The sequence below is a fragment of the Streptosporangium jomthongense genome (assembly GCF_042650425.1).
Lineage (GTDB): Bacteria > Actinomycetota > Actinomycetes > Streptosporangiales > Streptosporangiaceae > Streptosporangium.
Genome location: NZ_JBHSBC010000022.1, coordinates 1 through 56,056 on the forward strand (window position 1 = coordinate 1; position 56,056 = coordinate 56,056).

The 56,056-nt window shown below is 70.0% G+C and carries 54 protein-coding genes and 1 riboswitch (1 of these 55 cut by a window edge); of the genes, 30 read left to right on the forward strand and 24 right to left on the reverse strand.

Annotated elements, in window-relative coordinates:
• The first annotated feature begins 287 nt into the window (after nt 1-287).
• Both ACFOYY_RS22390 and mgrA read left to right on the forward strand, forming a co-directional pair.
• The gene (locus ACFOYY_RS22390; RefSeq protein ID WP_352015211.1) at nt 288-2,366 is read left to right on the forward strand and encodes a S9 family peptidase; all 2,079 of its coding nucleotides are present in this window, start codon (nt 288-290) and stop codon (nt 2,364-2,366) included.
• Complete coding sequence (gene mgrA / locus ACFOYY_RS22395) at nt 2,363-3,391, forward strand: L-glyceraldehyde 3-phosphate reductase (protein WP_352015212.1); 1,029 nt, start codon at nt 2,363-2,365, stop codon at nt 3,389-3,391. The genes ACFOYY_RS22390 and mgrA overlap by 4 nt, the downstream gene beginning before the upstream one ends.
• Nucleotides 3,392-3,395: 4 nt before the next feature.
• Here the strand turns inward: mgrA and ACFOYY_RS22400 are convergent, their stop codons facing one another.
• Entirely contained in the window at nt 3,396-5,822 is a 2,427-nt protein-coding gene (locus ACFOYY_RS22400) for a lysylphosphatidylglycerol synthase transmembrane domain-containing protein (RefSeq protein WP_362778107.1), read from the reverse strand.
• Between the two features lie 73 nt (nt 5,823-5,895).
• On the opposite strand from ACFOYY_RS22400, the gene ACFOYY_RS22405 reads away from it, so the two are divergent.
• The 4 genes from ACFOYY_RS22405 (at nt 5,896) to ACFOYY_RS22420 (ending at nt 11,111) form a co-directional block, all read left to right on the forward strand.
• Entirely contained in the window at nt 5,896-6,333 is a 438-nt protein-coding gene (locus ACFOYY_RS22405) for an RpiB/LacA/LacB family sugar-phosphate isomerase (protein WP_362778109.1), read from the forward strand.
• A 353-nt stretch (nt 6,334-6,686) separates the two neighbouring features.
• Nucleotides 6,687-8,246, forward strand: a complete 1,560-nt coding sequence (locus ACFOYY_RS22410) for a M28 family peptidase (RefSeq protein ID WP_386191649.1) — start codon at nt 6,687-6,689, stop codon at nt 8,244-8,246.
• 60 nt (nt 8,247-8,306) lie between these two features.
• Complete coding sequence (locus tag ACFOYY_RS22415; RefSeq protein ID WP_386191652.1) at nt 8,307-10,337, forward strand: molybdopterin-containing oxidoreductase family protein; 2,031 nt, start codon at nt 8,307-8,309, stop codon at nt 10,335-10,337.
• Between the two features lie 48 nt (nt 10,338-10,385).
• The gene (locus ACFOYY_RS22420) at nt 10,386-11,111 is read left to right on the forward strand and encodes a PadR family transcriptional regulator (protein ID WP_352015217.1); all 726 of its coding nucleotides are present in this window, start codon (nt 10,386-10,388) and stop codon (nt 11,109-11,111) included.
• 20 nt (nt 11,112-11,131) lie between these two features.
• Here ACFOYY_RS22420 and ACFOYY_RS22425 read toward each other — a convergent pair whose 3' ends face one another.
• Complete coding sequence (locus ACFOYY_RS22425) at nt 11,132-11,593, reverse strand: GNAT family N-acetyltransferase (RefSeq protein WP_386191656.1); 462 nt, start codon at nt 11,591-11,593, stop codon at nt 11,132-11,134.
• 129 nt (nt 11,594-11,722) lie between these two features.
• Entirely contained in the window at nt 11,723-12,016 is a 294-nt protein-coding gene (locus ACFOYY_RS22430; protein WP_352015219.1) for a hypothetical protein, read from the reverse strand.
• Nucleotides 12,017-12,209: 193 nt separating this feature from the next.
• Between ACFOYY_RS22430 and ACFOYY_RS22435 the strand changes: the two genes are divergently transcribed.
• Nucleotides 12,210-12,680: a hypothetical protein gene (locus ACFOYY_RS22435; RefSeq protein ID WP_352015220.1), complete on the forward strand. Its 471-nt coding sequence runs from the start codon at nt 12,210-12,212 to the stop codon at nt 12,678-12,680.
• A 69-nt stretch (nt 12,681-12,749) separates the two neighbouring features.
• On the opposite strand, the gene ACFOYY_RS22440 is transcribed toward ACFOYY_RS22435, so the two are convergent.
• The 3 genes from ACFOYY_RS22440 to ACFOYY_RS22450 form a co-directional block, all read right to left on the reverse strand.
• Nucleotides 12,750-13,103 carry a VOC family protein gene (locus ACFOYY_RS22440; protein WP_352015221.1) on the reverse strand — a complete coding sequence of 118 codons (354 nt, stop codon included), beginning with the start codon at nt 13,101-13,103 and terminating at the stop codon, nt 12,750-12,752.
• 74 nt (nt 13,104-13,177) lie between these two features.
• Nucleotides 13,178-13,501 carry a DMT family transporter gene (locus tag ACFOYY_RS22445; protein WP_352015222.1) on the reverse strand — a complete coding sequence of 108 codons (324 nt, stop codon included), beginning with the start codon at nt 13,499-13,501 and terminating at the stop codon, nt 13,178-13,180.
• Between the two features lie 11 nt (nt 13,502-13,512).
• A riboswitch (guanidine-III (ykkC-III) riboswitch) is annotated at nt 13,513-13,579 on the reverse strand.
• Nucleotides 13,576-14,391: a class I SAM-dependent methyltransferase gene (locus ACFOYY_RS22450; RefSeq protein ID WP_352015223.1), complete on the reverse strand. Its 816-nt coding sequence runs from the start codon at nt 14,389-14,391 to the stop codon at nt 13,576-13,578. Its footprint overlaps the riboswitch before it by 4 nt.
• Before the next feature lie 226 nt (nt 14,392-14,617).
• Between ACFOYY_RS22450 and ACFOYY_RS22455 the strand changes: the two genes are divergently transcribed.
• The 3 genes from ACFOYY_RS22455 to ACFOYY_RS22465 all read left to right on the forward strand — a co-directional run bounded on the left by ACFOYY_RS22455 (nt 14,618) and on the right by ACFOYY_RS22465 (nt 18,257).
• Nucleotides 14,618-16,441, forward strand: a complete 1,824-nt coding sequence (locus tag ACFOYY_RS22455) for an acyl-CoA dehydrogenase (RefSeq protein ID WP_352015224.1) — start codon at nt 14,618-14,620, stop codon at nt 16,439-16,441.
• Nucleotides 16,442-16,557: 116 nt separating this feature from the next.
• Complete coding sequence (locus tag ACFOYY_RS22460; RefSeq protein ID WP_352015225.1) at nt 16,558-17,298, forward strand: NUDIX hydrolase; 741 nt, start codon at nt 16,558-16,560, stop codon at nt 17,296-17,298.
• Nucleotides 17,295-18,257 carry a lipopolysaccharide kinase InaA family protein gene (locus tag ACFOYY_RS22465; RefSeq protein ID WP_386191663.1) on the forward strand — a complete coding sequence of 321 codons (963 nt, stop codon included), beginning with the start codon at nt 17,295-17,297 and terminating at the stop codon, nt 18,255-18,257. The genes ACFOYY_RS22460 and ACFOYY_RS22465 overlap by 4 nt, the downstream gene beginning before the upstream one ends.
• 6 nt (nt 18,258-18,263) lie before the next feature.
• On the opposite strand, the gene ACFOYY_RS22470 is transcribed toward ACFOYY_RS22465, so the two are convergent.
• Nucleotides 18,264-18,440 (reverse strand): hypothetical protein, encoded by a 177-nt coding sequence (locus ACFOYY_RS22470; RefSeq protein WP_386191666.1) that lies wholly within the window; start codon nt 18,438-18,440, stop codon nt 18,264-18,266.
• A gap of 55 nt (nt 18,441-18,495) precedes the next feature.
• A complete protein-coding gene (locus tag ACFOYY_RS22475) occupies nt 18,496-19,692 on the reverse strand; it encodes an RNA-guided endonuclease InsQ/TnpB family protein (RefSeq protein WP_386191978.1) in 1,197 nt (398 codons plus the stop codon).
• 301 nt (nt 19,693-19,993) lie between these two features.
• On the opposite strand from ACFOYY_RS22475, the gene ACFOYY_RS22480 reads away from it, so the two are divergent.
• The gene (locus ACFOYY_RS22480; protein WP_352015229.1) at nt 19,994-20,941 is read left to right on the forward strand and encodes a hypothetical protein; all 948 of its coding nucleotides are present in this window, start codon (nt 19,994-19,996) and stop codon (nt 20,939-20,941) included.
• A gap of 11 nt (nt 20,942-20,952) precedes the next feature.
• Nucleotides 20,953-22,179: an adenylosuccinate synthetase gene (locus tag ACFOYY_RS22485; protein ID WP_362778123.1), complete on the forward strand. Its 1,227-nt coding sequence runs from the start codon at nt 20,953-20,955 to the stop codon at nt 22,177-22,179.
• Here ACFOYY_RS22485 and ACFOYY_RS22490 read toward each other — a convergent pair.
• Complete coding sequence (locus ACFOYY_RS22490; RefSeq protein ID WP_352015231.1) at nt 22,169-22,462, reverse strand: Dabb family protein; 294 nt, start codon at nt 22,460-22,462, stop codon at nt 22,169-22,171. The two genes, ACFOYY_RS22485 and ACFOYY_RS22490, sit on opposite strands and share 11 nt — an antisense overlap.
• 267 nt (nt 22,463-22,729) lie before the next feature.
• Between ACFOYY_RS22490 and ACFOYY_RS22495 the strand changes: the two genes are divergently transcribed.
• A complete protein-coding gene (locus ACFOYY_RS22495; protein ID WP_352015232.1) occupies nt 22,730-23,017 on the forward strand; it encodes a hypothetical protein in 288 nt (95 codons plus the stop codon).
• 110 nt (nt 23,018-23,127) lie between these two features.
• On the opposite strand, the gene ACFOYY_RS22500 is transcribed toward ACFOYY_RS22495, so the two are convergent.
• From ACFOYY_RS22500 to pdhA, 4 genes are all read right to left on the reverse strand, one after another.
• On the reverse strand, nt 23,128-25,035 hold the full coding sequence (locus ACFOYY_RS22500) for an ABC transporter ATP-binding protein (RefSeq protein WP_386191672.1): 1,908 nt from the start codon (nt 25,033-25,035) through the stop codon (nt 23,128-23,130).
• Between the two features lie 464 nt (nt 25,036-25,499).
• Nucleotides 25,500-26,876, reverse strand: a complete 1,377-nt coding sequence (locus ACFOYY_RS22505; RefSeq protein ID WP_386191675.1) for a dihydrolipoamide acetyltransferase family protein — start codon at nt 26,874-26,876, stop codon at nt 25,500-25,502.
• Between the two features lie 12 nt (nt 26,877-26,888).
• Entirely contained in the window at nt 26,889-27,872 is a 984-nt protein-coding gene (locus ACFOYY_RS22510; protein WP_352015235.1) for an alpha-ketoacid dehydrogenase subunit beta, read from the reverse strand.
• Nucleotides 27,869-28,960 carry a pyruvate dehydrogenase (acetyl-transferring) E1 component subunit alpha gene (pdhA, locus tag ACFOYY_RS22515; RefSeq protein WP_352015236.1) on the reverse strand — a complete coding sequence of 364 codons (1,092 nt, stop codon included), beginning with the start codon at nt 28,958-28,960 and terminating at the stop codon, nt 27,869-27,871. Before pdhA ends, ACFOYY_RS22510 begins: the two co-directional genes overlap by 4 nt.
• A gap of 345 nt (nt 28,961-29,305) precedes the next feature.
• On the opposite strand from pdhA, the gene purS reads away from it, so the two are divergent.
• The 4 genes from purS to purL all read left to right on the forward strand — a co-directional run bounded on the left by purS (nt 29,306) and on the right by purL (nt 33,814).
• The gene (gene purS / locus ACFOYY_RS22520) at nt 29,306-29,551 is read left to right on the forward strand and encodes a phosphoribosylformylglycinamidine synthase subunit PurS (protein WP_352015237.1); all 246 of its coding nucleotides are present in this window, start codon (nt 29,306-29,308) and stop codon (nt 29,549-29,551) included.
• A 605-nt stretch (nt 29,552-30,156) separates the two neighbouring features.
• On the forward strand, nt 30,157-30,675 hold the full coding sequence (locus ACFOYY_RS22525) for an ATP-binding protein (RefSeq protein WP_352015238.1): 519 nt from the start codon (nt 30,157-30,159) through the stop codon (nt 30,673-30,675).
• Nucleotides 30,676-30,848: 173 nt separating this feature from the next.
• The gene (gene purQ, locus ACFOYY_RS22530) at nt 30,849-31,532 is read left to right on the forward strand and encodes a phosphoribosylformylglycinamidine synthase subunit PurQ (protein ID WP_352015239.1); all 684 of its coding nucleotides are present in this window, start codon (nt 30,849-30,851) and stop codon (nt 31,530-31,532) included.
• 95 nt (nt 31,533-31,627) lie between these two features.
• On the forward strand, nt 31,628-33,814 hold the full coding sequence (gene purL / locus ACFOYY_RS22535) for a phosphoribosylformylglycinamidine synthase subunit PurL (protein WP_386191981.1): 2,187 nt from the start codon (nt 31,628-31,630) through the stop codon (nt 33,812-33,814).
• Between the two features lie 97 nt (nt 33,815-33,911).
• Here purL and ACFOYY_RS22540 read toward each other — a convergent pair whose 3' ends face one another.
• The gene (locus tag ACFOYY_RS22540; RefSeq protein WP_352015240.1) at nt 33,912-34,037 is read right to left on the reverse strand and encodes a hypothetical protein; all 126 of its coding nucleotides are present in this window, start codon (nt 34,035-34,037) and stop codon (nt 33,912-33,914) included.
• 105 nt (nt 34,038-34,142) lie between these two features.
• A complete protein-coding gene (locus tag ACFOYY_RS22545; protein ID WP_362778139.1) occupies nt 34,143-34,760 on the reverse strand; it encodes a TetR family transcriptional regulator C-terminal domain-containing protein in 618 nt (205 codons plus the stop codon).
• Nucleotides 34,761-34,826: 66 nt separating this feature from the next.
• Here ACFOYY_RS22545 and ACFOYY_RS22550 point away from each other — a divergent pair, with 66 nt between their 5' ends.
• Together ACFOYY_RS22550 and ACFOYY_RS22555 are read left to right on the forward strand one after the other, a co-directional pair.
• Nucleotides 34,827-35,195, forward strand: a complete 369-nt coding sequence (locus tag ACFOYY_RS22550) for a hypothetical protein (RefSeq protein WP_386191684.1) — start codon at nt 34,827-34,829, stop codon at nt 35,193-35,195.
• A complete protein-coding gene (locus ACFOYY_RS22555; RefSeq protein WP_352015243.1) occupies nt 35,192-35,350 on the forward strand; it encodes a hypothetical protein in 159 nt (52 codons plus the stop codon). The genes ACFOYY_RS22550 and ACFOYY_RS22555 overlap by 4 nt, the downstream gene beginning before the upstream one ends.
• 436 nt (nt 35,351-35,786) lie before the next feature.
• Here the strand turns inward: ACFOYY_RS22555 and ACFOYY_RS22560 are convergent, their stop codons facing one another.
• Together ACFOYY_RS22560 and ACFOYY_RS22565 are read right to left on the reverse strand one after the other, a co-directional pair.
• Complete coding sequence (locus ACFOYY_RS22560) at nt 35,787-36,671, reverse strand: hypothetical protein (RefSeq protein ID WP_362778146.1); 885 nt, start codon at nt 36,669-36,671, stop codon at nt 35,787-35,789.
• Between the two features lie 155 nt (nt 36,672-36,826).
• Nucleotides 36,827-37,495 (reverse strand): TetR family transcriptional regulator, encoded by a 669-nt coding sequence (locus tag ACFOYY_RS22565; protein ID WP_362778480.1) that lies wholly within the window; start codon nt 37,493-37,495, stop codon nt 36,827-36,829.
• Between the two features lie 82 nt (nt 37,496-37,577).
• Between ACFOYY_RS22565 and ACFOYY_RS22570 the strand changes: the two genes are divergently transcribed.
• Nucleotides 37,578-39,017: a DHA2 family efflux MFS transporter permease subunit gene (locus tag ACFOYY_RS22570; protein ID WP_386191687.1), complete on the forward strand. Its 1,440-nt coding sequence runs from the start codon at nt 37,578-37,580 to the stop codon at nt 39,015-39,017.
• A gap of 62 nt (nt 39,018-39,079) precedes the next feature.
• Here the strand turns inward: ACFOYY_RS22570 and ACFOYY_RS22575 are convergent, their stop codons facing one another.
• The gene (locus ACFOYY_RS22575) at nt 39,080-41,185 is read right to left on the reverse strand and encodes a PhoX family protein (protein ID WP_352015246.1); all 2,106 of its coding nucleotides are present in this window, start codon (nt 41,183-41,185) and stop codon (nt 39,080-39,082) included.
• Nucleotides 41,186-41,321: 136 nt separating this feature from the next.
• Here ACFOYY_RS22575 and ACFOYY_RS22580 point away from each other — a divergent pair, with 136 nt between their 5' ends.
• A complete protein-coding gene (locus ACFOYY_RS22580; RefSeq protein WP_386191690.1) occupies nt 41,322-41,768 on the forward strand; it encodes a sterol carrier family protein in 447 nt (148 codons plus the stop codon).
• A gap of 259 nt (nt 41,769-42,027) precedes the next feature.
• Here the strand turns inward: ACFOYY_RS22580 and ACFOYY_RS22585 are convergent, their stop codons facing one another.
• Nucleotides 42,028-42,315, reverse strand: coding sequence for a hypothetical protein (locus tag ACFOYY_RS22585; protein WP_386191693.1), 288 nt, complete (start codon nt 42,313-42,315; stop codon nt 42,028-42,030).
• 186 nt (nt 42,316-42,501) lie between these two features.
• Here ACFOYY_RS22585 and ACFOYY_RS22590 point away from each other — a divergent pair, with 186 nt between their 5' ends.
• The 3 genes from ACFOYY_RS22590 (at nt 42,502) to purM (ending at nt 46,218) form a co-directional block, all read left to right on the forward strand.
• On the forward strand, nt 42,502-43,074 hold the full coding sequence (locus tag ACFOYY_RS22590) for a hypothetical protein (protein ID WP_386191696.1): 573 nt from the start codon (nt 42,502-42,504) through the stop codon (nt 43,072-43,074).
• A gap of 644 nt (nt 43,075-43,718) precedes the next feature.
• Entirely contained in the window at nt 43,719-45,155 is a 1,437-nt protein-coding gene (gene purF, locus ACFOYY_RS22595) for an amidophosphoribosyltransferase (protein ID WP_352015249.1), read from the forward strand.
• A 37-nt stretch (nt 45,156-45,192) separates the two neighbouring features.
• Complete coding sequence (purM, locus tag ACFOYY_RS22600; RefSeq protein WP_352015250.1) at nt 45,193-46,218, forward strand: phosphoribosylformylglycinamidine cyclo-ligase; 1,026 nt, start codon at nt 45,193-45,195, stop codon at nt 46,216-46,218.
• Nucleotides 46,219-46,394: 176 nt separating this feature from the next.
• On the opposite strand, the gene ACFOYY_RS22605 is transcribed toward purM, so the two are convergent.
• Nucleotides 46,395-46,628 carry a DUF3073 domain-containing protein gene (locus ACFOYY_RS22605; protein ID WP_352015251.1) on the reverse strand — a complete coding sequence of 78 codons (234 nt, stop codon included), beginning with the start codon at nt 46,626-46,628 and terminating at the stop codon, nt 46,395-46,397.
• A gap of 150 nt (nt 46,629-46,778) precedes the next feature.
• Complete coding sequence (locus tag ACFOYY_RS22610; RefSeq protein WP_362778160.1) at nt 46,779-47,882, reverse strand: Leu/Phe/Val dehydrogenase; 1,104 nt, start codon at nt 47,880-47,882, stop codon at nt 46,779-46,781.
• A 186-nt stretch (nt 47,883-48,068) separates the two neighbouring features.
• On the opposite strand from ACFOYY_RS22610, the gene ACFOYY_RS22615 reads away from it, so the two are divergent.
• Both ACFOYY_RS22615 and bldC read left to right on the forward strand, forming a co-directional pair.
• The gene (locus ACFOYY_RS22615) at nt 48,069-48,926 is read left to right on the forward strand and encodes a hypothetical protein (RefSeq protein ID WP_352015253.1); all 858 of its coding nucleotides are present in this window, start codon (nt 48,069-48,071) and stop codon (nt 48,924-48,926) included.
• Between the two features lie 322 nt (nt 48,927-49,248).
• Nucleotides 49,249-49,452, forward strand: a complete 204-nt coding sequence (bldC, locus tag ACFOYY_RS22620; RefSeq protein WP_013133571.1) for a developmental transcriptional regulator BldC — start codon at nt 49,249-49,251, stop codon at nt 49,450-49,452.
• Between the two features lie 230 nt (nt 49,453-49,682).
• Here bldC and ACFOYY_RS22625 read toward each other — a convergent pair whose 3' ends face one another.
• Entirely contained in the window at nt 49,683-50,378 is a 696-nt protein-coding gene (locus ACFOYY_RS22625; RefSeq protein ID WP_386191702.1) for a TetR/AcrR family transcriptional regulator, read from the reverse strand.
• Between the two features lie 200 nt (nt 50,379-50,578).
• Between ACFOYY_RS22625 and ACFOYY_RS22630 the strand changes: the two genes are divergently transcribed.
• The 4 genes from ACFOYY_RS22630 to ACFOYY_RS22645 all read left to right on the forward strand — a co-directional run bounded on the left by ACFOYY_RS22630 (nt 50,579) and on the right by ACFOYY_RS22645 (nt 54,666).
• Nucleotides 50,579-51,664, forward strand: a complete 1,086-nt coding sequence (locus ACFOYY_RS22630) for a LacI family DNA-binding transcriptional regulator (protein WP_352015255.1) — start codon at nt 50,579-50,581, stop codon at nt 51,662-51,664.
• 118 nt (nt 51,665-51,782) lie between these two features.
• On the forward strand, nt 51,783-52,031 hold the full coding sequence (locus ACFOYY_RS22635; RefSeq protein ID WP_352015256.1) for a hypothetical protein: 249 nt from the start codon (nt 51,783-51,785) through the stop codon (nt 52,029-52,031).
• Nucleotides 52,032-52,108: 77 nt separating this feature from the next.
• Complete coding sequence (locus tag ACFOYY_RS22640; protein ID WP_362778166.1) at nt 52,109-52,972, forward strand: N-acetylmuramoyl-L-alanine amidase; 864 nt, start codon at nt 52,109-52,111, stop codon at nt 52,970-52,972.
• Between the two features lie 35 nt (nt 52,973-53,007).
• Nucleotides 53,008-54,666: a beta-N-acetylhexosaminidase gene (locus ACFOYY_RS22645; protein ID WP_386191706.1), complete on the forward strand. Its 1,659-nt coding sequence runs from the start codon at nt 53,008-53,010 to the stop codon at nt 54,664-54,666.
• Between the two features lie 228 nt (nt 54,667-54,894).
• Here ACFOYY_RS22645 and ACFOYY_RS22650 read toward each other — a convergent pair whose 3' ends face one another.
• Together ACFOYY_RS22650 and ACFOYY_RS22655 are read right to left on the reverse strand one after the other, a co-directional pair.
• Nucleotides 54,895-55,098, reverse strand: coding sequence for a heavy-metal-associated domain-containing protein (locus ACFOYY_RS22650; RefSeq protein WP_352015259.1), 204 nt, complete (start codon nt 55,096-55,098; stop codon nt 54,895-54,897).
• Between the two features lie 42 nt (nt 55,099-55,140).
• Nucleotides 55,141-56,056: the 3' portion of a quinone-dependent dihydroorotate dehydrogenase gene (locus ACFOYY_RS22655; protein ID WP_386191709.1), read on the reverse strand. Its footprint extends 152 nt past the window's final position; the window shows 916 of its 1,068 coding nt (coding positions 153-1,068); the start codon falls outside the window, past its right edge; the stop codon is at nt 55,141-55,143.

The window sequence follows — 56,056 nt, forward strand, 5'->3', positions numbered from 1 at the left end:
GTCCGAGGAATTTCAGACCGCCCCGTCTCCGGAGCAACCCTTCAAACTTACCAGCACCTGAGTGGCTCTGCGAATCGACGCGAACCGATCATTGGAACCGTTGGTTTGAGGGGGTTGTCAGCGGACACAGAACAAGCCACACCGGATCACCGGAGTGAGTGGAGTGGTTTGCGCCGAACCTTGCCGACGCCAGAACATTAGCAGTCCCCGCAGACCGCTCGGGACGCAACGACGAACCCCGTGGCTTGATCCGGGACGTCTGGCACGGAAAACATAGACTCGACGGGGTGAGCAGCCAGACACCGCCTACGGCGAAGAAGGTTCCCAGCGAGCGCGTGCACCACGGGGACACCGTGGTCGACGACTACGCGTGGCTGACGGTCAAGGACGACCCCGAGACGATCGCCTACCTCGAAGCGGAGAACGCCTACACCCGGCAGGCGACCGCCCATCTCGAAGGGCTCCAGGAAACGATCTTCCAGGAGATCAAGGGCCGGACGCTGGAGACGGACCTGTCCGTCCCCACCAGGAAGAAGGGCTGGTGGTACTACTCCAGGACGGAGGAGGGCAAGCAGTACGGCATCCAGTGCCGGGTCGCCGCGGACGGCGACGCTCCTCCCGAGCTGAAGGCGGGCGAGGCGCTGCCCGGTGAGCAGGTCCTGCTCGACGGCAACGAGCTGGCCGGCGACAGCGACTTCTTCTCCCTCGGCGCCAGTTCGGTCAGTCCCGACGGGACCCTGCTGGCCTATTCGGTCAACTTCACCGGCGACGAGCGGTTCACCCTGCGGGTGAAGGACCTCACCACGGGCGAACTCCTCGACGACGAGGTCAGCGGCATCTTCTACGGCGGTGCCTGGTCCGCGGACGGCAGGGCCTTCTTCTACACGACCGTCGACGACGCCTGGCGGCCCAACCAGATCCACCGGCACATGATCGGCACCTCGACCGAGGAGGACGTGCTCGTCCACCAGGAGGACGACGAGCGGTTCTGGATCGGCGTCGGCCTGACCCGCAGCGAGCGCTACCTCGTGCTCTCGGCGGGCAGCAAGATCACCAGTGAGGTCCACATCCTGGAGGCCGACAACCCGACCGGTGAGTTCCGGCTCGTCAGAGCCAGGGAGACCGGTGTCGAGTACGGCCTCGACCACGCGGGGGACCACTTCCTGATCCTGCACAACCAGAACGCGGAGAACTTCGAGCTGGCCACCGCGCCGATCGACTCCCCCGCTGACTGGACCCCGTTGATCGAGCACCGCGCCGACACCCGGCTGCTGAACGTCGAGGCCTTCCAGGGATACACGGTCGTGCACCTGCGCCGTGACGGGCTGACCGGCATCCGCGTCCTGCCCGAGGGGGCGGAGCCGTACGAGATCTCCTTCCCTGAGCCGATCTACGACGTGGCGCCCTCGGGGAATCCGGAGTTCGTCACCGAGCGGTTGCGGCTCGGCTACACCAGCATGATCACTCCGCCCTCGGTCTACGACTACGACCTGCGGGCGCGTGAACTGATCCTGCTGAAGCGCAAGACCGTGCTCGGTGGGTACGACCCGGCCGACTACGAGCAGTTCCGTGAGTGGGCGACCGCCGAGGACGGCACCCGCGTCCCCATCTCGATCGTGGCCAGGAAGGGCGTCGAACGGCCCGCTCCGACCGTGCTGTACGGCTACGGCAGCTACGAGATCTCGATCGACCCGTCGTTCTCCGTTGCCAGGCTCAGCCTGCTGGACAGGGGGTTCGTCTTCGCCGTCGCGCACATCAGGGGCGGCGGCGAGATGGGCCGTCACTGGTACGAGGACGGCAAGTTCCAGCGGAAGAAGAACACCTTCACCGACTTCGTCGCCGCCGCCAAGCACCTCGCCGCGGAGAACTGGTCGAGCGCGATCATCGCCAGGGGCGGTTCCGCCGGCGGGCTGCTCATGGGTGCGATCGCCAACCTGTCGCCGGAGACGTTCGCGGGTGTGGTGGCCGAGGTGCCGTTCGTGGACGCGTTGAACACGATCCTCGACCCGTCGTTGCCGCTGACCATCATCGAGTGGGACGAGTGGGGAGACCCGCTGCACAACGCCGAGGTGTACGAGTACATGAAGTCGTACACCCCGTACGAGAACGTGAGCGGCCAGATCTATCCTCCGATCCTCGCGATCACCAGCCTCAACGACACCCGCGTCTACTACCACGAGCCCGCCAAGTGGGTCGCGCGGCTCCGCGAGGTGGGCAGGGGCGGTCCCTTCCTGCTGAAGACGGAGATGGAGGCCGGGCACGGCGGTCGCAGCGGCAGGTACGACTCCTGGCGGGAGGAGGCCTTCGTCCTGGCCTGGATCCTCGACACCGCCAAGGTCGAGGGCACCGCCAGGGTCGAGCGATGACCTACGTGGCCGACGCGGATCGGTACGACGGACGGCAGCCGTACAACAGGGTGGGCAGGAGCGGGTTGAGGCTGCCCGCGGTGTCGCTGGGGCTCTGGCACAACTTCGGCGACGACAAGTCGTTCGGGACCCAGCGGGCCATCCTGCGGCGGGCGTTCGACCTGGGGGTGACCCACTTCGACCTGGCCAACAACTACGGCCCACCGTACGGCGCCGCGGAGACCAACTTCGGCAGGCATCTCAGGGAGGACTTCTCTGGGTACCGGGACGAGATGGTCATCTCCACCAAGGCCGGGTACGACATGTGGCCCGGCCCCTACGGCGAGTGGGGGTCGCGGAAGTATCTGCTGTCCAGCCTGGACAGGTCGCTGGAGCGGATGGGACTCGACTACGTCGACATCTTCTACAGCCACAGGTTCGACCCGGAGACTCCTCTTGAGGAGACGATGGGCGCGCTCGACCAGGCGGTCAGGTCCGGCAGGGCGTTGTACGCCGGCATCTCGTCCTACTCCCCCGAGCAGACCGAGCGGGCGGCGCGGATCCTGCGGGAGATGGGCACCCCGCTGCTGATCCACCAGCCGTCGTACTCGATGCTCAACCGGTGGATCGAGGACGGGCTGCTCGACGTCCTTGAGCAGGAGGGGGTCGGCTGCATCGCGTTCTCCCCGCTGGCTCAGGGCATGTTGACCGACCGCTATCTCGGCGGTGTCCCCGAGGGGTCGCGTGCCTCGCAGCGGCGTTTCCTCACCCCGGAGATGCTGACCGAGGAGACCATGCGACGTGTCCGCACGTTGCACGAGATCGCGGCCTCGCGCGGTCAGTCCCTGGCGCAGATGGCCCTGGCGTGGGCGCTGCGCGACCGGCGTGTCACCTCGGTGCTGGTCGGCGCGAGCAGCGTCAGGCAGCTTGAGGACAACGTGCGGGCGGTGGAGAACCTGTCGTTCACCGAGCAGGAGCTCGCGGCGATCGACGGGCACGCGGTCGAGTCGGGGGTCAACCGCTGGGCCCGTTCCAGCGAGACCTGAGAGGTCACAGGGCCTCGTGTCGCTGCAGGTAGGTGAACGAGGCCCACCCGGGAAGCACGGGCAGCCAGAACGTCAGCAGCCTGAACAGCAGCACGGCCGAGGTCGCGACCTCGCCGGGCAGGCCGGAGAGGGTCAGGCCGACGGACAGGGAGGCCTCGACGGCGCCGAGCCCTCCGGGGGTCGGCGCCGCCGAGCCGATGGCGTTGCCCGCGAGGAAGACGATGGCCACGGCCGCGAAGTCGAGTGACCCGCCGAAGGCCCGCACCGAGGCGTCGAGACAGGCCACGAAGAAGATCGTCAGTAGCAGGGTGCCCGAGCAGCCTTCGATGATCTTCCGGGGGGACTGGAGCACGTCCAGCAGGCGGGGGATGACCCCGGAGAACAGGGCGCGCAGCCGTACGGTGATCAGCCTGCGCAGGCGGGGGACGCTCACGATGAACAGGACCGCGACCGCGATGGCGAGCAGGACGAACACCAGCGTGCGCGACGGGGTGAACGACGTGGCGGCGCTCGACCCGGTGATGTAGGCGAACAGCAGCAGCAGTGTGATGTGCGAGGCCAGGCCGATGAGCTGGGAGGCTCCGACGCTGGCGACGGCCTGGCCCGGGGGGATGCCGCGCTTTTGCAGGTAGCGGGTGTTGATGGCGACGCCGCTCACCGCCGCCGGGGCGACCAGCTTCACGAAGGAGCCCGCGAACTGCACCAGCACCGTACGGCCGAGCGGCAGCCGTTCCGGCACGAAGCCCCGCAGCATCAGCGCGGCGGCGACGTAGCTCATCATCGCCGCGACGAAGGCGACCCCGGTCCAGCCCCACTTGGCGGAGGTGATCATGTTGAGGTTGATCTGCGTCAGGTAGTAGACCAGGAAGTAGGCGGCGAAGGCGCTGGCGATGATCGTGATGAGGGTTCTGGGGCGGAAGCGCTCCAGGCGGACCTCGTCCGCCTCGACCTGGGGTTCGAGGGCGACGATCCGTTCGCGGATCGCGGTCAGCAGCTCCTTGTTCTTGGTGAGCGCGGCCCTGGTCTCGCGGGTGAGCGCGATCCGTTGCAGCAGCGGCAGGGCGCCGGCCAGCACGTCGGGGCCCGCGACGGCCGCGCCCGCGGCGACGGCGCGGTCGGCTCCGACGCGGAGGCTGAGGTAGGTGAGCAGCTGGGCGATGTCGAGGCGGAGCAGGAGGTCTCCGGCGGCGATCTCGCCGCTGCGGGCGTCCATGAGGACGACTCTGCCCTCGTTGTCGACGTGGATGCTGTCGCCGGTCAGCCGCCGGTGGGCCAGCCTCTGGACCTGCAGGAGCAGGACCTGCTCCCAGATCTGGGCGAGCAGGTTGTCGTCGATCTCCTCGTCGGGGACGTCGTCGAGCGGCCGGGTCTCGATGTGCTCGTAGGCGAGCAGCGCGGCCTCGGTGCCGATCTCGCTGGTGCCGACGAGCCTGGGGATGCTGGCGCCCGCGGCCTGGGCGGCGTAGGCCATCAGGGCCTCGCGTTCCAGCTCGGCGCGCAGGGAGCGGATGGCCCTGCGGCGGGTCTCGGTGTTGAGCCGGATGCGGCGCCAGATGCGGTAGAGCACCCCGGCGACCTGGCGGTCACGGTCGAGGACGGTGACGTCGAGGCGGGTGCCGTCCTTGAGGCCGACGGCGTAGCGCCTGCTGCTCTGGTGGTCGTCGTCGAGGCGGTGCGCCCTGACGGGGGCGAAGCCGAGTTTGGCGAGGGTGGCCACGATCGTGCTGCCGGGCGGCCTGGTGTTGGGGCTGCCGATGCCGTACAGGGTGGCGTAGCCGACGGCGAGGCCGACCAGGATGGAGACGACGATGCCGAGGATGGTGGCCGCGGTCGCGGCGAACAGCGCGACGGCGTTGAGCGCGACGGCGCTCCACAGGGCCGCCCGCCAGGTGGGTCTTCGGGAGATGCGCACCGCGGTGACGTAGGCGATGACCGAGGTGAGCAGCGTGTTGAGCGGCTCGACTCCCTGCCTGCCCCCGGTCAGCAGGAGCCACAGGTCTTCCGGGCCCGCGCCGACGATCCACTCGCCGAGGGCGAAGGACAGGACCATGCCCGCGATGGCGGCGAAGAGCCCCTCGGCGACGCGCAGGCCGTCGCGGTGCAGGACGCGTTCGATGGCGTAGGCGGTCGGCACGCCCAGCATGGTGGCGCCGCTGAGCACGCCGACGAGGCCGCTGAGGAGGAAGGGTGCCCGGTTCGTCCCGTCGATGACGTCGCCTTCGAGGCCGTTGAGGGTCTTCTTCGCGACGAGGGCGAGCAGGACCACGGCCACGAGCCCCAGCAGGGTCGCCAGGAAGCGCAGCAGATCGGATGGTCTGCGGATGCGCTGCGGCAGGAGCGGTTCGACGACGAGCACGCCGGAATCGCGCTCCGTCTCGGGCTCTGTGCCTTCGACGGGCGCCGCTTCTTCGTGCTCTCTGATTTCCGTCACCGCCAGCGATTCTGCACGTTCCGCATTACAGGTGCGTCACCGATCTTCTCTTCCAGTGTCCACAATCGAAGGCATGCGTATCTCATTGGCCTCGGACAGTCTTGACGGGGTGGCTCCCATCCTGGTGTCGGAGATAGAGGCGAGAGGACACACGGTGATCGCGCACGGCGCCGTCGCCGAAGGCCCCTCGGACTGGGCGTGGTGTTGCTCACAGGCCGCGCGGGACGTCGTCTCCGGGGTGGCCGACCAGGCGATCGTGTGCTGCTGGACCGGCACGGGGGCGTCGATCGCGGCCAACAAGGTGCGCGGGGTGCGAGCCGCCCTGTGCGTGGACGCGGCGACGGCCGAGGGGGCCAGACGCTGGAACGACGCCAACGTGCTGGCGTTGAGTCTCAGGCTGACCTCGGCGCCGTTGCTGGGGGAGATCCTGGATGCCTGGTTCGCCGGGAGCGTCAGCCCGGAGGAGACCGATGTGGCGAACATCGCGTACCTATCCGAGATTGAGAATTGACCTGCTGGAATGCGGCGATGACGGCCGGGCCGGCACCGGCCTGAAAAGCTGATCATCATGCGTCGCAGCCCCGTTTTTCCTTCGCACCCGACCCTAGCCACTTCTGGCGACCGCGTGGCGCCATGGAAGGGCGCGAAGCGGATGGTCGTGGTGCGACGTGTCACGGCGCACGGCCGGGTGCCGTTACCCGGGTGACGTCGTGACCGCCGGGTGACGCCGGGGACCACCCCGCCCGTCGATCTGACGAAGATTGTCAAATTTGGTTAATCCGGTTACCGGAGATCTTTTTTGTTCGCCGCGATCACGGGGATTCCCCGCTCCACTTCCGTCAACTCTCGTCAGAGGAGTTTCGCATGCGCGTACGCGCGTACCAGGGCCTGCTGGCCGCGATCACCACAGCCTCGGCCGTGACCCTGCCCGGCACCCAGGCGACCGCCGTGACCTCACCGGCTCCCGAGGTCACCGTCGCGTCCGTCGCGTCCGTCGGTTCGCCGCCCGTGGACGTGCTCTCCGTGAAGCGGCACCTGGAGGCGTTCCAGCGGATCGCCGCGGCCAACGGCGGCACCCGGGCCGCGGGAACCCGCGGATACGACGAGTCGGCCGACTACGTGGCGGGCAGGCTGCGGGCCGCGGGGTACAGGGTGACCGAGCAGGAGTTCGAGTTCCCGTTCTTCCGTGTCATCGGCACGCCCAAGCTCGCCCGGGTCTCCCCCGGGGCGAGGTCCTACGCGCCGCAGACCGACTTCGTCCCCATGGCGTACTCCGGCTCGGGGAACGTCACGGCCGCCGTGCAGCCCGTCGATCTGGTGCTGCCGCCGAGTGCGGCACCCGGTTCGACCTCCGGGTGCGAGGCCGCCGACTTCGCGGGGTTCGTCCGGGGCAACATCGCGTTGGTGCAGCGTGGCACGTGCGGCTTCCGGGTCAAGGCCGAGCTGGCGGAGGCCGCGGGCGCCTCCGGCGTGATCATCTTCAACGAGGGTCAGGCCGGGGAGGGGGCCGCCGACCGGCGGGGACCGCTGAACGGTTCGCTCGGCGACACGACCACGCGCGTCCCCGTCGTGGGCACCACCTTCGCCGTCGGCCAGGAGCTGGCCACGCCGGGGTCCCGGGCCACGCTCTCCGTCACCGCCGAGGGCGACCCGCACAGGAAGACCCGCAACGTGATAGCCGAGAGCCCCTGGGGCGACTCCCGCAGGGTCGTCATGCTGGGCAGCCACCTGGACAGCGTGCCGGCGGGACCCGGCGTCAACGACAACGGCTCGGGCAGCGCGGCCGTACTGGAGACGGCCCTGCGGGCGGGCGGCACGCCGACCAGGAACAGGCTCAGGTTCGCCTTCTGGGGGGCGGAGGAGCTGGGGCTGCTCGGCTCCCAGCACTACGTGGCCGCGCTCTCCCCCGGGGAGAGGGCCAGGATCAGGCTGTACCTCAACTTCGACATGATCGCCTCGCCGAACTTCGTCTACGGCATCTACGACGGCGACGACTCCGACCACACGGGCGCCGGGGCCGGTCCCGCCGGATCGGGCGAGATCGAGAAGCTGTTCGAGACGTACTACGCCTCGGTCGGCCAGCCGTACAAGGGGACCGACTTCACCGGGCGGTCCGACTACGGGCCCTTCATCGCGGTCGGCATCCCGGCGGGCGGGTTGTTCACCGGCGCCGAGGGGATCAAGACCGCCGAGGAGGCCGCCACGTTCGGCGGTGAGGCGGGGGTCGCCTACGACCGGTGTTACCACCAGGCCTGCGACACCCTGGCCAACATCGACGACAGGGCTTTGGCGGTGAACAGCGGTGCCATCGCGACGGCCGCGGCCGTCTACGCCCGCAGCCCGATCCTGCCGGGCGGCACCGCCTCAGCGGCGCCGGGCAGGATGAACGTGGCCCCGGCGTGGCGGGACGCGGTGTCGCGGTGACGGGCTGACCTCAAGGGGGGGTACGGCCGGCGAGCCGTACCCCCTGGCTAGAGTCTGGGCATGGCAGTGGGTGAGCGGGGGGAGCTGCGTGTCCTGGGGGCCTGTCCGCTGGACTGCCCGGACACCTGTTCGTGGGTGGTGACCGTCAGGGACGGCAAGGCGGTCGGGATGCGCGGCAACCCGGAGCAGCCCTACACGCGCGGCGCGCTCTGTGTGAAGGTCAACCGCTATCTCGAACACGCCGGGGCCTCCGACCGCGTCCTTTACCCCATGCGCCGGGTCGGCCCCAAGGGTTCGGGCCGTTTCGAGCGGATCAGCTGGGACGAGGCTCTCGACGAGATCTCCGTACGGCTGCGCGCGATCGTGGACGAGCACGGCGGCGAGGCGATCTGGCCCTACCTCGGCACCGGGACGCTCGGCCACATCCAGGGCTGTGAGGGGGTCGCGGGCCGCCGGTTCTGGAACGTCCTGGGCGCCTCCCGGCACTTCCTGAACATCTGCTCGACCGCGGGCAACGCCGGTCTGCGGCTGACCAACGGCACCCCGGGCGGGATGGACCCCGAGACGTTCGCCCTGTCGCGGCTCATCCTGCTGTGGGGCACGAACACCCTCACCAGCGGCCACCATCTGTGGCGGTTCATCCAGGAGGCGAGGACGGCCGGGGCGTACGTCGTGGCGATCGACCCGATCCGCACCAGGACCGCCGAGCAGGCCGACCTCCACCTGCCGATCAGGCCGGGCACGGACGCCGCCCTGGCGCTCGGGCTGCTGAACGTGGTGTTGTCCGAGGGCGCGCAGGACGACGCCTTCCTGGCCGAGCACACCAACGGCTGGGAGGACTTCCGGGCGGAGATCCTGCGTCACCCGCCCGCCCTCGTCGCGGAGATCACCGGCCTGCCCGAGGCCGACATCCGCTCCCTCGGCGTACGGCTCGCGCACACCCGGCCGACCGGCATCAGGGCCACGATGGGCGTCCAGCGGCACGCGGGCGGCGGTACGGCGATGCGGACGATCGCGGCCATCCCGGCGGTGACGGGCGACTGGCGCCATCCCGGCGGCGGGGTCGCCTACTCGACCAGCGGCCACATCCACCTGAACATCGACACCCGTGACGACCTGCTGGCGGCGCCGGTCAGGCGGCTCACGATGACCAGGCTGGCCGACGGGCTCGACGAGTCGGTCAAGTGCCTGTGGGTCTACGCCGCCAACCCGGTCGGCTCGACCCCTGACCAGAACCGTGTCCGCGAGAGGCTGGCGCGTGAGGACCTGTTCACCGTCGTGATGGAGCAGTTCCCCACCGACACCGTCGACTACGCCGACATCGTGCTTCCGGCGACGATGCAGATCGAGCACACCGACCTGCACGCGGGATACGGACACATGTATCTCGTGTGGAACGAGCCCGCGGTCGAGCCGCCGGGTGAGTGCCTGTCGACGACGGAGACGTTCCGCCGTCTGGCCGGGCACATGGGGCTCACCGAGCCGTCGCTGTACGACTCCGACCTCGAACTGGCCGAGCAGCTGCTCGCCTCCGGGCATCCCTCCCTCGACGGGATCACGGTCGACCGGCTGCGCAAGGAGGGCTGGGTCAGGCTCAACGTGCCCCGGCCGTTCGTCCCGTTCGCCGACGGCTTCCCCACGGCCTCGGGGAGGCTGGAGTTCGGTTCCGGTCCCGCCTACGTGCCGCCGCGTACGGCCTCGGCCGCGTGCGGTCCCTATCCGCTGGCCCTGGTCACACCCGCGCCGCACACCTTCCTGAACACCACCTTCGGCAACAACCCCGAGCTACTGCGCCGTTCGAAGGGGCCCCGGGTGGTGGTCAACCCCGAGGACGCCGCGTCCAGGGGGCTGCGCGACGGGCAGCGGGCCCGGGTGTTCAACGCGGTCGGCGGCTTCGAGGCCGTGGTCGAGATCAGCGACCGGGTACGGCCCGGCGTCGTGGCCTCGACGAAGGGGCACTGGCGCAAGCTGAGCCCGGGGGGTTCGACGGTCAACGCGGTGGTCGAGGAGTACGACGCCGACCTGGGCAGGGGGGCCGTCTATCACGACAATCCGGTCGAGGTGATGCCCGTTATGTCTGAGACGACATAGGTAAAGCTACGGTGCCGCATTAGGGGTGCCCCGTGAGATCCTTCCGCGGTGACCTCAACTCTCGGATACGCGATCCTCACAGCGCTGGCCCGCCGACCGAGGTCCGGATACGAGCTGGCCACCGCCATGGGACATCCGCTGGGATGTTTCTGGACGGCCCGGCACAGCCAGATCCACCCTGAGCTGCAACGGCTGGTCGCGGCGGAACTGGTCACCTTCGAGCAGGTCCCGGGTCCCGGCCCGCAGCGCAAGAAGATCTACTCCATCACCCGGCTGGGGACGAGGGAACTGCGCGAGTGGGTCATCGAGCCCCCGCAGTCCCGTCCCGAGCGTGACGAACTGCTGTTGAAGTCCTACGCCGCCTGGCTCGCCGACCCGGCCGAACTGATCAAGCTCTTCCAGATCCAGCTTGAGGAGCACGAACGGCGGCTGGCGACCTACGAGGACGAGCGCTCGGCCTTCTCCAGCGCGCCCGGCCGCGAGAGCCGCCGCTTCGGCGACTACGCCACCCTGTGGTACGGCATCAGCTACGAGAACCACCGCATCGCCTGGTGCCGCTGGATGATCGACCAGCTCCGCGCGCGTTCCGCGCGCACGTCACGCCTCCGCAAGACCCCGGCCCCGGCGGCTGTTTCGGTTGTCCCCGCTCCGCCGCCGGTGCCCTCGTTCGACGTGAGCCCGCGCTTCGGTGCGATCCCGCGCTTCGACATGGGCGCGGAGTTCGGGGTCGGCGCGCAGTTCGACGTGGGCGCGCAGTTCGGGGTGAGCCCGTGACCCGGTGGGGGTCCCGCCTCTCAGCTCAGCGCGAGCTTGTATCCCTCGTGTGAGGCGACGAAGCCGAGGGAGTCGTAGAAGCGGTGCGCGTCCTTGCGCGCCTTGTTCGTGGTGAGCTGGACCAGGGCGCACCCCCTGGCCCGGCCCCGCTCGACGGCCCAGCGCAGCATCTGCCCGCCCAGTCCTCTGCCGCGCAGGCCGGAGGCGATCCTGACGGCCTCGATCTGCATCCTGAGCGCTCCCCCACGGGAGATCCCCGGGATGTAGGTGAGCTGCATGGTGCCGACGACCTCGCCGTCCAGTTCGGCGACGATCAGCTCGTTGCCCGGGTCGGCGTCGATGGCCTCGAAGGCCGCCCGGTGGGTCTCGCCGTACTCGCCCTGTTGGGCGCCGGAGGTCGAGTCGTCGGCCAGCAGGGCCAGAACCGTCGGGACGTCCTCAAGGGTCGCGACGCGAAAGGTCAGATAAGGGTTCACCGGCATGCCGTGAGCCTACCGAGGCCCGGTCCTCAGGGGCCGGGCCTCGGTAGGCGTCAACACGGACATGCGGGCCTCGACGTGAGCGGCGTTCGAGTCGACGGCCCGACATGGGCCAAGTGGCCGAGCGGGCTCTCAGCAGCCGGCCGAGCCGACGTACGTGACCGGCCAGTTGACCGTCGTCTTCGAGACCTGGCCGATGGCCACGCAGGGGCCGGTGATCAGGATGTTGCCGGTGTAGTGCTGCGCACGCACGACCACCAGGTGCCGGCCCGTGCCGGAGGTGCAGAGGCTGGACGCCCAGTTCGATCCCTGCTGCACGGTGCAGCCGGAGGGGGCGGCCATGGCCGAGGTGGGGGTGAGGGCCAGAACGCCCAGGCAGAGGGCGGCAGAACTGGCGAGGGTCACCGCGCGACGACGAAAGCTCACGACGAATCTCCTAGAAGGTGGGGGGCTAGGAAGCTTTCCTTTAGGAAAGTTTCCTAATTGAATCCTAAATCGGGACTTAGGGGCAGTCAACAAACGTTCAACATTCGCCGCGACGCCCCGCCCGGCGGGTAGGGGACGGATCAGGGTTGCTCCCCGATGCGAAGAAGGGGGCCGGCGGGGCAGTCTTGGGAACATGAACGACGAACTCACTCGACGTGACGAGATGTCCCTCGCCGGCGCGGCCCTGCGGGGAGCCCCCTGGAGGGCGGCGGCGGTGACCGGAGGCGCGACGGCGGCCGTCAGCTTCGGCCTGGGGGTGATCCTGCCGGGGGCCGCGGACCTCACCTGGGCACTCTGCCTGGGGATCACGCTGTTCACCCTGGTCGCGGCGATCGGATCGGTCGGCAGGCCGGGCTCGGGTGACCGGGTGACGCGGCAGGCCAGGCTGTGGGCGCTGCGCAGGCCGTGGCGGTTCTCGCTCTACCCCGCGCTCGGCGCGGCGGCGCTCATGTATCCGGTGCAGCTCATCGTGGACGACCAGGGCGTGTTCGGCGCCGCGTTCGACGCGCTGCAGGGCGGCGTCGTGGTGTATCTGATCACCGCGTTCCTGGCCCTGACGCTCAGGGGACGCGGCGAACGCCCCTCGCTGCCCCACGGGCACTGACCGGACGGCTCGGCGGAACGTCCCGGGACCGGTGGAAGGCCCCGGGAGGCCCCGCTCGTCACAGGGATCTCACGACTGCTTCTCGTAGTCGGCGCGGCAGACGCAGAACTCGTTGCCCTCGGGGTCCAGCATGGTCACCCAGCCGGTGCCGTCGGGGTTGCGCCGGTCGTCGTGGACCGTGGCGCCGAGCCCGGCCAGCCTCTCGACCTCCTGGTCGCGGGTGGTGCCGTCGGAGCCCGTGACGTCGAGGTGGACACGGTTCTTGACCGACTTCCCCTCGGGAACCCTGATGAACAGCAGGTTCGGCTCCCCGCAGACGAGGACCTCGTCGCCGTCGGGTTCCGTCTCCGGGTGGATCTCCCAGCCGGTCGCCTGGCTCCAGAAGGCCGCCAGCTCGTGCGGCCGGGCACAGTCGAATGTCACATAGTGCACGTTAATCATGCCCTCAGCCAATCGCGACACCATCTATCGCGTCAAACCGGTTTCCCTAGGGGCGGTCAGTGGCCGCCCCCCGCGAGGTTGAGCCCGATGACGCCCGCGAGGATGAGGACGATGGAGATGATCTTCAGGGCCGAGGCGTCCTCGCCCAGGAGGACGATGCCCAGGGCGGCGGTGCCCACGGCGCCGATGCCGGTCCAGACGGCGTAGGCCGTACCGACCTCCAGGTTCTTGAGGGCCAGTGAGAGCAGACCGAAGCTGAGCACCCCGAAGACGACGACTCCGACGCTCGGCAGCAGCGAGGAGAACCCGTTGCTCAGCTTGAGCGAGTAGGCCATCGCGATCTCGAACAGACCGGCGACGACAATGAGGATCCAAGCCATGACGACTCCCTGAAGCGTCGTCTTTTCGGACCGGGTACGGCGCGTCTCGTCCGGGAGCGTCTCGACTGAGAGCTCTATCCGGGCAACGCCTCCGATGTCGGCCCGATTCCCGTGTCCCACCACAGGGTGAACCACCGCTCGCGGGGAAGCGGCCACATGTCGAGCCGGATCGCCGCCGCGACGACCTCGTCCGCCCGCCCCGGGTCGAGGCAGAGTCTTCTGCAGGCGCTCTCCGCCAGGCCCTCCGGTGTCGCGAAGCGGGACAGCGGGGCCAGGCGCGCCTCGTGCCGCACCCGGTGACCGAGCGCCTCGGCGACCGCGATCACGTCGTGGACCGTGGGCCGGTCCGGGCGGACGATCCCGTGGAAGTGGGCCCACAGGGGGTTGAGCCAGGTCATCGGGTGGCGTTCGGTGAGTTCGACGACGACCCTGAGGCGGGCGTGACCGGACAGTTCGGTGAGGAAGGCGGCCAGGTCGGGCACGTTGTAGACGACGTGGGCGCAGACCGCCACGTCGGCGACCGGGGTCACCGGCGCGACGTCGGGCCAGCGGCCGGTGACGATCCTGAGCGGCACTCCGAGCGCGGCGGCCCGTGACTCCAGTTCGGCGAGCATGCCGGGCGAGGTGTCTACCGCGACCAGCTCTCCCATCCGCCCGGCCAGCGGGAGACCGGCCGCCCCGGTGCCCGCGCCGACGTCGAGCAGGACGCCCCCGGGCGGCAGCGCCTCGGCGACCCGGTCCAGGGTCGGTCCCTGCGGTTCGGCGAGCGCCCGCTCCGTCCGCTCGGCGAACCGCGCGGGCGAGTGCCCCCAGGGGTCGGTCCGCGCCTTCGCCGCGATCTCGTCGGGGATCGCCCACAGCGCGAGGTCCGCACGCCACCGCTCGTCCATGGCAGGAGCCTAACCCGGGGGTGACGACCGTCCCTGTCAAGGCCGCGTGTCGGCCCGGGGGCGCGGCCTCGTCCGAGCGGGCCGGTACAGCTCCCTTTCCCCGAGGAATGTGACAAACGCCCTTACCGGCACAGTTTTTGGGGGGTTACTGGCGGGTAGCATCAGGGGTAAGGTTACTGATGAGTAGAGAAAAAGCCCGGTCCCCCGGTTTCAAGGAGCAGATCCCATGGGCCACTACAAGAGCAACCTCCGTGATCTGGAGTTCAATCTCTTCGAGGTGTTCGGCCGCGGGGACATCCTGGGTACCGGCCTCTACGCGGACATGGACGAGGACGTCGTGCGCAGCGTCCTCGACGAGGTCAACCGCCTGGCGACGGGGGTTCTGGCCGACTCCTTCGAGGAGGGCGACCGCACGCCGCCCGTTCTGGACCCGGAGACCGGCGCGGTGACGATGCCGGAGGGCTTCAAGCGGTCCTTCGCCGCCTACCGCGAGGGCGGCTGGACCAACATCGGCCTGCCCGCCGAACTGGGTGGTCCCGGCCTGCCGCCCAGCGTCAACTGGGCGCTCGCCGAGATGATCCTCGGCGCGAACCCGGCCGTCTGGATGTACGCCAGCGGACCCGCCTTCGCCTACGTGATGCACCTCATCGGCACCGAGGACCAGAAGCGCTTCGCCGAACTGGCCATCGAGCGGACCTGGGGCGCGACCATGGTCCTCACCGAGCCCGACGCGGGCTCCGACGTGGGCGCGGGCCGTACGAAGGCGATCAGGCAGCCCGATGGCACCTGGCACATCGAGGGCGTCAAGCGCTTCATCACCAGCGCCGAGCACGACCTGGCCGACAACATCTTCCACCTCGTGCTTGCCCGCCCCGAGGGGCACGGCGTCGGCACCAAGGGCCTGTCGATGTTCCTGGTCCCGAAGTACCACGTGGACCTGGAGACCGGGGAGCTGGGCGAGCGCAACGGCGTCTACGTCACCAACGTCGAGAAGAAGATGGGCCTGAAGGTCTCCACGACCTGCGAGCTCACCTTCGGCGAGCGGCACCCGGCTGTCGGGACGCTGATCGGCGACGTGCACGAGGGCATCAAGCAGATGTTCATGATCATCGAGCACGCCCGGATGATGGTGGGGACCAAGGCCATCGCCACCCTGTCGACCGGTTACCTGAACGCCCTCGAATACGCCAGGGCCAGGGTGCAGGGCGCCGACCTCACCCAGATGACCGACAAGGCCGCCCCGCGCGTGACCATCGTCCACCACCCCGACGTGCGCCGCGAGCTCATGCTCCAGAAGTCGTACGCCGAGGGCATGCGGGCGCTGGTGATGCTGACGGCCACCTACCAGGACGCGGTGCAGGCCGCCCGCTTCGAGGGCCGTGAGGACCGGCACGCCGAGGCGATGAACGACCTGCTGCTGCCGCTGGTCAAGGGGGTCGGGTCCGAGCGGTCCTACGAGCTGCTCTCCCGCTCGCTGCAGACCCTGGGCGGCTCCGGCTACCTGCAGGACTACCCGTTCGAGCAGTACATCAGGGACGCCAAGATCGACTCCCTCTACGAGGGCACGACCGCGATCCAGGGCATGGACCTGTTCTTCCGCAAGGTCCTGCGCAACCAGGGGGCCGCGCTCGGCGCGCTGTACGGTGACATCAAGGCCTTCGCCGCCTCCCAGGCGGGCAACGGCCGCCTCAAGGAGGAGCGCGGGCTGCTCGACGAGGCCGCCGACGAGGTCAAGGCCATGGCCGACACGATGGCCGGCTGGGCGATCACCTCGCTGGAGACCCCCGAGGAGGTCTACAAGGTCGGTCTCAACAGCACCCGGTTCCTGCTCTCCCTGGGTGACCTGGTGATCGGCTGGCTGCTGCTGCGCCAGGCCGAGGTGGCGCTGGCCGCGCTCGGCTCCCCCGGCAGGGACCAGGCGTTCTACGAGGGCAAGGTGGCCGCGGCGTCGTTCTTCGCCAAGACCGTCCTGCCCCGGCTGGCCGCCGAGCGCCGCGTGCTGACCGAAACCGACCAGAGCCTGATGGAGCTGTCCGAAGAGGCGTTCTGACCACCCGGCCGTGGAGGGTCGTCCCGTTTCCGGGACGGCCCTCTTCCGTGTGTGCGATCACCCCGGAACCGAGTTATTCTCATTATGAGATTATCTTGACCCGGGAAGGGTGTGTCGTGGACGAGAAGGAATCGGCGTTCCTGGCGGAGTACGACCCCAGGGACTATCCCCCGGTCGCCGTGACGGTGGACGTGGTCGCGCTGACCATCCGCGCGGGTGTGCTGCACGTGCTGCTGGTCGAGCGGGGCCGCCCTCCCCAGCAGGGACGCTGGGCACTGCCGGGAGGGTTCATCAGGCCGGGCGAGGACCTGCCCGAGGCGGCCAGGCGGGAACTGGCCGAGGAGACCGGGCTCGCCCCCCGCGTCCACATCGAACAGCTGGCCAGCTACGGAAGCCCGGACCGGGACCCGAGGATGCGGGTCGTCTCGATCTCCTACCTCGCCTTCGCCCCCGATCTGCCCGACCCCAGGGCGGGCTCCGACGCGGCCTCCGCCGCCTGGCACCCGGTCTCGCGCCCGCCGGAGCTGGCCTTCGACCACGCGCGCGTCCTCGCCGACGGCCTCGAACGGGCGCGGGCCAAGCTGGAGTACACGCCGCTGGCCACGACGTTCACCGGGGAGACGTTCACGATCTCCGAGCTGCGCGGCGTCTACGAGACGGTGTGGGGCGTCCCGCTGCACGCGGGCAACTTCCACCGCAAGGTCCTCTCCGTACCCGGTTTCGTCGAGGCCACCGGGCACAGCACGGTGAGCGGCGGCTCCCGGGGCGGGCCACGCGCCAAGCTCTACCGCGCCGGGGACGCCCGCCTGCTGCACCCCGCCCTGCTGCGGCCCGCCGAGCAGGAGGGCACCCGATGACCACCCCGGCCGAGGCGATCGCGCTGGTCTCCGCCGCCCGCGTCCCCGGGGACCTGTTCGGCGGGCCGACACCACGGCGGACGTACCGGAGACTGGCCCGGCTGCTGCACCCCGACCTGACGCCGGGTGCCGAGGCCGCCGGGGCGTTCGCCAGGCTGGCGAGCCTGTGGGCCGAGCACACCGGACACACCCCCACGGACGACCTGGCCGGAACGGTGGTCGGAACCCACCACGTCGGGCGGCTGCTCCACGAGGGCGCGACCGCCCTGCTGTACGACTGCGCCCCCGGCGCCCTGCTCAAGATCCCGCGCGGTCCCGCGGACAACGACCTCATGCGGCGCGAGGCGCAGGCGCTCAGGACGATCGAACGGGAGGGCGATCCGACGCTGCTGCCGTACGTGCCCCGGCTGGTCGACTCCCTCCGGCACGGCTCCGGCGACGCGCGGCGGCGGGCGAACGTGATCAGCCGGGTCCCCGACGGGTTCGTGAGCCTGGCGGAGATCGCGCGGCGGCGGCCGGTACTCGACCCGAGGGACGCGGCGTGGATCTGGCGGCGGCTGCTGGTCGCGATCGGGGCGGCGCACCGCGCCGGGGTGGTGCACGGCGCGGTGTTCGGCCACCACGTCCTGGTCCACCCGATCGACCACGGTCTGGTGCTCGTCGACTGGAGCCAGTCGGTCCCGCTCGGCAGCCCGTTGACGGTCCTGGTCGCCAGGCACCGTGACGCCTACCCGCCGGAGGTCCTCACCGGGGCGCCCGCGACCGAGACCCTGGACATCAGGCTCGCCACCCGCTGCGTCGCCGCCCTCATGGGGGACCGGGTGCCCGGTGCGATCGGCCGTTTCGTGCGGGGCAGCCTGGTCGCGCCGCCCCGGGACGCCTGGCGGCTGCTGGGTGAGCTCGACGAGTTGCTCGACGATCTCTACGGTCCCAGGACCTACCGTCCGCTGAACCTCTGAGATCCCTCAGACCGAGGCGAACAGTTCGACGGTCCTGGCCCGTTCGCGCTCGTCGCCGAGCGGGTTCACCAGTAGCTCCGTCGTCCCGGCGTCGGCGTATCGCCGTACGGCCCGCGCCACGCTCTCCTCGTCGCCCGCCAGGACCGTCTCGTGGACGCCCGACTTGCCCTGCCGATCGAGCATGGCCCGTTGACGTACTCCTCGGCTTGAAGCCAAAGATTCAGTCCGTACCGCATGTTCATGCGGCACCTCTGCGGCTTCCTGCTTCCTCGCGCCGTGCCAGACCGGAACCTGGTCTTACCCGCGCTCCACAGGCGTTTAGCCTCTCCGCCCGTCCGGCGGCGAGAATGTTGATCGCGGCGTTGACATCCCGGTCATGGACCACGCCGCATGGGCACTGCCACTCCCGGACGTTCAACGGCATCGACTCGGCGACGGCCCCGCACTCCGAGCATCGTTTGGAGGAGGGAAACCACCGATCGATCCTGGCGAAAGTGCGGCCGTAGCGGGCCGCCTTGTACTCCAGCATCGCCGTGAACCTCCCCCAACCCGCGTCATACACCGACTTCGCCAGCCGGGTACGGCCCAGCCCCTTCACAGACAGATCCTCCACGTACACCGCTTGATTCTCACGGACGATCACGGTGGAGAGCTTGTGCGTGAAGTCCCGGCGAGCGTCGGCCACCCGGGCGTGAGCACGGGCGACCTTCATCCGGGCCTTGCTGCGGTTGTTAGACCCTTTTTCCTTGCGGGACAGGGCCTGCTGCGCCTTACGTAGCCGCCGCTCGGCCCGGCGCAGGAACCGGGGATTGGCGACCTTCCGACCGTCCGACAACACCGCGAAATGTGACAGACCCAGATCTATCCCGACCTCCGACTCCGTTTCCGGGAGCGGTTCATCGGCCACCTCAACGACGAACGAGGCGAAATACCGATCAGCGGCGTCCTTGATGACCGTGACGCTGGATGGTTCGGCGGGCAGGTCCCGCGACCATCGAACCGCCACATCCCCGATCTTCGGCAAACGCAGCCTCCCACCAGCAGTGATGGCGAAGCGAGCGTTACGGGTGAAACGAATCGACTGCCGACTGTCCTTACGTGACCGGAACCGGGGCCGAGCCGCCTTCGGCCCCTTGCGTGCGCCCGTCAGGGAGGCGAAAAAGACGCGAAAGGCGGTGTTCAAATCCGCCAACGCCTGCTGCAACACCACTGCCGACACCTCGCCCAGCCATGCGCGCTCCGGAGTTCTCTTGGCCTGCGTGATGACCCGCTTGGACAGCTCGGTGTCGGAGACGTACGGCAAGCCCTGCTCGTGGGCTTGCCGTCGCGTACACAGTCCATCGTTGAACACTGTCCGCGCGCATCCGAACGCCCGAGCCAGCGCACGGCACTGGCCAGGGGTGGGGTAGAGGCGAACGTTGTAACGGAGCCGCACACGAACAAGCGTGCCATCCATCCTTGATCACTCGCATAGATATTCGAGAAATGGAGAAAAGACATGGCGACCGGACAACACCGCCTCCGTCCTGGGCAACATCACCGTCGCCGAATGGAACGCACGCCGTACGGCGCCCCCACCCTCTTCCGATAACAAGATCCTCCACTTGCGGGAAGGCCTGACCCCTCTTGACGTGAGGGCCGAGGCGCTACAGACAAACACTGCGGCGGGTTGACGCGGCCCATCGTTATTCTCATAATGAGATTAACTCAACCTGAGAACAACCAAGGGGACCCACATGGGAAGCGGAATCTGGTCGACCGACGTCTACTCCGCCGCCGCGAGCTACCGCGCCGCCAAGGGCACCAGCGCCTTCGCCTACAGCGACAGCGGCGCGCGCGCCACGCACGAGGACCTCGACCCGTACGGCGTCGCCGCCCGTGAGAGCCGTGACTCCGACGAGCACCCCGACAGCCTCGCCATCGCCGTCCTGTTCGACGTGACCGGCTCGATGGGCGGGGTCCCCCGTACGCTCCAGACCAAGCTGCCCGACCTGCTGGGCCTGCTGATGCGCAAGGGCTACGCCACCGACCCGCAGATCCTCTTCGGCGCGATCGGCGACGCGACCTGCGACCGCGCCCCCCTCCAGATCGGCCAGTTCGAGTCCGACAACCGGATGGACGAGGACCTCGGCAAGATCCTGCTCGAAGGCGGGGGCGGCGGCCAGAAGACCGAGTCCTACGAGCTGGCGATGTACTTCATGGCCAGGCACACCTCGATCGACTGCTTCGAGAGGCGCGGGCGCAAGGGCTACCTGTTCATCATCGGCGACGAACTGCCCTACCCGAAGGTCAGCCGCCGTCAGGTCCGCCAGGTGATCGGCGACTCCCCGCTGCGGGACATCACGACGAAGGACATCGTCGCCGAGCTGACCAGGGCCTACCACGTCTACTACATCCTGCCCGCCGGGGCGAGCTACGCCGGGGACGGCCAGGTGCTGGCCGCCTGGCGCGACCTGCTCGGTCAGAACGTCCTCGAACTGGACGACCTGGACGCGGTCTGCGAGACCATCGCGCTCACCGTCGGCCTCGGCGAGGACGCCATCGACCTGGACGAGGGGCTGGACGACCTCGACGAGATGGGCTCGGAGGCCGGCCAGGCCGTGGGCAGGGCGCTGGCCCGTCTCGACCGGCGGACGCTCGCGGTGCCCGAGGAGCCGGGCGCCAGCGGCGTGATCCGGCTGTGAGGGGTACGGGCGTGCGCGAACACGTGATCGTCGCCGACCTCGGGTACGGCGACGCGGGCAAGGGGACCGTCGTGGACTGGCTCTGCTCACAGGAGCCGGTGCGGGCGGTCGTCCGCTTCAACGGTGGCGGGCAGGCGGCGCACAACGTCGTCCTGCCCGACGGGCGGCACCACACCTTCGCCCAGTTCGGGGCGGGGACGTTCCGGGGCGTGCCGACCCACCTTTCACGCTTCACGATCGTGGACCCGCTCGCCCTGGCCTCCGAGGCGGCGAACCTGGCCCGCCTCGGGGTGCCCGACCCGTTCGGGCTGCTCACCGTGGACCGGGACGCCCTGCTCGCGACGCCGTACCACGTGGCGGCCGGGCGGGCCAGGGAGCTGGCGCGCGGCGAGGACCGGCACGGGTCGTGCGGGATGGGCGTCGGGGAGACCGTCTCCTACGCCCTGGCGCATCCGGGCCTCGCGCCGACCGTGGGTGACTGCGCCGCGCCGGTACGGCTGGCCCGCAAGCTGCGCGCGCTGCGCCGGGAGGTCGAGGAGACCTGGTGGGTGGCCGGGCCGGTGGCGACGGAGCTTCCCCCGGTCGAGGACTGCGTCGCGGCCTACCGGGCGTTCGCCGAGCGGGTGACCCTCACCGGCCCCGCGCGGCTCGCGGCCCTGCTGCGCGAGGGGCCGGTCGTCTTCGAGGGGGCCCAGGGCGTGCTGCTCGACGAGTGGCACGGCTTCCACCCGTACACGACCTGGAGCACGACGACCTTTGCGAACGCCCTCGAACTGCTCGGCGGGGCGGGTGCCGTACGGCTCGGGGTGCTGCGTTCCCACACGCCCAGGCACGGTCCCGGGCCCCTGGTCACCGAGGACCGGACGCTGCGGGTGCCCGAGCGGCACAACGGGACGGGGCCGTGGCAGGGGCCGTTCAGGGTCGGGCACTTCGACGCGGTCGCGCACCGCTACGCGCTGGCGGTCACCGGCGGGGCGGACGCGCTCGCGCTCACCCACCTGGACGTGCCGGTCTCGCGGATGTGCGTCTCCTACGACATCGGCGAGCCACCCGTGGGTACGGCGGGCGACCTCGACGGGCAGGCGAGGCTGACGGAACGGCTGCTGCGGGCCCGTCCCCACTACGTGGACGGTGTCGACGACTGGCCGGGGGCGGTCGAGGAGGCCCTCGGAGTGCCGGTGTGGCTCGGCTCCTGGGGCCCGACCTCGGCCGACAAACGCGCGTGGGTCAGATCGTGAACTGTACGGCGGCGCGGGAGGCCACGATGGGCTTGATGTGCTTGGCGATCACTGCCTGGTGCTCCGGGTGGTCCCGGTAGACCAGGAAGTCGTCGGCGTTGTCGAAGTCCGCGACGATGGCGAACTCGTGGTTGCCGGGGTTCACACCCGCGTCGGCCCCCAGCGTGTAGGCGCGGATCTCCGGGATGATCTCCGTCAGCCTGCGAAGCTCGGTCTTGACCGTCGCCTTCTGCTCCTCGGTCGTCCCCTCGGCCCAGGTGAACAGCACGACATGACGGAACATGATCTCCCCTTCGGTCGGATGCCCAGTAAGCGTACGGCCGCCCTTTACGCGGGACGAGCGCGGGGCGTCCCGCGGTATTCGGCGCGGCGGCTCTCCCTCGCCCGAAATGCTCCGATATATGCCATTTATTTATTATTTATACAGATCTGTGCGCCTTTGCCAAACTATAAGTGCTTTGCGGTGTCGTGGTAGGTGCGTCTCCTGCGATGTTTGGGGTGTTCGAGCCCAGGAAGGCGAAATCGTCTTCCCGTGAAACCGGAGGATCGCATGGGATCGAAGACTGCTGCCTCGCTCTTCGCGAGCACCATGGGCGCGGGGCTCCTCGCCGGAGTCCTCATCGCCGGCCCGGCGGAGGCCACTACCACGCCCACAGCGGCGGTCCCGGCCGTCCAGACGTCCGTCTCGGCCGGATTCCTCACCGCGGGCTGCTGCCGGCGGCGCTGCTGCCGGTGCGGCTGCGGGTGGCGGAGTCGCTGTGGCTGGCGCGGCGGCTGCGGCTGGCGCGGCGGCTGGCGGTGGAGCAACTGGGGATGGGACGACGACTGGGGATGGTGACGGCGGTCACGTTTCGTCCCGTTCCGGCTTAGGGAAACCCATCGGGAAACGCCTCGCGTGAATCGGTGACTTCCCTCGGCCTCGCCGGAATTCGGGAATGAGAGGACCGGTCAGCCCCTGAGTGGACCCGTCCCCATCCGGGGGCGGGTTCGCCATGCCGTACGACCGAACCTGGTCCGCGTCCGCCCCGGAGCGGCACCGAGCACGACCGTGCGGGCCGTCCCGGGGACGAACCGCAGGTCATGGGTGAGCAGGATGGTCGTACGGCCCGCCATGAGACGGCCGAGCGGCTCCATGACCCGGGCGGCGGTCTCCGGGTCCAGGCCGGTCATCGGCTCGTCGAGGACGAGCACCGGGGCGTCACGCAGGATCGCCCTGGCGATGGCCAGGCGCTGGCGCTGACCACCGGACAGCAGCCTGCCTCGCTGCCCGACCTGGGTGTCGTACCTCGCCGGGAGCCGCTCGACGAACTCGTGTGCCCCGGCCATGACGGCGGCCCTGACGATCTCGTCCATCCCGCAGCCGGGACGGCCGTAGGCGATGTTGTCGCGTACGGTGCCGGAGAAGAGCAGGTTCTCCTGCTGCAGAACGGTCACGGCCTCACGCAGCGCCGTACGAGGAATGTCCCTGATGTCCACGCCGTCGAGCAGGACACGCCCCTCGGCCGGGTCGTGGAAGCGCAGCAGGAGTTTGGCCACGGTCGACTTGCCCGCGCCGCTCGGGCCGACGCACACGACCAGTTCGCCCGGTTTCGCGTGGAAGGTCAGGTGCCGCAGCGTGGGAGTCGACCTGCCCGGATAGGTGAAGCCGACGTCGGCGAAGTCGATCCGTCCCCGTGGCGGCGCGGCGGGCGGTACGGCCCCGGCGGAATCGGTGACCCGGGGCCGGATCCGCAGGATCTCGATCACCCGGTCGGAGCCCGCCGCGGCCTGGGAGACGGTCAGCGCGAGTTGCCCGAGCCCCTGGACCGCCGGGTAGAGGTAGGCGAGGTAGGCCGCGAAGGCGAGCAGCCCGCCGATCGTGAGGCGGCCCGCCGTGATCTCCCACGCGCCGACCCCGATGACGACGAGCAGGCAGACGGTCTCGATGATCTGGACGACCGGCCCGTACAGCGCGGAGAGCCTGGCCTGGGTCACGTTGGCCCTCATCCAGGCGCGCCCCTGGGTGTGCAGCCGCCGCGCCTCGGTGCCCTGCCGGTTGAAGGCCTGCACCAGCGCCTGGTTGGCCAGGCCCTCCTCGATGACGCCGTTCATGACGCCGTTACTGAGCCGCTCACGCGCGGCGGCCGTCCTGAGGCGCGAGGCGAAAAGCTTGGAGACGACCAGGAACGCCGGAACCATCGCGAACGTCACCAGCGCCAGGTCCCAGCGGGTCAGCAGGGCGGCCCCGGCGAAGAAGAACACGCTGACGGTCGTCGTGAGAATCCTGACCACACCGGAGCCGACCAGTTCCTCGATGGCCTCGACGTCGTCGGTGAGCCTGGCCATCAGGTCGCCGAGCCTGCGCCGGTCGAAGAAGTCGGGGGTCAGGGTCTGCATGTGCGCGAACACCCGGTCCCGCAGGCGCAGCAGGAAGCGCTCGCCGCCGACGGCGGTGGCGTAGGAACCGAGGAAGGAGGCCAGCCCGGCGACGACCATCAGGCCGAGCCAGACGAAGGCGGGCTCCCAGAAGGCGTCCAGGTTCTGTCCCGCGAGGACCTCGTCGGTGATGCGGCCGAAGAGCCGGATCGCCCCGATCTCACAGAGGGCCGCCACGATCGCCAGCAGCACCCCGGCCACGAACAGCCTGCGGACCCCCCGGGTGTGCGGCCAGAACCGCCCGAAGGCCTCCCTGATGGAGACGAAAGGGGCCGGTGGGGGGTCGTCCGGAGGACGTACGGGGGTGGAAAAGGAGAACCGGCGGGTTACCCGCCGGTTCGTCGCTGAGGGAACTACCACCACCAGCCGCCCCAGCCCCAGCCACCACGGCGCCAGCCCCGGCCACCGCATCCGCAGCGACGGCGTCGGCAGCCGCCCCACGCGAGCGGGGCACCGCCGGCCGGGAAGAGCTTTTCGAGTCTCATTGGCTTTCCCTTCTGGTGGAACCTTTCGCGAATCTCCAAATCACGACACTAGCACCGATATATGCATTAACCACTAAACCCCCGATGAATGGATAACGTTTTAACCGGATATGTCATGACATCCTCGGACGCGCCACCGGCCACCCCAAGGGGAACATCACCACAGGTCAAAACGGCCCCACGGAGCACGCCGTACGGCAAAGCCCCTTCCCCGAAATCAGGGAGAAGCGGAACACCGGATTCACAGAAAGGTCATCGACCCGCACGGGAGCCCGGTCGCCGCAGATCGGTCCACGGGCTTCACGCGTCAATCGAAACGCCCCGGGAAAGGCCACGGAAACGGCGGCCCCGCAAACGCCGGGTAAAAGGGGACGGGCCCGCCCCCGTGAGGGGACGGGCCCGTCGGGCCGGTGCGGGGGCTCAGCCCCAGGCGAGCATGCGCAGCGGGTCCTCCAGCATGGCGCCCACGTCGCGCAGGAAGAGCGAGCCCAGTTCGCCGTCCACGATCCGGTGGTCGAACGACAGCGCGAGCGTGCACACCTTCCTGGGCACGATCTGCCCGTCGACCACCCAGGGCAGGTCCCTGATCTGCCCGAAGGCCAGGATCGCCGACTCGCCCGGGTTGAGGATCGGGGTCCCGGCGTCCACCCCGAACACGCCCACGTTCGTGATCGTGATCGTGCCGCCCGACATGTCGGCGGGCTGGGTACGGCCCGCCCGCGCGGTCTCGACCAGCGCCCCCAGGGCGCGGGCGAGGTCGGGCAGCGACAGCGCGTGGGCGTCCTTGACGTTGGGCACGATCAGGCCGCGCGGGGTCGCCGCGGCGATGCCCAGGTTCACCCGGTGCTTGACCACGATCTCCTGGTTCGCCTCGTCCCAGGAGGAGTTGACCATCGGATAGCGACGGGCCGCGACCAGCATCGCCTTGGCCACCAGCAGCAGCGGCGAGACCTTGACCTCGGCGAAGTCGTCGAGCAGCCGCAGCCGCCTGACGGCCTCCATCGTCCCGGTCACGTCCACCTGGAGGAACTCGGTGACGTGCGGCGCGGTGAACGCCGAGGACACCATGGCCTGCGCGGTCGCCCTGCGCACTCCCCTGATGGGGATGCGCTCCTCGTCGGGTCCCTGCGCCACGGCCGTCGCGCCACGCCCGGGCGCGGCGACCGCGGCGTGGACGTCCTCCCGGGTGATGCTCCCGTTCGGGCCCGTCCCGGTGAGCGTGCCCAGGTCGACACCGAGGTCCTTGGCGAGCTTGCGCACCGGGGGCTTGGCCAGCACCGCGCCCCGCGCGGCACCGGACCCGGCGGGCGTGGCAGGCCCAGCGGGCGCGGCAGCGGGCTCAGCCTGCCGTACCGGAGCCACCGGAGCCGGAGCCTCGACGGCCGCCGGAGCGGGAGCCGGAGCCGGGGCGGTGGCCGCCGGAGCGGCGGACTTGCGGGGCCTGCGCTTGGCCGTACCCGGCTTGACGCCGTAGCCGACCAGCACGGGCTGCCGCTCCGGCTTGGGGATCGTGGGGACCATGTCCTCGGCGGGGGTCCCGGCCGGTGTCTCCGGAGGACCCGAGCCGTCGTCGACGGTGATGATCGGCTTGCCGACGTCGACGGTCTGCCCCTCCTCGGCCAGCAGCGCGGCGATCACCCCCTCGTACGGCGAGGGCAGCTCGACGATGGCCTTGGCCGTCTCGATCTCCACGATGATCTGGTTGACCTTGACCGGGTCGCCGGGCTTGACGTGCCAGCGGACGATCTCGGCCTCAAGCAGGCCCTCCCCCACGTCGGGGAGCTTGAACTCCTTCACGTCGTCTCCCCTCTAGAACGCGAACACGCGGTCGACGGCTTCGAGGACCCGGTCCAGATCCGGGAGGTAGTGGTCCTCCAGCCTTGAGGGCGGGTAGGGGGTCGAGGGCCCGCCGACGCGCAGCACCGGGGCCTCCAGGTTGTAGAAGCACCTCTCGGTGACCCTGGCGGCGATCTCGGCGCCGAACCCGTTGTAGACGGGCGCCTCGTGGACCACGACGCACCGCCCGGTACGGCGCACCGACTCCACGACCCGGTCCACGTCGAGCGGGTTGAGCGAGCGCAGGTCGACCACCTCGACGGACCTGCCGTCCTCCTCGGCCGCCGTCGCGACCTCAAGGCAGGTCTTCACCATCGGGCCGTAGGCCAGCAGTGTCACGTCGCCGCCCTGCCGTACGATCCTGGCCTGGTCGAAGGGGGTCCAGTCGGCGGCGGAGGAGGCGGTGTCCACCTCGGCCTTCTCCCAGTAGCGCCGCTTGGGCTCGAAGAAGACGACCGGGTCGTCGCTCCTGATCGCCTGCTGGATCATGGTGTAGCCGTCGACGGGGTTGGAGCAGGCCACGACCCGCAGGCCACCGGTGTGGGTGAAGTAGGCCTCCGGCGACTCGCTGTGGTGCTCGACCGCGCCGATGCCGCCGCCGCAGGGGATGCGCACCACGACGGGCAGCTTCAGCTTGCCCAGCGAGCGCAGCGGCATCTTGGCGAGCTGGGTGATGATCTGGTCGGCCGCCGGGAAGACGAAACCGTCGAACTGGATCTCGCAGACCGGGCGGTAGCCCCTGAGCGCGAGCCCGATCGCCGTGCCGATGATGCCGGACTCGGCCAGCGGGGTGTCGATGACCCGCTGCTCGCCGAAGTCCTTCTGCAGGCCGTCCGTGACGCGGAAGACACCGCCGAGCTTGCCGACGTCCTCACCCATGATCAGAACCTTGGGGTCGTCCTCCATGGCCTTGCGCATGCCCTCGTTGAGAGCCTTGGCCAGCGTGAGACTCGTCATCCCTCGAACCCCTCCAGGTAGGCGGCGAACTCCGCGCGCTCCTCCTCCATCAGCCGGTGCGGCTCCGCGTACACGTGGTCGAAGATCGCCAGTGGCTCGGGGTCCGGCAGGGCCAGACAACGCCTGCGGACGTCCTTGCCCAGCTCGTCGGCCTCGGCGTCGATCGCGTCGAAGAATTCCTGGTCGGCGATCTCGTTCTTGAACATGTAGGCGCGGACCCGCTCGATCGGGTCCTTGAGCTTCCACGCCTCAAGCTCGCTGGCCACGCGGTAGCGGGTCGGGTCGTCGGAGGTGGTGTGGGCGCCCATCCGGTAGGTGAAGGCCTCGATGAGGGTGGGTCCCTGGCCGGAACGCACGTCGGCCAGGGCCTTGCGGGTGACCGCCAGGCAGGCGAAGACGTCGTTGCCGTCCACCCGGACACCGGGGAAGCCGAAGCCGCTGGCCCTGCGGTACAGCGGGATGCGGGTCTGCTTCTCCAGCGGCTCCGAGATGGCCCACTGGTTGTTCTGGCAGAAGAAGACCACGGGGGCGTTGAAGACCGACGCCCAGATGAACGACTCGTTCACGTCGCCCTGGGAGGTGGCGCCGTCGCCGAAGTAGACCAGCGTCGCGTTCTCCGCGCCGTCGCGCTGCACACCCATGGCGTAGCCGACGGCGTGCAGGGTCTGGCTGCCGATGACGATCGTGTAGAGGTGGAAGTTGTGCTCAGCCGGGTCCCAGCCGCCGTGGTTGACCCCGCGAAACATGCCCAGGAGGTTGACCGGGTCGACCCCCCGGCACCAGGCGACGCCGTGCTCACGGTAGGTGGGGAAGACCATGTCCGTCGCGGCGAGCGCCCGTCCGGAGCCGATCTGCGCGGCCTCCTGGCCGAGCAGGGAGGCCCACAGGCCGAGTTCGCCCTGGCGCTGCAGGGCGACCGCTTCCAGGTCGACGCGGCGCACCAGGACCAGGTCCCGGTAGAGACCGCGGATCTCCTCCGGGGTCAGGTCGATGTCGTAGTCGGGATGCTCGACCCGTTCCCCCTCCGGGGTCAGCAACTGGACGAGCTCCGCAGGTGCTTGCGCACCACGAGGGGCCTCGGCTGTCACGTGCCACTCCTGTGTGCTCAGGGCCTTGGGAGGTGGGTTCACCACCGCTGTCCGGCCGGTTAGCAGCGCATCCGATCCGACTGGTGGTGGTTCGTATGCGTTTGTGGACATCGTGGCAGAGGTCACATACCTGTGCGCAAGACCTGCCCCGACATCCATCTCGCCCCTTGTTCCCGCCGGATCACCTCTCTCACCCTCGCATGGACCGCTCCCTCGGCGCACGGACCGGTTCGTCGTGTGGAACGTGCCCGTCTCGCGGCCACCCGGGCCCCGGGACCAAACGTCCGGCGGAGCCCGTTACTCTTGAGGCGCCTAACCGTCCCCGCAGCGACCAGGAGGAACACCGTGGCGCGCGTCATCGTCGACGTCATGCTGAAGCCCGAGATTCTCGACGCGCAGGGCCAGGCCATCGCCCGCGCGCTGCCGCGGCTCGGCTTCTCCGGCGTCTCCGCGGTACGGCAGGGCAAGCGGTTCGAGGTCGAGATCGACGGCCCCGCCGACGAGGCCGCCCTGGCCGAGGTCAGGAAGATGGCCGAGACCCTGCTGGCCAACACCGTCATCGAGGACTACACGGTCACCGCCGAGGCGTGAGATTTTGCGGCGCCTTCGGCACCGCGGGCAGCGCCTTTTTGCGCCGCCTCGCGGCGGCGCGGGCTTGGGCGCTTCGAGCCAACGCTTTCCCTCGTCGCTCATCCGCTTCGCTCCTTCGCTCCTCAGTCCAAGCGTCGGCGCGCCCAAGCCGGGTTTCTTTGCTCCGCCTGGCGGCGGCGCGGGCAGTGCTTTTTGCGCCGCCTGGCGGCGGCGCGGGCTTGGGCGCTTCGGGTCGGTGCCTTCCCTCGTCTCTCCGTCGCTTCGCTCCTGCGTTCCTCGGTCCAGACACCGACGCGCCCAAGCCGAAACTCCTCGCACACGGCGCCGGTAACCCGTACCTTTTGGCGTCGTGGGTTCGGAGTGGCTGTCATCGGGCGTCGAAGCAGTGACCCTGGACTGCGGCCTACACGGCGAAGATCCACACAGATCCCGGAACGCCCCTTATCTCAGGGGTAGATCCCTTACGCCCAGGTAGATCACTTTCTGGACCTGCCGTAATCCCACAGCTTGACCAACACTAAATAACATTAAGGTTATTTTGCGGTTAGCCCGGATTCCGCGGGGAAACCTTGACAGGGTGACGTCTGGCCCGGGAAGGGGGTCCGGTGGATATCGAGTTCTCGCTGGCTCTGCCGAGAGAGGCCGTCGGCATACCGATGGTCCGCAGAGCCCTTGGCGACTCGCTTCGCTCACTCGGCGTCACCGAAAGCTGCGTGTCCGACATCCTGCTCGCGGTCACCGAGGCGTGCGCCAATGCCGTACGCCACGGGGGCCCCGCCAACCGCTACGAGGTCGAGGTCGCGATCGGCTACGGCCGTTGTGACGTCCAGATCATCGACAGGGGGCAGGGCCTGGCCCGGCTCCCCGAGCACTACCCTCCGGGCGACACGGAGAACGGCCGGGGCATCCTGATCATGCAGGCCGTGGTCGACGAGATCTCCTTCGGCGTCACGCCGGGCCGGGGCACGACCGTGCACCTGCGCAAGCACCTCGACTGGGACGACGACGCCCTCCTGCTGCGCGAGAGCCTCGCGTGCGAGGGCCTCGTGCGCGAGGGGCTCATGTGTGACAACCGCGTGCGCGTCGGGCTGCCCCGCGAGGACCGCGTCCTCGCCGCGGTGTGAGAGACCCCACAGTTTCACCAGGTCACATGACTGAGAAGGCCATGCCGTACGGCCCGGCGACCTGCGCGTGTGACCCGCTTGTCGGGAACGGATAGCCTGGGCGCACCGCCGCAGACCGCTGTCCACCGTGAGAGACGCCGGCGCGGCGCTCGTTTGTGGAGGGGAACGCTGTCATGAGTGCTGCCCGCGTGGGCGTCGTCACTTTTCCCGGGACTCTTGACGATCAGGACGCGGCGCGTGCCGTACGTCACGCGGGCGGCGAGGCCGTTCCGCTGTGGCACGCCGACCCTGATCTCAAGGGAGTGGACGCGGTCTTCCTGCCCGGTGGGTTCTCCTACGGGGACTACCTCCGGTGCGGAGCCATCTCCAGGTTCGCGCCCCTGATGGAGGAGCTGATCCCGGCGGCCAGGGCCGGGCTTCCTGTTCTGGGCACCTGCAACGGCTTCCAGATCCTCTGCGAGGCCCACCTGCTGCCCGGCGCGCTGATGCGCAACGCGGGGCTGCACTACATCTGCCGTGACCAGGGCATCAGGGTCGAGAGCACCGCGACCCCCTGGACCTCCGACTTCGCCGAGGGCCAGGAGATCGTGCTGCCGATCAAGCACGGCGAGGGCCGTTACGTGGCCGACCAGGAGACCCTCGGCGCCCTTGAGGCCAACGGGCAGGTCGTCTTCCGCTACGTCGGGGGCAACCCGAACGGCTCGCTGAACGACATCGCGGGCATCAGGAACGAGGCGGGCAACGTCGTCGGCCTCATGCCGCACCCCGAGCACGCGGTCGAAGACCTCACCGGAGCCCCGAGCACCGACGGCCGGGGCTTCTTCACCTCCATCCTGAAGAAGCTGGTGAACCTGTGAGCGAGCACGAGACCCCGCGCCCCGAGGCGGTTCTGGACACCGTCAAGCGGGCCCAGGACACCCCCGACGAGCGGCAGCCGTACGCCGAACTGGGCATGAAGCTCGACGAGTACGACCGGGTCCGCGAGATCCTCGGCCGCAGGCCGACCAGCTCCGAGCTGGCCATCTACAGCGTCATGTGGAGCGAGCACTGCTCCTACAAGTCCTCCAAGGTGCACCTGCGCCAGTTCGGCACCAAGGCCCCCAAGTCGGAGGCCCTGCTGGTCGGTATGGGGGAGAACGCCGGCGTCGTGGACGTCGGCGACGGCTGGGCGGCCACCTTCAAGATCGAGTCGCACAACCACCCGTCCTACGTCGAACCGCACCAGGGCGCGGCGACCGGTGTCGGCGGCATCGTGCGCGACATCATGTCGATGGGCGCCAGGCCGATCGCGGTCATGGACGCCCTGCGCTTCGGCGGCGCCGACGCCCACGACACGCGGCGGGTGCTGCCCGGCGTGGTCGAGGGCATCAGCCACTACGGCAACTGCCTCGGGCTGCCCAACATCGGCGGCGAGGTCGTCTTCGACCCCTGCTACATCGGCAACCCGCTGGTCAACGCGCTGTGCGTCGGCCTGCTCCGCAAGGACCAGATCAAGCTGGCCACCGCTCCCGGGCCGGGCAACAAGGTCGTGCTCTTCGGCGCGCTGACCGGCCCCGACGGCATCGGCGGCGCCTCCGTCCTGGCCTCGGCCACCTTCGAGGACGAGTCGCAGGCCAAGCGCCCCAGCGTCCAGGTCGGCGACCCGTTCATGGAGAAGCTCCTGATCGAGTGCTGCCTTGAGCTGTACCAGGCGGACGTCGTCGTGGGCATCCAGGACCTCGGCGCGGCCGGTGTCTCGTGCGCGACCACCGAGCTCGCGGCCAAGGGCACCGGCGGCATGGACGTCAAGCTGGACCTCGTCCCGCTGCGCGATCCGTCGCTGCGGCCCGAGGAGATCCTGATGAGCGAGTCGCAGGAACGCATGATGGCGGTCGTCACCCCCGACGACATCGATGCCTTCATGGCGATCTGCGCCAAGTGGGACATCCCGGCGACCGTGATCGGCGAGGTCACCGACGGCGGACGCCTGGTGATGACCTGGCACGGCGAGACCATCGTGGACATCCCGCCGGGCACCGCGGCCGACGAGGGCCCCGTCTACGAGCGGCCCTTCCACGAGCCCGCCGGGCAGGCCGCCCTGAACGCCGACGTCCCCTCCCGCCTGGCCCGCTCCGAGGACCTGCGCGCCGCGCTGCTGCGGCTGCTCGGCTCGCCGAACCTGGCCTCGAAGGAGTGGGTCACCTCCCAGTACGACCGCTACGTCCGGGGCAACACCGTGCTGGCCCAGCCCGCCGACGCCGGGGTGCTGCGCATCAGCGAGGTCATGCCCGGCGCCGAGGAGACGACCAGGGGCATCGCGCTCGCCACGGACGGCAACGGCCGCTACGCCAGGCTCGACCCGTACGCGGGCGCGCAGCTCGCGCTGGCCGAGGCCTACCGCAACGTCGCGGTGACCGGGGCGACCCCGCTCGCGGTGACCAACTGCCTCAACTTCGGCTCCCCCGAGGACCCCGAGGTCATGTGGCAGTTCGCCGAGGCCACCCGGGGTCTCGCCGACGCCTGCAAGGCCCTCGGAGTGCCGGTGACCGGCGGAAACGTCTCCTTCTACAACCAGACGGGCTCCACCGCGATCCACCCGACCCCGGTCGTCGGCGTGCTCGGTGTGATCGACGACGTGGCGAACCGGGTCCGCAGCGGCTTCACCGCCCCCGGCCAGAAGGTTCTGCTGCTCGGCGAGACCGAGGAGGAGTTCGGCGGCTCCGAGTGGGCGCACGTGGTCCACGGTCACCTGGGCGGCCTGCCGCCGAAGGCCGACCTGGAGGCCGAGCGCGCCCTCGCCCTGGTCCTCACCGAGGCCGCCTCACGCGGCCTGCTGACCGGCTCCCACGACCTGTCCGACGGCGGTCTTGCGATCGCCCTGGCCGAGTCGGTCCTCGCCCAGGGGGTCGGCGCGACGGTCACCCTGCCGGACGACGACGCCTTCGTCGCCCTGTTCAGCGAGTCGTCGGCCCGCGCGCTGGTGACGGTCGCCCCGGAGTCGTTCGAGGCCTTCGCCGAGCTGTGCGCCGCCAACGACGTGCCCTGTCAGTGCCTGGGCCTCACCGGCGGTGACGCGCTGGTCGTGGAGAACGTCCTGGAGATCCCGGCCACCGAGCTGCGGGAGACCCACACCTCGACCCTCCCGGCCATCTTCGGCTGATCCATCCCCGTCGGGGGGTACGGCTCGCGGGCCGTGCCCCCCGACGGCGTTTCTCACGGTCCCCCGCGCCCCCGTGGCCGGGGACCCGCCGTGCCGGTCACCGCTCCTGCTCCGGCTCCGGCCTCTCGTGCCTGCCCGGTCTGGTCCGGGTCTCTGCCTGCTGCCTGGTCAGCGACGGTACGAAGTCCTTCTCCTCGACGGGCTTGCCCTCGTGCTTTCCCATGGAGGTTTCCCTTCTCGCGGGGCTCCCGGCATGACGTACTCACCGTGACTGTAACCTCGCTCCTCGTGTCCGGGGAGAGACAATCGGCTCCCCTGTCGGCCACCGTCAGGCGAGGCTGTCCAGGTGCGCCCGCAGAACGTCGAGGCAGAGCTCGGGCGAGAGCAGGTCGGGATACAGGACGGTGTTCAGGCTGAGGCCGTCGAGCAGGGAGCTCAGCCGCTCGATCTCGATGTCGAGGTCCAGGCCGGGCCGCAGGGTCCCGGTGTCGATCGCGCGCCGGAGAACGCGCCGGACGAGGGCCCGCATCCCCGCCGCGGCCTCACGGGCGAGATCGGCGTCGATCGCGGGGTGGGTCCTGGCCGCGGTGACGAAGTCGACGAAGACCGCGGCCTCGGCGCGGCGGGCCTCGTCGAGGGGCAGCAGTTCGGCGAACAGGTTCAGGGAGAGCCGGCGCCGCTGCTCTCCGGTGAGAGCCTCCAGGTCCCCCACCTCGTCGATGCGGCGCAGCAGTCGTCCCTCGACCCGGTCGAGCATGGACCGCATGGCGAAGCCCATCAGCTCCTGCTGGTTGGCGAAGTAGTGCCGCAGGGAGCCGATGTTCAGCCCGGCCTCGTCCGCGACCGCGCGCAGGGAGGCCGCCTGCAGACCGTCCCTGAAGACGACTCTGAACAGCGCGTCCACGACGTCGGCACGACGGGCGACCGGATCGACCTGCTTGGGCACACCTCTTTTTATCACACCTGTGATACCTTCGATTTATCACACCTGTGATAAATCGAAGGAGGAGCCGTGCAAACGGTGCTGACCCTGATGCTCGTCAGATTCGGCCTGATCGTGGGAGGGCTCGTGGTGGTCGCCCTGATCGCGTTCGGCGTCGCCGTCACGCTCAAGCGCCGGGGCAGGGGTGCCCAGGTCCGCCGATACGCCGAGGCCGCCGCCGGCTACCTCGAAACCCGTGCCACCGCACGGCCCGGGCGGGGAGGTTCCCGTGGACGGCTCGCCGGTGAGGCGGTCCGGTTCGCGGCCCGGTACCTGGATGACGGGCAACGCCCCAGGAACGACCGGCCCTTCGAGGACGACCAACGCCTTCGGGATGACCGGCCCTCCGAGGACAGTCGGCGCTTCGGGGACGAGCGGTACGGGAGGGACGACCGGTGAGCGGAGACGGGGGGTCGGAACTGCTCGACCACCTGCTGCACGACTTCATCGTCAAGGGGATCATCGTGGCCGTCGCCCTGGTCGTCCTCGCGGTGGGCATGGTGATCATCTGGCGGATGGCCGGGCGGAGCGGCCCCCGCGACCGCGACCGATGACACGCGAGGCACGGGGGCACTCGCGAGCGTGGGGTCTTCCGGGAGCCGAAGCCTGCCGAGCGCAGAGCGTTTCCGGACACGGGGGTTTCCCAGGCGCGGGGGTTTCCAGGCGCGGGGCTTTCCGGCGTGAAGGTCCAGGCGTGGAGGTTTCTGAGCGTGGAGCCTTTCCAGGCATGAGAGTTCCAGGCGTGAGAGCCGTCCAAGGCGGGAGCCGTCCAAGGCGGGAACGAGAAAGGCCCCTCCCGGAGTGCGGCCGGGGAGGAGCCTTCCTGGTCCTGCGTGGGGCGCGGGTCGCACCCCTTCTGTCCGTGAGTCGCGTGAGGCCGGGTGTCCCGACTCCGTCCTCACGCGACCCACCTGGCCCTGCCATTCGTACGGCGAGGGCCGAGGAAGGGCCATCCGCTACGCGGAGCCCTTCCCGTCGAGCTCTCCTGGATCAGGAGAGGCAGATCACATAGATGGTGCCGCTGGCGTTCTTGCCGGACACGGTCCAGCCGGTCGGGGCGCCGCTGCCGGCGTTGGGAGCGCTCGCGTAGATCTGGGCCGAGCCGCTTCCGCTCCCGAGGCTGTAGCCGCCGCCGGTGGCCTTGCCCGAGTCGCAGGTCACGGTCTTGGAATTGCTGCCATAGCCGCCACCGCCGAAGCTGAACTGGGCGGTGTAGGTGTTCAGGGTACCGGCGCCGCCGGAACCGGGCTCACCCTTCTCGCCCTTCTGGCCCTGGGGACCCTGCGGGCCCGCGGGGCCCTGAGGACCCTGGTCACCCTTCTCACCCTTGGCACCGGGCTTGCCGTCCTCACCGGCCGGGCCCTGCGGACCCTGCTTGCCCTGAGGGCCTGCCGGACCCTGGTCTCCCTTGGGGCCCTGGGCACCGGGCTTGCCGTCCTCGCCCGGCTTGCCGTCCGCGCCGTCCTTGCCATCCTTGCCGGGAGCACCCTGCGGACCCTCAGCGCCCTTGGGGCCCTGCGGACCCGCCGGGCCCTGCTTGCCCGGCAGGCCCTGCTCGCCCTTGGGGCCCTGCGGACCGGCCGGGCCCTGGGCGCCGTCCTTGCCCGGGGCGCCCTGCGCGCCACGAGGGCCGGAGCTGGCGATGCCCTGGCTGACGTTGTTGCCGTCACCCCAGGTCACTCGGATCTCGGTGGGCCTGCACACGGCGGACGGGTTCACGATGCGCGCGTAACGCGTCTTCTTGTTCACACAGGCGTGAATCTCGGAACCGGCCGTCGCTGCGACGGCGCTGCCGCCCACGGTGAGCATGGTTCCGGCCAGCACTCCGACGGCCACGACACTAAGCGTGCGGGCGCCCGGCACCTTGAAAGCCACAGGGCTTCCTCTCTGCTACACCAGTTACTGGTGTGTTGGAAGGGGTCATTTAGGACACGCTTAGACCGTTCCATTCGTTGTCACGCTAATCATCACGTTTTCGCATCACTCCCGCTTCGCCGTACCGAACGCCAGGTCAGGGGTGCGGAGGCATCTCACAACGGGCGTGCCGCACGGCGGGCCGCCATGACCTCGACGCCGCCGATCAGCAGGTCGACCCCGAAGGTGTCGTAGACCTCGGCCGAACAGCCGTCGACGAGCGGGGTGGCCATCTCCACGAGGTGCGGGTAGGACTCGCGGGGCAGCGACTGCAGGCTGAGCCGTTTGATCCGCTTGACCTCGGCCGCCTCGTGGTCCGACGGACGGCGCCGGTCGCGCGCCTCCCCTCCGGCGAGGGCGATCGCGCCCTTCAGGAGGTATCTGGCGACCAGGCAGCTCTCCTCGTAGGTGAACCCGGCCTGGTTGATCAGGCCGAGCGCGGTGTCCCACACCCGCAGGAAGCTCGGCACCTCCATCTGGTCCACCTCCTCAAGCACGGAGGCGGCGCACGTGTGCCGTCGCAGGATGCCGACCAGGTCCGCGACGAGACCGCGCAGCCGCTCGTTCCACGGTCCCGTGGCGTCCTCCTGGGTCGCGAAGCCGCGCATCAGGTGGTCGCCCATGCCGACGGTCAGCTGCTCCTTGTTCTTGAAATGCCAGTACAGGGCCATGGGAGTGACACCCAGGTCCTGGGCGAGCCGCCTGATCGTGACCGCCTGGAGTCCTTCGGCGTCACCGATGCGCAGCGCCTGGTCGATGACGGCGTCCCGGGTCAGTTTTCCCATCACGGTTGACAACTATACGCCGTACAAGCTCAACTATGCGATGTACATGTACAACGTATAAGTACACCGTATAGGAGTTGACGTGACGACTGACCGCCGGTGGTGGGCGTTGGGGGCGATCTCGCTCGGGACGTTCATGACCTACCTCGACAACAACGTGGTGAACGTCGCGCTGCCGACGATCCAGCGGGACCTCGGGCTGAGCCTGTCCGGACTTGAGTGGATCGTCAGCAGCTACATCCTGGTGTTCGCCGGACTGATGCTGGCCGGAGGGCGCCTGGCCGACATCCTCGGCCGACGAAGGATCTTCGTGCTCGGGCTGAGCGTCTTCACCCTGGCCTCCCTCGCCGCCGGGCTGGCCACCACCGGCGGCCTCCTGATCGCCGCCAGGGCGGCCCAGGGCGTCGGCGCCGCCCTGCTGACCCCGACCGCGCTTGCCCTGATCAGGTCGGTCTTCCCCGACGCCAGGGAACGTGCGACCGCCATCGGCCTGTGGAGCTCCGTCGGCGCGCTCGCCCTGGCCCTCGGGCCGTTGACCGGTGGTTTCATCAGTGAGAACTGGCGGTGGGGCTGGATCTACCTGATCAACGTGCCCGTCGGGCTGGTGACCGTCGGCCTGACCCTCTGGGCGATCAGGGACACCCCCGACGTCCGCGTACGGCACAGCCTGGACATCCCCGGCCTGGCCACGTCGAGCCTGGCGATGTTCGCCCTGACCTACGGACTCATCGAGGGCGGCCGGGCCGGTTGGACCTCACCGGAGATCCTCGGCGCGTTCGGACTGGCCGTCGCCTTCGCGATCGCGTTCGTCGTCATCGAGCGCCGGAGCCGGGAGCCGATGATCGACCTGTCGGTGTTCAGGTCACGGGTGGTCAGCGGCGGCATGCTCTCGATCGGGCTGTGGGCGTTCGGCGTGTTCGGGATCTACTTCTTCACCGCGCTCTACCTGCAGAACGCGCTGGGCTTCTCCCCCCTTGAGGCCGGGGCCTCCTTCGTGCCGATGGCCCTGGTGATGGCGGTGTCCGCCGCCCTGTCCGCCCGGATCAGCCAGATGGTCGGCACCGCGCCGACCGTGGCGGCCGGACTCCTCGTGATGGCCGGGGCGATCTTCGGGATCTCCTTCGTCGGCGAGGGAGGCACCTTCGGCGACCTGCTGCCGTGGTTCCTGCTGTACGGCCTCGGCGGCGGCCTGCTCGTCCCGGTCACCACGGTCGTCCTGGGCATGCTCCCCGCGGACCGCGCCGGAATCGCCGCGGGCGTGCTGAACGTCTCCCGGGAGGTCTTCGGCCTGCTCGGAGTCACGATCCTCGGGGCCATCCTGAACGGCAGGCAGACGGCGTTCCTCGCGGACGGCGCGGGCCCGCTGACGGCCTTCCTCGACGCCTACCGGACGACCCTGGTGATCGCGGCGCTCATCGTGCTGGTCGGGGTGCCGGTCAGCCTGTTCTCCCTGCGCCGGTCCCGCTCGGGGCGGGACGGGGACAGGCCCGCGGAGGCCGTACCGGCGATGGCGCAGGGATGAGGAAGTACGGTGCCGCCCGCGACCCCGCCCAGATGGGCGCGGGCGGCACCGGGATCATCGGGTCAGGAGCCGATCTTCCCGCCCCTCCTGTGCCAGGTGACCACCACGGCGGGGCGGGGCTGACTGGTGCCCCCGTCCGGCCAGTGGCTGCTCGGCGCCTCCGGGGTGGCGCCGTTGGTCTCCCCGGGGTGCTGGACGGCCGTGAAGACACTGCGCTGGTCGGGGCTGACCAGGGGGCCACAGGTCTCCGCGCCGACCGGGACGCTCAGGAACTGCTTGAGGTGGCCGCGCTCGGGACCGCGGACCGGCATGACGAACAGGCCGTCGTGGGCGCCGAGCTGGTTGCCGTCGGTGGAGATCCACAGGTTGCCGTCGCCGTCGAAGGCGACGTTGTCCGGGCAGGAGATCGGCGAGACCTTCGTCTTGTCGAACCCGGCGAAGTAGGTCGCCGGGTCGTTCGGGTCACCGCAGACCAGCGGCAGCGACCAGGAGAAGGTCGTGGCGCCCGCGTCGTCGCGCCGCTCCGTGATCTCCAGGATGTGGCCGTGCTTGTTGGCCGGACGCGGGTTGGCCTCGTCCACCTGCGCGGGGGTCCGGTTGGCGTTGTTGGTCAGCGCCACGTAGACGCCACCGGTGACCGGGTTGCGCTCCACGTCCTCGGGACGGTCCATCTTGGTCGCGCCGACCTTGTCCGCCGCGGACCGGGTGTAGACAAGGACCTCCTGGGCCGTCATGCCGGGCACGTGCGAGATGCCGCCGGTCACCAGCGGAATCCACTGCCCGGAGCCGTCGAAGCTTCCGTCTGAGGGCAGCTTGCCGCTGCCGTCGATCTCCTTGGCCGGGCTGTCCCCGGTGAACTTCGCGACGTACAGCGTGCCCTCGTCGAGCAGCGTCCGGTTGTGCCGGTCGAAGCCGGGGATGTAGCGCCTCTTCGAGACGAACTTGTAGACGTACTCGAACCGGGAGTCGTCCCCCATGTAGGCCACGACCCGGCCGTCCCTGGCCAGGGTGGTCGTCGCGCCCTCGTGGGCGAGCCTGCCCAGGGCGGTGCGCTTGATCGGGGTCGAGGTGGGGTCGAACGGGTCGATCTCCACGATCCACCCGAACCTGTTGACCTCGTTGGGGTGCTTGGCCAGGTCGAAACGCTCCTCGACCCGGTCGAACCTGCGGTTGCCCGCCGGGACGCCGGTCGTGGGGCTCACGCCGTACCGGGAGAGGTAGGGCTTCTGGGCCTCGGGGACGCCGTTGCCGTTGACGAAGTACTGGTTGAAGTTCTCCTCGCCGCTCAGCACCGTCCCCCACGGGGTCGTGCCGCCGGCGCAGTTGTTGAGCGTGCCGACCGGGGTGGTGCCCGCCGGGTCGGCCGCGGTCTTCAGCAGGTCGCCGCCCGCGGCGGGACCGGTGAAGCGCATCGGGGTCAGCGCGGTGATCCGGCGGTTGTAGCGGCGGCGTCCCCGGGTGACGAGCCGCCACTGCCCCGTCCCGCCGACCCGCTCGATCTCGACCACCGAGCCGCCGTGCGCGGCCAGCGCGATCCTGATCTGCTCCTCGGTCGCGGCGTCACCGTTGGTGTAACCGCGGAACATCAGGTTCTCGTCGGTGTACTCGTGGTTGACCCAGAGCAGGCCACGGTGGCCGCCCAGCGGGAAGAAGGTGACGAAGTCGTTGTTGTAGCCGAACTGCTTGGCCTGCGCGTCCGCGCTCTGGTTCTCGAAGTCGAAGGCGGGCGCGTCGGGCAGCACCGGGTCACCCCAGCGCACCACCGGCGCCGTCTCGTAGCCCTCGGGAACCGTCACCCTGTCGTCGGTGTTCGGCGGGACCGCGGTGAAGGTGAGCCTGCCGCCACCGTGACCCCCGTGGCCTCCCGGGCCGCCGTGGCCGGGACCGAAGGCCTGCGCCGCGTCGTCGGGGCCGGGAGCGGCCAGGGCCGGGGCCGCGCCCGTCGCGACGGCGCCGATCGCGAGCGCGCCGAGGGTGCCCGCGCGCAGCACCCCGCGGCGGGAGACGACCTCGGCGACCACGTCACCGAAGTAGGTGTTCTCGCTGGTGTTCTGGACGTCGTGAGCGCACTGGTTGCCGCAGCGGAACCAGCAGGTCAGCGCGCTGCGTCCACCCCCGTGAGGGTTGGCCAGCAGGGGGAGCGCTCTGCGCGGTGACACGTTCGCCACGGGGGCCTCCAAGGTTGTGGTGCGACCGGTTCGGCTGGACGTTACGAGGGCCGGGGGAATCCGGAGTGAACGACGTCTGCCCACCCGGTGAAGCGTGTGTCGCGATCCCCACCCCGAGCCGGGGGATGATGGGAACGTGCCTCCTCACAAGCCGGATCCCGCCAAGGTCCACGCCGCCCTCGACGCCCAGCTCGTCGCGCTCGGCGAGCCCGCCTACGACGGCGGGGAGACGACCGCCGAGTTGCTGCGGGCCTGCATCGCCGTGGTGCTGCGGGCCTACGACCTGGGCCTGCGCCCCGAGCGGGAGGCCGCCCGCTTCGCCGTACGGCACCTGCTCGACCGGCTGGCCACGGCGGCTCCGGGACGGACCGTCGAGGTGCGGGTCCCGCCGTACGCCGCGGTGCAGTGCGTCGAGGGGCCCCGGCACACCCGGGGCACCCCGCCGAACGTGATCGAGACCGACGCGCTCACCTGGCTCGAACTGGCCACCGGGCGGCTGACCTGGGAGCGGGCCGAGGAGGAGGGCAGGGTCACGGCGAGTGGAAGCCGGGCAGACCTCTCCGCCCACCTGCCCGTCGCCTAGACACCACCTGAAGGCCTCGCCCGCCACACCGTAGAACCACCCCGAGCACGGCGTGCGGCTGACCGAGGTCGTCTCCTTCTCGTCGCTCGCCACGCCGTAGGACCACCCGGAGCCCCTCACGACCGCCCCCGCGCCCACCCACCACCGCAGGCCGCCACTACGGTCGGCCACCGTGGGCCACAGTGGGGCCATCGCGGGGCCGCTACGAGAGTCATCATGAGCCACGATGGGACCGCTGTGGAGCCGCTGCGGCCATCGCCTACGACCGCCACTGTGGCGCGCTCTGGACCTGTACGCCCAGCCGCTCCTCGACACAGCGCTGCTGCAGGCCGGGCGGCAGGTCCATGCAGTCACCGACCGTGCTGTAGAACCACGTCAGGAACACCACAGCGATGATCAGCGCCAACACGCTCAGCACGATGCCCCCGACGGCGCGTCCCCGGTTGGAGTCCTTCACGAAGGCGACGATGCCGATGACCAGTCCGGCGATGGCCGTCAGCACGCCGAGGCCGCACACCACGAGCAGGAAGATGCTCGCGATGCCCAAAACGAGCGACGCCGTGCCGAGCCCGCCGCCCTGCGGCTTCTGGTAGGGGCTCTGGTAACCCCCCTGGTACGGCGGCGCCCCCGGATAACCCGGTCCCCCCGGCGTGAGCGGCGGCTGGTAGGGCTGCTCCTGCCCGTACGGCCCTTCCTGCCCGGCTCCCGGGCGTTCCTGTCCGTACGGTCTCTCTTGTCCGGCTCCCGGGTACTCCTGTCCGTACGGCCCTTCCCCGCCTACCGGGCGTTCCTGGCCGTACGACCCTCCCTGGCCGGTCCCCGGGTGCTGGCTGTACGGCCCTTCCTGACCGGCTCCTGGATACTCCTGGCCGTATCGCCCCTCCTGCCCGCTTCCCGGATGTCGGCCGTACGGCCCCTCCTGTCCGGCTCCCAGGCCCCCCGAGCCGTACGGTCGCTCCTGCCCGCCTCCTGGACGATCCTGTCCGGACGTCCCTTCCTGTCCGGCTCCCGGGTACCCCTGTCCGTACGGCCCCGCCTGACCGCTTTCCCGGGGTTCCTCGCCGTACGGTCCCTCCTGGCCTCCCCGGTGGCCGGCGGCCTGCTGGCCGTACGGCGATGCCCCTCCGCTCGCTCCGCCGTACGGAGCGCCCTGGCCCTGGGCGCCCTGACCTCCGTAGGGACTGGCGCCGGGGATGCCTCCGTACCGGCCGGGCTCGGGATACTGGAACACCTCGGTGGCGTCCGGGCCCCTGTCCGGGCCCCTGTCCGAGCCTCTCTCTGGGCCTCTCTCTGGGCCCCTGTCTGAGCCGGGGTCGGTCTGGAGGGGTTCCGGGACCTCGGGAGCGGTCGGCAGGTCGGGATGACGCGGTGTCACCGGTTCGTCCGGCGTGGAGATCGGCTCCCCCGGCGGCCTCTCCCATCGCCCCGGCGCCCCGGGTTCCGGCGCCCCCGGCACTCCAGGACCGGGCACTCCCGGCGTTCCCGGGCTCGGCACTCCAGGATCGGGTCCCGGCGTTCCCGGGCTCGGCACTCCAGGACCGGGCAGCCCCGGTTCCGGGGCTCCCGGCTCCCGGGGCACCGGCCCGCGCGGTTCTGGAGACCACGGCTCCGGCTCCTCGGGAATCGGCCGCCTGGGCTCGGGAGAACGCGGCTCCGGTTCCTCCTCTCCCGGGGCCGTCGGGTGCTCCCGGCCCGACGCCTCCTCGGGCTCCCCGTCTGGCCACCGGTCCCGCTGTTCCCGCCGCGGATCAGGCTGGTTCGGGTCCTCAGGTGTTGTCACGTCCACTCTCCCGACGTGTAGGGATGCCGGATACCCCACACTCCCCCGGCTCTTTGCCGTGAAACAGGCCGACACGGCAAAACACTGACGATTGTTCGGCAACGGTGCGGCAGACGGCGGAGAAGGCCCCCGGGTTCGAGCAACGAGGAAGCCGACCTAGACTGAAGCATGTGCTGAAGGGCGACGGCCAGCTGAGCCATGACCTTGACCCCCGTGACCGGCCTCCGAAAGACGCGTGCGGCGTCTTCGGCGTCTGGGCACCCGGGGAGGAAGTCTCCAAACTCACCTACTACGGGCTGTACGCGCTGCAGCACCGCGGGCAGGAGTCCGCGGGCATCGCGGTCAGTGAGGGAAGCCGCATCCTCGTCTACAAGGACATGGGCCTTGTCGCCCAGGTCTTCGACGAGTCGATCCTCGGCACCCTCCGCGGCCACCTGGCGATCGGGCACTGCCGCTACTCGACCACCGGGTCGAGCGTCTGGGAGAACGCCCAGCCGACGCTGAGCTCGACCGAGGAGGGCGGCCTCGCACTCGCCCACAACGGAAACCTGATCAACACCCCCGAGCTCTCCCAGCGGCTCGCCCCCGGCTCGACCAGGGCGACGACCGACACCGAGGTGCTCGCCTCACTGCTCGCCCAGGACCGCAGCCAGCCCATCGAGGACGCCGCCGCGGAACTGTTCCCGCAGGTCAAGGGGGCGTACTCGCTCGTCTTCATGGACGAGCGCACCCTCTACGCCGCCCGTGACCCGCAGGGCATCCGCCCGCTGGTGCTCGGCCGTCTCGAACGCGGCTGGGTCGTCGCCTCGGAGACCGCCGCGCTGGACATCGTGGGCGCGACCTTCGTCCGCGAGATCGAGCCGGGCGAGCTGATCACCATCGACGAGCGGGGTGTGCGCTCGCGCAAGTTCGCGCTCCCCGAGCCCAAGGGCTGCCTGTTCGAGTACGTCTACCTGGCCCGTCCCGACACCACGATCGCCGGGCGCAGCGTGCAGAGCACCCGCGTCGAGGTCGGCCGGGTGCTGGCCCGTGAGCACCCCGTCGAGGCCGACCTGGTCATCCCGACGCCCGAGTCCGGCACCCCCGCCGCCGTCGGCTACGCCGAGGCGAGCGGCATCCCGTACGGCCAGGGCCTGGTCAAGAACTCCTACGTCGGTCGCACGTTCATCCAGCCGTCCCAGACGATCCGCCAGCTCGGCATCCGGCTGAAGCTCAACCCGCTGAAGGAGGTCGTCGCGGGCAAGCGCCTGGTCGTCGTCGACGACTCCATCGTGCGCGGCAACACCCAGCGGGCGATCGTCAAGATGCTGCGCGAGGCGGGGGCCAGGGAGGTCCACGTCCGCATCTCCTCCCCGCCGGTCGCCTGGCCGTGCTTCTACGGCATCGACTTCGCGACGCGGGCCGAGCTGATCGCCGGTTCGCTCAGCGTCGAGGAGATCCGTGCCTCCCTGGGCGCCGACTCCCTCGGTTACATCTCGATCGAGGGGCTGACCGAGGCGACCACGATCCCCGCTGAACGGCTCTGCCGGGCCTGTTTCGACGGCGTCTATCCCATCGCCATCGACCAGGACAACGTCGGCAAGTACGTCCTGGAAGCCAAGCTGTGATCCTGTCTGTGATCCCGCAGAACACCTCGGAGACCGCATGACCAGTTACGCCGCCGCCGGTGTGGACATCGACGCGGGCGAACGCGCCGTCGAGCTGATGAAGGCGAAGGTCGCGCGGGCGCGACGGCCCGAGGTGGTCGACGACGCCAGCGGCTTCGCCGGTCTGTTCGACGCCTCGGCGCTGCTCGGTTACCGGCGTCCGCTGCTGACCACCTCGACCGACGGGGTCGGCACCAAGGTCATGTTGGCCCAGCGCCTCGGCAAGCACGACACGATCGGCATCGACCTGGTCGGCATGGTCGTGGACGACCTGGTGGTCTGCGGTGCGGAGCCGCTCTTCATGACCGACTACATCGCCTGCGGCAAGGTCGTCCCCGAGCGGATCGCCGAGATCGTCGGCGGTGTCGCGGAGGGTTGCCGCCTGGCGGGCTGTGCCCTCGTCGGCGGTGAGACGGCCGAGCACCCGGGCGCCATGGGCGCCGACGAGTACGACCTGGCGGGCGCGGCGACCGGTGTGGTCGAGGGCGACGAACTGCTCGGCCGTGACCGGGTCCGCGAGGGTGACGTGGTGCTGGCGCTGGCCTCCTCCGGCGTGCACTCCAACGGCTACTCCCTGGTACGGCACGTCATCGCGCAGGCCGGTCTTTCGCTCGACGACCAGTTCGCCGAGCTCGGCCGCACGCTCGGTGAGGAACTGCTGGAGCCGACCAGGATCTACGCCCTGGACTGCCTTGAGCTGACCCGTGCGACGGAGGTCCACGCCTACGCGCACATCACCGGCGGCGGCCTTGAGGGCAACCTGTCCCGTTCCCTGCCGCCGACGCTCGACGCCCTGCTCGACCGCTCCTCCTGGACCCCGCCCGCGGTCTTCGGGCTGCTCGCCGGGCACGGGAAGATCGCGCAGGCCGACATGGACCGCACCTTCAACCTCGGGGTCGGCATGGCCGCGATCGTCGCGCCGGAGGCCGTCGATCCGGCCCTGGCGCTGCTCAAGGCGCGCGGCCTGCCCGCCTGGGTGCTCGGCGAGGTCGTCCCCGGCACGGGTGTCGCGCGTTACCGCTAGCCGTGTACGGCGAGCCCCGGGTGGATGGCCGCCCGGGGCGCGTCCGGAACGCCTCCGTGAAAACGCCGAACAGCGCTCCGGGAGCCGGAGCGCTGTCGGGAAAAGACGCAGGGAGAGAACACCCGGTGGTCTTTCGGCCTCCGGGTGTCTCTCACTCGTATTCGAAGTGAAGCCGCCTAACGCCGGCCGGACGTCCCGTCTTCACGGTCGTCTCCGGAGCCGTAGTCATCGGCGTAATCGGCGTACCGCTCAGCCAGTTCGTCATAGGAGTCGTTGGCGTCGTCATTGTGGTTGGAGTCGTCTCTGACTCCGAGCTCGTCGCGAAGACGCTCAAGATCAGTGCCACCGCTGTTGTACTTCAGCTGGCGAGCAACCTTGACCTGCTTGGCCTTTGCTCGGCCGCGCCCCATTGGCTCGACCCCCTCGTGTGGGGTCGTGCCCGACCCCTCGTCGCTAACGCACCACGCACTGACGCCACCTGACTTGAGGCGTCAGCTCTCGTTCGACTACAACCGTACCCGTTTTACGCCCGGCTCGGTACGCCGTATGGGCGTGATGGGCTAGCGGCCCAGCCAAATGCCCCTAATTCGCCCGACTTCCGACATTCTGCGCTCCGCTAGCCTATCGGCTGCGACCGCCGGAGGGACGCCATCCTCGTCCGCCGTCACGAAGATCTTGAGAGTCGTGTCGAAGATCTGGGTGGCCTTTGCCTTCGCGCGGCCCATGTCGAACCCGTGGATCTCGTCGGCCACCTGGATGACGCCGCCGGAGTTGACCACGTAGTCGGGCGCGTAGAGGATGCCGCGGTCGGCGAGCTCCTTCTCCACCCCCGGGTGCGCGAGCTGGTTGTTCGCCCCGCCGCACACGATCTTGGCTCGCAGCCTGGCCACCGTCTCGTCGTCGAGTGCCCCGCCCAGGGCGCACGGCGCGTAGACGTCGATGTCCGCACCGGTCAGCGCGACCTGGTCGGCGACCACCTCGACCTGCGGGTGCCTGGCGCGGACCCGCTCGACGGCCCGCTCGCTGACGTCGCAGACCACGACCTCGGCCCCGGCCTCGACGAGGTGGTCGACCAGGCGGTGGCCGACCTTGCCGACGCCCTCGACACCGACCCTCCTGCCGCGCAGTTCCGACGTGCCGTGGACGTGCTCGACGGCGGCCCGCATGCCCTGGAACACGCCGTAGGCGGTCAGGATCGAGGAGTCGCCCGCCCCGCCGTTGGCCAGTGTGCGGCCGGTCACGTAGGAGCTCTCGCGGGCCACGAGGTCCATGTCCTCGCTGTAGGTGCCGACGTCGCAGGCCGTGAAGTAACGGCCGCCGAGGGACTGCACGAACCTGCCGTAGGCACGCAGCATGGCCTCGTTCTTGTCGACGGCGGGGTCTCCGATGATGACGGCCTTGCCGCCGCCGAGGTCGAGACCGGCCAGGGCGTTCTTGTAGGCCATCGCCCGGGAGAGGTTGAGCACGTCGGTCAGGGCCGCCTGCTCGCTGTCGTAGGGGTAGAACCTGGTGCCGCCCAGGGCGGGGCCGAGGGCGGTGTTGTGGATGGCGATGATGGCTCGCAGGCCGCTGCGCTCGTCGGAGCAGAACACGACCTGCTCGTGCCTGGCCTGGCTGTTCGCTGGGCTGGTGTCCTTGTGGGACAGCCCGAAGACGTCGGTCACGGTGGTGGCTCCCGGTCGTCCGTCCGCCGCTCCGTTGCGGCGGAGATCACCCTCAGCGTAGCCAGAACCATGTAACGAGCCGCGATCGCGCCCCCTGGGTCTCACCAGCCGAGACACCGTGGACGACGGAACTCCTCACGACGGCGGCACCGGACAACGGCCCGCCCTTCGTGACACGATGCGGACGTGCTGCCCTATGCCGCGTACCTCCGTGTCTACGAACCGCTGACCGCGTTCGCCCCGCCGGAACGCTCATCCTGGGCCGCCTACGCCGAGGCCACCGACCGGCCTCGCCGCGCGGGCGCGCTCCACGCCGAGCACGGCGAGGCCGTACGGCGTCTCCTGGGGGTGCCCCCGTCCCCCGCTCCCGCCCAGGAGAGCCCCAACGCCTACCTCAGGCGTGTCGAGGACGTCCTCTACGTCTGCCCGTGGCAGAGCCGGCTGAGATCGTGGCTGGCCTTCTCCCGCTTCCGTGGCTCGACCCCCGTGAGGCTGATGGAGCGGTTCGTACCGATCTCCGTCGCCGAGCAGACGGCCGACGACTTCGACAAGTTCAAGCGCCGTGGCGGGGCCGCCGCGTTGCGCACCCATATCCGTACCTCGACCTGGCACGTTCCCACGTCGTGGTTCGTCCCCTTCGACGGCAACGAGCGCTGGCTCGTGCTCGAAGGAGAGGGAGACCCCGAGGGCACGACCACCACGAGGAACCTCATCTACGTGACGTCCATGGCCCATGCCAGACGGCGCTGCGCCCGCGCCCTGCAGATCATCCGCAGGCAGGTCGGCGAGGTCGCGGTCGCCGCCGAGGTCGAGGAGATCGCCCGCTGGCTTGAGGAGTTCCACCCGCACTCGCTCGTGGAACTCGACTACGGCGGCATCGTCCACCTGATGGGCGACGACAAGCTCCAGGCCGACCAGTCGGTCGCGGAGATCGCCGCCGCGCTGACAGGTCTGGAGAACGGCGAGGAAGAGTTGGCCTACGCCATGTACCAGCGCGTGATCCTCCGCTGGAGATCAATACAACTTCTCGAATCAGCAAACTGAGTCGCAAATCATCCCTCTGACCTGCATAAGTAGGTTCGTCGATGACCGGTGACACGTCTACGAACTGAGTAGTTTGCCGTTTTCACTGCGATACCACGAAACGTGTCGCTAGAATCACCGAGCGTGACAACAACAGGTGCACAAGAGAGATGAGCCACTCAAAGGCTCGCCAATCGCTCTACGTGGCTGTATGGTCACATCGGGTGATGCCGCATATGGCCCGAACAGCCGCACGCAAGGGGCCATAGGGGGACAACATCCGTGACAAGCGTCAAGTCGCAGGATCGCTGTCGCCGGTCCACATGGAGGAGAGGCCGCACAAATGTCAGCTCGTACACCCGAGGCAGAGCCGCTGCTCACCCCGGCGGAGGTCGCAACCATGTTCCGGGTCGATCCCAAGACCGTCACCCGGTGGGCGAAGGCCGGGAAGCTAACGTCCATTCGCACACTCGGCGGACACCGCCGCTACCGGGAAACCGAGGTTCGCGCGCTGCTGGCGGGGATTCCGCAACAGCGCTCGGAGTAAGACGGGGGCCGTCACGGACCTAGGGGGGATCCAGCGCGCGCTCACGTCGGATTCGTGAGCGCGTGAGGCCAAACGGGTTATGTGGGATGCGGCGTCGCCCGCCCGGCGCCGCCCCACATCGTCCCGTACGGCCACGCGGCCCCGAAGCCTGGTCCCACCCCTGCCCCGGCCCCCATACTCCGTCCGCACGCTCCGTAACCCACGGCCCGCCCGGTGATCTTCCGAGCCGGTCACGGTGCGTGTTCGGAGACCAGGTTCTCCAGCAACGGCACGACCCTCGGGTCGTGACCGGCCGCCACGCCGAGCGTGGCCACCATGTGGTCGACCAGTATGCGCTCGACCACCCGCCGGTCGACGTCGCGGTACTCCAGCCAGTCGAGGGCCACCGTCTCGACCGAGGCGATCCACGAACGCAGCGTGACCCGCAGGACGGGTCCGGGTTCCTCGACCCGCAACAGCCTCATCACCAGGCCCAGCAGGCGGTGCCGTACCCCGTCGACGATCTCGCCGACCTCGCCGCTGCGGTTGGCGGGGCCGCCTCTGACCAGCGCCGCGAAGCCTGCGGCGCGTTCCTCGACGAAGTCGAAGTAGCGTTCCAGCCCCACGGCGAGCCGCTCGACCGGGCCGCCGTTCTCGCTCGGCTGCAGCCGCGCCTCAAGTTGGTCCGCCGCACTGCGCAGCGCGGCCACGTAGAGCTCCTGTTTGCCGCCGAAGTAGTGGTAGACCAGCGCCCGCGACGTGCCCGCGGCCGAGGCGACGTCGTCGATGGAGACGTCCTCCGCGTCGCGCGCGCCGAACAGCTCAAGGGCCGCCGCCACGAGTTCCTCACGCCGCCGGTCGACGCTGAGCCTGCGCCGTGCGGGACGCGCGCCCCGCCCCGCGGGTCTGTCCCGTTCCCGTTCCTCGGCCCCGGATATCGAACCCACGTCCCGCACACTAGCCGAGCCGATCAAGGGGTGGCGGGGAGAAACAAGAGTCGTTTTTCGGGCTTTCGCCGTGGTGAGCCGCCATCTGGGTGACCGGAGTGGGGGGAAAGATCCAGGAAACAGCCTTCAGGCCGTACCCGATTCGTAACTCGATCGTTTTGAGTGACAGGTGCCCATCCACCACTTCCCGGGGGAGAGCCATGTCAGGACCACCGGTCAACACCACCGTCACCCGAGCGCGCGAGTTCGCCGACCCCGTCCTACAGGACGGCGCGGGGCCGCGTCCACGGCCCACGATCCGCAATGTGGCCGAGCGCGCCGGTGTCTCCAAATCACTGGTCTCGCTCGTGCTGCGCGGATCGCCGCACGTCAGCGAGCACCGGAGGCAGGCGGTGCTCCAGGCGGCCAGAGAGCTCGGATACCGGCCGAACGCGGTCGCCCGCAGCCTCGTCGAGGGCCGCACCCACCTGGTCGGGGCGCTCGTCGCCGACCTGCACAACCCCTTCTACGCCGAGTTCCTCGACGGCCTGCAGGAGAGCCTGCACGGCGACGGCCTGCGGCTGCTCATCGGCAACAGCCAGTGGGACCCGGCCTTCGAGGACGAGGCGGTCGAGGCGTTCCTCGAACTGCGCGTCGACGGCCTCGTCCTGCTCGGCATCGCGCCGACCAGCGAGACGCTCGTCGAGGCCACCGGCTACACGCCGACGGTCGTGGTCGGCGAGCGTGACATCGAGCTGGGCGGTGTGGACATCGTCGTGGACGACGACCAGCTCGGGGCGCGGCTGGCCATCGACCATCTCGTGGAACTCGGCCACCGCAGGATCGCCCACATCGAGGGCACCCGGTTCTCCTCGGGCCGCTTCCGGTGCGAGGGCTACCTGGTCGCGATGCGCAGGCACGCGCTGGCGCCGTACATCATGGTCGAGCAGGGCGAGTGCACCGAGGAGGGCGGGGCGGAGGCGGCGCGCAGGCTGCTGACCCGCGACCCCCGTCCCACCGCGATCTTCGCCGCGAACGACACGGTGGCGATCGGGGTGCTCGCCGCCGCCGCCGAGCTCGGCCTGCGGGTGCCCGAGGACCTGTCGGTCGTGGGATACGACAATGTCCACCTCGCCGGGACCCAGCCGATCTCGCTGACGACCGTCGACCAGCCCCGCAGGGCGATGGGGCGCTCCGCGGCGGCGCTGCTGAGCGACCGGATCGGCGACCCGGGCAAGGTCGCGCGGCTGCGCGAGATCACTCCCAAGCTCGTCGTACGGCGCAGCACGGGCCCCGCGCTGCCGTAGGGAGCCTGCCTGGAGCGTTACAGGTCCAGGCGGGCCCCAAGTCCCCGTCAAAAGCAGGTCAACCCTCGATGTCGCGAAGACACGCGGGTGTTGACTGCGATGTGACGAGGGGGTAGCAATGCGTGATCCTGAGCTGATTTCGTGTGCCCAACGGGCGGCCGCCGAGCTTGAGCGGGCATGGGCGCACTGGCGGGCCACCAGAGGGCGCGGCGAGGACACGGGCGCCGAGTCCGTCGCGAGCTACGTGGCCCATTCGATCGACCATCCATGGGGCCGTCCGCGTGTGGTCCTCGGACTGGACGCGGACGACGCCAGAGAACTCGCCGCGCTGCTGCAGAGGCAGGAGACGGGAGAGCGGGTCTGGTGACCGCCGGGGTCTCGGCGAGGTAACGGTCCCGGGCCACGTAGGTTGGGTGGTTGACGGTTCCTTCGAGGAGGATGAGCGTGACCAGCAAAGCACTCGTGGCCACTCTTGCTCTGTGCGGCCTTGGCGTCGCCGCCTGTGGCGGCACCACGGGCGGCACCGGCGCGGCCCCGGCGCAGAACGGCGGCCCCGCCTCCGGTACGGCCTCACCCGCCTCCGCGCTGTCGGAGCGGACGGCGACCCCGGCTCCTGAGACCCCGGCGACGGGCGGGAGCGTTCCCGCGGACCCGCTGAAGGGCAAGGTCGTGGTCATCGACCCCGGCCACAACGGGCAGAACTACCGGCACCCTGCGGAGATCAACAAGCAGGTCGACGTTCTGACCCAGAAGAAGGCCTGCGACACCACCGGCACCGAGACCAACAACGGTTACACCGAGGCGGCCTTCACCTGGGACGTCTCCCAGCGGCTGGCCAAGATCCTCAAGAGCAGGGGCGCGACGGTCAAGCTCACCCGGCAGAACAACTCGGGCTTCGGGCCGTGTATCACCGAGCGGGCCGCGGTCGGCAACAAGGCCCACGCCGACGCGGCGATCTCCATCCACGCCGACGGGGCGTCCGCGGGCGACCACGGCTTCCACATCATCATGCCGAAGAAGATCAACGGACCGGTCGACCCGGTGGTCGGTGCGTCCAGGAAGCTCGGCATCGACGTACGGAACGCCTACAAGGCGGGCACCGGGACGCCCTACTCCACCTACATCGGTAGCAAGGCCCTCGACTTCCGCAACGACCTGGGCGGCCTGAACCTCTCCACGGTGCCGAAGATCTTCATCGAGTGCGGCAACATGCGCAACGCGGGGGACGCGGCGAATCTCCAGAGCCCGGCGTTCCGCCAGAAGGCCGCCCTCGCCCTTGCCAACGGGCTGCAGAACTATCTCAAGTAATGCGCGATCATGTTCGATTTGACATGATCTGAAGCATGAATGCGCCGTTGCCACGTCCTGTCGCCTTCGAAACCTCCACCGACTCGTTCGAGCTCTCCCCGGGGGCTCCCGTCGCGGGCCCCACCGACCTGGCCGGGGCCGTACGGCTGGCACTGTCCGTGCTCGACCTGAGGCCCGCGGGGGCGGGAGAGGCCGGGGCGGTCACGGTCGAGCACGACGCCGCGCTCGGCCACGAGGCCTACACGTTTGAGGTGACGGGCCGGGGGGTGCGGATCGCGGCCGGCGACCGCCAGGGGGCGTTCTACGCGGGCCAGACGCTGCGGCAGCTGCTGCCCGACGCGGCCTTCCGCGCGGCTCCCGTTGAGGCCGGGGGTGCGGGCTGGACCGTTCCCGGTGTCACCGTGCGGGACGCGCCGCGCCTGGCGTGGCGCGGGGCGCACCTGGACCTCGCGCGGCACTTCCTGCCCAAGCGGGAGGTGCTCAGGATGATCGACCTCATGGCGGTCCACAAGCTGAACCGGCTCCACCTGCACCTGGTCGACGACCAGGGGTGGCGGGTCGAGAGCCGGGCCTACCCCCGGCTGCACGAGGTCGGCTCGCACCGGCCGCGTACGATCGTCGGGCACCACGAGGACGCCCCGGTCTACGACGAGGTACCGCACGGCGGGTACTACACGCTGGACGACCTCGCGGAGATCTCCGGGTACGCCCGCGCGCGGGCCGTGACGGTCGTGCCCGAGATCGACGTGCCGGGGCACGCCTGCGCGATCCTGGCGGCCTACCCCGAGCTCGACGCGCGGGCGACCGGTGGCAGGACCCCCGAGCCGTTCACCGTGCTCGACCGCTGGGGCATCTCGACCGCCATCCTGTCCCCGCTGCCGTCGACCGTCGACTTCCTGACCGTCGTCATCGACGAGATCCTGGGGGCACTCGGCGAGACACCGTACGTGCACATCGGCGGGGACGAGTGCGTGCTCGACGACTGGGCCGCCTCCCCCGAGATCGCCGCCTTCCAGGCGGAGCTCGGCCTGGAGAACGTGGGCGACCTGCACGCGTGGTTCCTGCGCAGGCTCGCGGACGTGCTGGCCGAGCGGGGCAGCAGGGCCGTGGTGTGGGACGAGGCCTTCGTCAGCGGCATGCTGCGGCCCGACACGATCGTGATGCCCTGGCGTGGCCCCGGCGTGGCGCAGCGGGCCGCGCAGGCCGGGCACGACGTGGTGCAGACCTCGGTCTTCCCGCTGTACTTCGACTACGCGGAGGCGGCCTCCGAGGAGGAGCCGCTGGCCATCGGCGAGACCATCACCGTCGGCGACGTCGTGGCCTACGAGCCGGTGCCGTCGTCGTGGACGGACGCGCAGCGGGAGCACGTGATCGGGGCGCAGTTCCAGCTGTGGAGCGAGCGGCTGCCCGACGCCAGAGCGCTCGACTACCGGGCGTGGCCCAGGGGTTGCGCGCTGGCCGAGGTCGCCTGGTCGGGCACTCCCGGGGCCGACTTCGACGCGCGGCTCGAACGGCACCTGCGCAGGCTGGACGCGCTCGGCGTCGAGTATCGCCCCCTGTCCGGGCCGCGCCCGTGGCAGCTCGGCGGCGCCGGTCCGCGCCGCCACCGCCCCGGCTTCGTCAACGCCGAGGACGTCATGAAGCGCCTTGAGGGCATGACCCACGACGCCGACTCGACCCGGCCGAGCATGTGACGGTACGGCCCCGCACCGGGGACCACGGTCTGGTCCCCGGTGTGAGGGTCACGGCCCTCGCGGGAGATCGTCTCCCGTGGCGGCCGGGGTCGCGGGCTCCCCGGGGTGGTCGTGGACGTCGCGGCGGGAGGGCCGGACGGCCGGACGGCCGGGGGGCGTGGGGTGCGGGGCGCGCCGGGGTCGGCGGGTGGCGCCGGGGGGCGTGCCGTACGAGAAACGGGCGGGCGGTCAGCCCGCCACCTTGTAGCCGGCCTCCTCGATGGCGGCGCGGATGGCGGCGTCGTCGAGGGTCTCACCGGAGACGTCGACCCGGCCGCTGGCCAGGTCGACCTCGACGCCGGTCACGCCGGGGACCTCACCGACCTCCTCCTTGACCGAACTCACGCAGTGGCCGCAGGTCATGCCGGTGACGGTGTATGTGCTCAGGCTCATCACGCCTCCAGGTGTCGAGGTTTACCCTCCCAGGGTATTACCTCAGCCCGCGGTGCGGCCGATGATCTGGCGCACATCCGTGACACCGTGCCTCCGCAGGCGCCGGGACAGGTCGCGGTTGATCCGCCAGGCCCACAGCGGCCCCTCGTAGATCATTCCGGTGTAGCCCTGCACCAGGGTCGCCCCTGCCAGCAGGCGCTCCCAGACGTCGTCGACGCCCTCGACGCCGCCGACGGAGACCAGCACCAGGCGATCGCCGACCCGCGCCCTGAGCCTGCGCAGCACCTCAAGCGAACGGGCCCGCAGCGGACGTCCGGAGAGGCCGCCCGTCTCGGTACTGCTCACGTCCTGGCGGCTGATCGTGGTGTTGGTGGCGATGACGCCGTCGAGCCCGAGTTCGAGGGCCAGGTCGGCGACGGCGTCCACGTCCTCGTCGGCCAGGTCCGGTGCGATCTTGACGAGCAGCGGGGTGCGCCTCGGCGTGCCGTCGGCGACCTCCTTGACCGCCCGCAGCAGGGGGCGCAGCAGTTCGACGGCCTGCAGGTCACGCAGGCCCGGGGTGTTGGGCGAACTGACGTTGACCACCAGGTAGTCGGCCAGGGGGGCGAGTTCCTTGGCGCTGGACACGTAGTCGTCCGCGGCCTGGGACTCGGGCACGACCTTGGTCTTGCCGATGTTGACGCCGACCACGACGGGGACCCCGCGGGTCCTGCCGAGGGCCTTGGCCGCGGCGGCGGCACCGGCGTTGTTGAAGCCCATCCTGTTGATGATCGCCCGCTCCCTGACCAGGCGGAACAGCCTGGGCCTGGCGTTGCCCGGCTGGGCGTGCGCGGTGATCGTACCGACCTCGACGTGGCCGAAGCCGAGCGCGGACATGGCCTCGACGCACCTGGCGTCCTTGTCGAACCCCGCCGCCAGCCCGAAGGGGCTGGGGAAGTGCACGCCGAAGGCCTGCACC

Excerpts from the sequence above, each read along its gene's own strand:
- mgrA (WP_352015212.1), top strand. The coding sequence starts at position 2,363 with ATGACCTACGTGGCCGACGCGGATCGGTACGACGGACGGCAGCCGTAC.
- ACFOYY_RS22405 (WP_362778109.1), top strand. The coding sequence starts at position 5,896 with ATGCGTATCTCATTGGCCTCGGACAGTCTTGACGGGGTGGCTCCCATC.
- ACFOYY_RS22410 (WP_386191649.1), top strand. The coding sequence starts at position 6,687 with ATGCGCGTACGCGCGTACCAGGGCCTGCTGGCCGCGATCACCACAGCC.
- ACFOYY_RS22415 (WP_386191652.1), top strand. The coding sequence starts at position 8,307 with ATGGCAGTGGGTGAGCGGGGGGAGCTGCGTGTCCTGGGGGCCTGTCCG.
- ACFOYY_RS22425 (WP_386191656.1), bottom strand. The coding sequence starts at position 11,593 with ATGCCGGTGAACCCTTATCTGACCTTTCGCGTCGCGACCCTTGAGGAC.
- ACFOYY_RS22435 (WP_352015220.1), top strand. The coding sequence starts at position 12,210 with ATGAACGACGAACTCACTCGACGTGACGAGATGTCCCTCGCCGGCGCG.
- ACFOYY_RS22445 (WP_352015222.1), bottom strand. The coding sequence starts at position 13,501 with ATGGCTTGGATCCTCATTGTCGTCGCCGGTCTGTTCGAGATCGCGATG.
- ACFOYY_RS22450 (WP_352015223.1), bottom strand. The coding sequence starts at position 14,391 with ATGGACGAGCGGTGGCGTGCGGACCTCGCGCTGTGGGCGATCCCCGAC.
- ACFOYY_RS22455 (WP_352015224.1), top strand. The coding sequence starts at position 14,618 with ATGGGCCACTACAAGAGCAACCTCCGTGATCTGGAGTTCAATCTCTTC.
- ACFOYY_RS22465 (WP_386191663.1), top strand. The coding sequence starts at position 17,295 with ATGACCACCCCGGCCGAGGCGATCGCGCTGGTCTCCGCCGCCCGCGTC.
- ACFOYY_RS22470 (WP_386191666.1), bottom strand. The coding sequence starts at position 18,440 with ATGCTCGATCGGCAGGGCAAGTCGGGCGTCCACGAGACGGTCCTGGCG.
- ACFOYY_RS22480 (WP_352015229.1), top strand. The coding sequence starts at position 19,994 with ATGGGAAGCGGAATCTGGTCGACCGACGTCTACTCCGCCGCCGCGAGC.
- ACFOYY_RS22490 (WP_352015231.1), bottom strand. The coding sequence starts at position 22,462 with ATGTTCCGTCATGTCGTGCTGTTCACCTGGGCCGAGGGGACGACCGAG.
- ACFOYY_RS22495 (WP_352015232.1), top strand. The coding sequence starts at position 22,730 with ATGGGATCGAAGACTGCTGCCTCGCTCTTCGCGAGCACCATGGGCGCG.
- ACFOYY_RS22510 (WP_352015235.1), bottom strand. The coding sequence starts at position 27,872 with ATGACGAGTCTCACGCTGGCCAAGGCTCTCAACGAGGGCATGCGCAAG.
- purQ (WP_352015239.1), top strand. The coding sequence starts at position 30,849 with ATGAGTGCTGCCCGCGTGGGCGTCGTCACTTTTCCCGGGACTCTTGAC.
- purL (WP_386191981.1), top strand. The coding sequence starts at position 31,628 with ATGAAGCTCGACGAGTACGACCGGGTCCGCGAGATCCTCGGCCGCAGG.
- ACFOYY_RS22540 (WP_352015240.1), bottom strand. The coding sequence starts at position 34,037 with ATGGGAAAGCACGAGGGCAAGCCCGTCGAGGAGAAGGACTTCGTACCG.
- ACFOYY_RS22565 (WP_362778480.1), bottom strand. The coding sequence starts at position 37,495 with ATGGGAAAACTGACCCGGGACGCCGTCATCGACCAGGCGCTGCGCATC.
- purM (WP_352015250.1), top strand. The coding sequence starts at position 45,193 with ATGACCAGTTACGCCGCCGCCGGTGTGGACATCGACGCGGGCGAACGC.
- ACFOYY_RS22605 (WP_352015251.1), bottom strand. The coding sequence starts at position 46,628 with ATGGGGCGCGGCCGAGCAAAGGCCAAGCAGGTCAAGGTTGCTCGCCAG.
- bldC (WP_013133571.1), top strand. The coding sequence starts at position 49,249 with ATGTCAGCTCGTACACCCGAGGCAGAGCCGCTGCTCACCCCGGCGGAG.
- ACFOYY_RS22630 (WP_352015255.1), top strand. The coding sequence starts at position 50,579 with ATGTCAGGACCACCGGTCAACACCACCGTCACCCGAGCGCGCGAGTTC.
- ACFOYY_RS22635 (WP_352015256.1), top strand. The coding sequence starts at position 51,783 with ATGCGTGATCCTGAGCTGATTTCGTGTGCCCAACGGGCGGCCGCCGAG.
- ACFOYY_RS22645 (WP_386191706.1), top strand. The coding sequence starts at position 53,008 with ATGAATGCGCCGTTGCCACGTCCTGTCGCCTTCGAAACCTCCACCGAC.
- ACFOYY_RS22650 (WP_352015259.1), bottom strand. The coding sequence starts at position 55,098 with ATGAGCCTGAGCACATACACCGTCACCGGCATGACCTGCGGCCACTGC.